The organism is Chryseobacterium sp. MMO-72, from assembly GCF_037146035.1.
GTDB classification, from domain to species: domain Bacteria; phylum Bacteroidota; class Bacteroidia; order Flavobacteriales; family Weeksellaceae; genus Chryseobacterium; species Chryseobacterium indicum.
This window is the reverse complement of sequence record NZ_JBBCWG010000001.1, coordinates 344,922-402,592: the sequence shown is the minus strand read 5'-3', so window position 1 is coordinate 402,592 and position 57,671 is coordinate 344,922. Positions and strand designations below refer to the sequence as shown.

Sequence of the window (57,671 nt, the reverse complement as noted above, 5' to 3'; positions counted from 1 at the left end):
CTTACAAATAATTTTTTCTCTTCCGCCAGTTTTGCCAGTTCTTCTGCTTCAGCAACATTTACGGTAAAAGGTTTTTCAACCACTACATTTTTCCCTGCTTCCAGTGCTTTTTTTGCATACTCAAAATGCGTCTGAACCGGAGTATTGACAACCACGAGTTCGATATCGGCGTTTTCCAGCATTTCTTCTACGGAACGGTAAATTTCTGCTTTAGGATATTTTTCTTTAGATTCTTCTTTACTTCTTTCCACAATTGCGGAAATAAAAAATCCCGGATGTTCTTTCAAAAACGGGGCATGAAAAACTTTTCCGCTCATTCCGAACGCACAAAGTCCGACTTTTACTAACTGCATAGATTTATTTTTTAACAAAGATATTTAATCTAAAGTTCTCATCCCTACTAAAATAAGGGAAAACACAATTTCTAAATTAAAGATTACTGACAAAAATCAGTTTATAATTTTTATTAATTCTAAATAATAATATACATTTGCACTTTATTTAAAACCACTCTAAATAACAATAGACTATCATGAAAAAGCAGCTAGCCACAATAGGATTAGTATTCGCAGCCCTTTCTTTGGACGCGCAGATGAAATATGTTGAAGCTGATACCATTAGAATCCAGACTATTGAAGACGTTAATCTTCATAAAACCGGAAATCCCAACAAGGCAAGACCATTATCTACCAAGTCTAATCTTACGATGATGGAAACACCTCAGCCGATTGCGATTGTTACTCACGAAATTATTGAGCAGCAACAGGCAAAACAACTGAGTGATGTTCTGCAAAACGTAAACGGAATTTATGTAACTTCTTCTAGAGGAAATTCTCAGGACAGTTTCGGAGGACGTGGTTTCATTCTGGGAAATGACAATATTTTCAAGAACGGCTCCAGAATTAACAGCGGAGTTTTTCCTGAAGTAAGCGGATTGGAAAGAGTGGAAGTCCTTAAAGGTGCGAATGCAATGCTGTACGGAAATACGGCTGCAGGTGGTGTGATCAACATGATTACAAAAAAGCCTAAATTCAACTTTGGCGGAAGCGTGGGGATGAATGCGGGAAGCTGGAATTCTTATAAACCGACAGTAGATCTTTATGGTCCGCTTTCAAAAAATATTGCTTTCCGTGTGAACGGAGCGTATGAGTATGCGGAAAGTTTCAGAGACGTGGTGCAGTCTAAAAAGTATTATTTCAATCCTTCATTTTTATTTAATTTAAGCGACAGATCACAGATCATCGTTGAGGCAGATTATCTTAAAAATGATTTTACTCCGGATTTCGGAATCGGGTCTATCACGCAGCGTGACGGATATACTTACCAGATGAATAATCTTCTTCCGAGAAATGCTTTTTTAGGAGCTGACTGGCAATATCAGAATGTGGAGCAGGTTTCAACAAATGTTACCTTCAATCATCAGTTTAATGAAAGATGGTCTTTAAACGCTACGGCATCTTACCAGAATTATACGAAAGATTATTTTTCTACGGAAAGAGTTCAGTGGGGTTACGAAAAATCAACCGACAGACTTTTCTGGAGAAGACCTTTGAACAGGACGTATAACGAACAGAACTATACTTCGGCACAGGTGAATTTAAATGGTGAATTCAATACAGGAAAAATAAACCATAAAGTGTTATTCGGGGCAGATGCAGATTATGGAGTTGCAGATGCGTACACTTACTATAATCCAACCAACAGACTTGCTTACGGAAACAGCTATCTGTATGGAACCAACGGAAACAGCAATGGTATTCTTTATCTGGACAATCCTGATTCCTGGGCAAGCGGAAGTATTCCGGCTGCTGAAAGATTAGAGAAAAACAGAATTAATACAAGAAGAATCGGAGTGTATGCTCAGGATTTCATCAGTTTAACCAAAGAATTTAAAGTTATTGCTGGATTGCGTTGGTCTTATATTGAAAATATGCCAACGATCAACACTAAATTTAAAACGGTTACAAGCGGTTTAGTGAATCTGAATTCTACCACAGGAAAATCGCTGGTTAATAATTCTTCGTCATCCGATCAGGCAATATCTCCGAAATTAGGTTTTGTTTACATGCCGAATGATAATTTTTCAGCATTTGCAACCTATACAAACTCTTTTGTTGCCAATGTGGGAAGATTAAGAGACGGAGAAGCTTTAACGCCAACCAACATCGATCAGTACGAAGTGGGTGCGAAAAAGAATTTCTGGAACAATGCTTTGGCAGTTAATCTAACGGTTTACCAGATTCTGTACAGAAATTATTATCAGAATGCATTAGACGATAAAGGAAATCCTGTAGATCCGGCAGGACTTACCAAAGATTTTGCAGGAAAAATGAGAAGCCGCGGAGTTGAGCTTGATATTACAGGAAATCCAACAGAAAATTTATCCATTATCGGAGGTTTCTCTTATAACAATTCTGTGTATTTAAATACTCCGGAAGCTTTCGGATATGTAGAAAACCAAAGACTGGTAAGAACTCCTGCAACTACTGCGAATGCTTCGGTATTTTATAAATTCACAAAATTGGTTCCCGGCTTGAAAGTGGGAGCCGGAGTATATTACATTGGGGACAGACTTGCCGGATGGAATGATACCAAAACAGGAGCCAACAGTCTGCAGCAGAGAAATGGGGTAAGCAGAATTTTCGAATTAAAAGATTACACAACGGTTTCTCTATCAGTTGGCTACGACTGGAAGAAATTCTCGATTCAGGGGAAAGTCGGAAACCTGTTTGATGTAGAAAATTACACCGTTCACGAAAATTATTCCGTGAATCCGATCACACCGAGAAATTACTATGTTACATTAACGTATAAACTGTAAAAAAGAATCACAATAATTTCTTCATTTAAAGTGGGAATTGCAATTTTGCAGTTTCCACTTTTGAGATTAAAAAACAAAAACAATATATATGGATAAGATTAAAGACACAAGAAGTTTTATGAGAATCACGCACCGTTATCTGGGCTATTTCCTTGCCGGAATAATGGCTGTTTACGCTGTAAGTGGTGTTTTGCTAATTTACAGAGACACCGATTTTCTGAAAAAAGAAAAAAAGTACGATAAAGTCGTAGAAAAAAATCTTGATGAAAAAGCACTGGGAAAAGAATTAAGAATTAAAGGTCTTGAGGTTGAAAAAACAGAAGGTACTGTTCTTACCTTTAAACAGGGAACTTACGATTCCGCAACGGGACAGGCAAAGTACACTAAAAAGGAACTGCCATTTGTACTGGATAAAATGACAAAACTTCACAAATCTCAATCTAAAGACACTCTTTCCCCGTTAAATACTTTCTTCGGAATTTCCCTGTTCTTTTTTGTAATTTCGAGTTTCTGGATGTTCAATCCTAAAAGCAAAGCATTCAAAAGAGGTATGGTTTTCACGGTGGCAGGACTTGTGGTTTCAATTATTCTGCTTTTATTGTAAATTTTATTAGGATAAAAACTCCTGATGATCGGCATTTCATAAGACCATACCATTGATTAATATGATAATGATTTCACTACGTATTGAGTAGAATGGCACATTTATTGATTTTCTGAAATCACAAATGATACAACATTAAAATATTAAATAATAAATTATGAAAAAGCTAATTTTTACAGGAATAATGGCAGTAACGGGTTTGGCTGCAACAATGAATGCGCAGATCCAGAAGGGAAACTGGTTAGTGGGTAGTAGTTTAATATCAAGTAATTTCGGTTTAAACACCGGTGGTGGTTATAATATTGCTATTCAGCCTAAAGGAGCATACTTTATTGAAGACAACGTTGCTGTCGGGGGTTATGTAGATTTAGGATTCAACAAAGTAACTAATGGTTCTCCTACAGAATTTACGTACGGAGTTGGTGCTTTAGGACGTTATTATCTTTCTCCGGGAGAAAAAGGAGTAGATAACTTACTAAACCACGGACGTTGGTTCTTAGAAGGTAACGCAGGAATCGGAGGAAGATCTGTTGAAAATGCAGATTCTACTACAGGTTTCGATTTCGGAGTAGGTCCTGGTTATTCTTACTTCATTACCCCGAACATCGGTCTTGAAGGTCTGGTAAAATACAGAGGAAGAGCAGGATTTGGCAGTGAAGGTTTAAACTCAAACCTTACTTTCAATCTAGGTTTCAGTATTTACCTTCCTACATCCAAAGCAAAACAAATCGCAAATGATGTAAAGTAAGATTACGATCCAATCACTTCACATTCACTATACACTACAATTGAAATCGCCTCGAGTTTTCGAGGCGATTTTCGTACAAATTAAAACTAAACTATAAAAAATCAAATAAATCATGTATTCGGTTGTGGTGTATATCTTAAATAGGGTTTTATCACTTTCACCCCTTTCGGAAAAATCTTTCTGGCATCTTCCGTGGAAATCGCAGGCGGAACAATGACATCATCTCCGTCTTTCCAGTTAACAGGAGTAGCAATTTTATGGGAATCTACAAGCTGAAGAGAATCCAGAACTCTAAGAATTTCATCAAAATTTCTTCCGGTAGAAGCCGGATAAGTTATAATAAGCCTTACTTTCTTTTCCGGATCGATAATCAGTAAAGAACGAACGGTTGCCGTTGCAGAAGCGTTCGGATGAATAAAATCGTACAGTTCAGAAATTTTTCTGTCCTTGTCTGCGATAATCGGAAACTGAACTTCCGTATTCTGTGTTTCATTAATATCTTTAATCCAGTTCTGATGATCTTCTACTCCATCCACACTCAGCGCAATTACTTGGGTTCCGCGCTTATCAAATTCCTCCTTCAATTTCGAAGTATACCCAAGTTCTGTAGTACAGACCGGAGTATAATCTGCGGGATGCGAAAACAGAATTCCCCAGGAATCTCCTAAATACTGATAGAAATTAATATCTCCGGCTGAAGTTTCTGCCTGAAAATCGGGTGCGGTATCTCCTAGTTTAATTGACATAATATTTTGTTCTTATTAGTCTACAAATTTAGTAGAGTTTTTGGAACTGGCAAAATTTTTGTTTAAAAATTATATCTTTAACTAAAATTTTTTTATTCATGGAGAAAAGTGGTCTAGGCTATATTGATGTTGTATATAATGTAATACAGAACTGGTATCTGAAATTTGCAGAACTTACCCCAAAACTTATTGTGGGAATTCTTGTATTTTCTTTCTTTTTATTCACCAGTAAATATCTCAGTCAGGGCGCCGTAAAACTTTTCCACAAATTTTTTCCGAAAAGCAAAAAAGAAAGTTCACTGGTCACGTTAATCAGCGTATTCAGATTCCTGATTATGGTGATGGGAACTTTCATTGCACTGGAAATTATGGGTTTCAGCGGTTTTCTCTGGAAATTCATCGGAAGTTTAGGAGTTGCGGGGGTTATTGCAGGGGTTGCATTAAAAGATCTGGTGTCCAGCATATTTTCAGGAATGCTGATCGGAATAGATAAAGCCTTTAAAGTAGGAGATTATATTACGATAGGAACCCACTCCGGAACGGTACAGGAAATTGGTTTTTTAACGACTAAAATTATTACAGACGACGGAAAGAAAGCTTACATCCCAAATCAGGTGGTTTTTAATGCCCCATTTTACAACATTACCGCATCACCTCAGCGAAGAATTATTTTAAATTTCGAAATTCCTGCCGATGAAGATATTTCAAAAGCACAGAAAGGAATGCTCGACATTATTAAAAATCTCGAAAATGTGGATAAACTGGATACTGCAGAAGTTATTTTTACAGATCTGAAACAGGGTGTTTTCAATATTCAGGCTAAATTCTGGATGAAGGTGGGCGCGAATATGGTTCAGCTCAAAAGCGAAGCTTATTTAAAGATCAAACAGCGTCTTGATGAGGACGGAATTCAGCTCGTTACTCCTACAAGTATCAGTATTACGAATGGAGATCATTTAATCAACGAAAATCAGGACTAAATAAAAAAAGCAACCGAATAGTGGTTGCTTTTCTGTTTTTATGAATCAGTAATTTATTTTTTAATGATTAATTTTTCTGTTATTTTCCCCCCATTTTCAAAAACCAGAGAGATCACATAATTTCCGTTCATCAGATCATTAACTTTTACCTGAGTTTCACCCTTGAAATTTCCGACTTTAATTAATCTGCCTGAAGCATCGTAAAGCGTATAATCTGCTTTTTGTGATGAATTTTTAAGTCTGATATTGACAACATCATGAGAAGGATTCGGATAAATCGAGAAGTTTCTCACGTTAGTTTCAGCCGTTGTAAGAACAGTCTGAGTAATAGAGAAACTTGATGTATTGAGTGCATAATAAATATTTCCCACCGCTTTTACCATAATTCTCGCAGACGAAACATTTTCATTTGGCATCGTAACATTAGCGGAACCATTATTCGGAACACTTGCTGCCAAAACAGTCGGGAACGTTAAGCCACCGTCTTTAGAAAGTAAAATAGATACGTTCTGTGTACTAATTGCTCCTGTACTTGTTCCTGCTACATTCCATGTTACCGGAACGGAAGTATTTCCATTATAATTTATTCCTGTCGTAGCCTGAGAAGTTACTTTAAACGGCCCGTCATTCGTTACGGTAACCACCATAACATCTCTTGCTGCCTGATTTCCTGTTGCTTTATTATCGTTTACCAAAAGAGAAAAATTAAGAGTTCTTGCAACACCTGGAGTAACTTCCCATTTCGGGATAAGATTATTCGCTACAACCGAACTCAGCACAGGAAAATATCTTGACGGAGAAACAGTAGGAGTTAAAGAACGATAGACCGGTCCGGCTGTTCCTGTGGAAACCGGAGGCTGCGTATTGCTTGTATTGTCATACTGTTCCCAAAGGTAGGTTAAAGGATCTCCATCCGGATCTGTTCCTGTTCCCGTTAAAACAAAAGCAGTTCCCTGCGGAATGGTATAATCTGCTCCGGCATCAGCGGTAGGAACTCCATTGCTATTAGAATTTTTTACGGCGCAGTCTGAAGCTCTCTGCAAAACAGCGTACATTTCCAAAACGCTTGCCGCATGAAAGTAAGCATCACTGTTATTCTGAACATTATTGGTTGCTCCGCAGATCCCTGCATAAGCCATAATCGTAGATCCGCTTCCCGGTTCGAAAGCAGTCGCGTTATTGAAGTTACCGGCACATGAAGAAGTTGCCGCTCTGAATGTGTGGTTTGCTCCAAACTGATGTCCCATTTCGTGCGCAACATAATCGATATCGAAAGGATCTCCAATCGGAGCTCCGGAACCTGTAACGCCTCTAGCTTTACTGCCTGAAACACATACCACTCCCAATCCTGCCAAACCGCCGCTGTTTGTTCCGAAAACATGCCCAATATCGTAGTTCGCAGTTCCGATGACCGCCGTTGTATTGGTCTGGTTTTCGTTTATCATACTGCTTGGGTTTCCATTAGTAAAAGGATCTGTTGTCGCATTGGTATAAATCAACAGATTATTGTTCGCGATCATCATCATGGTTGTAGAGATCGTTTTTTCATAAATTCCGTTTACTCTGGTCATTGTTGTTGCCATTGCTGCCATTGCCAGAGCAACTGTTCCGCCATGAAACGTGGTATATTCTCCTGTCGCAGAGAGAGCGAGTCTGTATTTTCTGAACTGCCCGTCCGAAACCAGAGGAGCTTTATTGGCTGTTCCGTTATTTTTTAAGTTATCCAGTTCGTTTTTGACATGACATTCAAAAAGCCGGTCGTTTTTCGGAAGATCTTTTCTCTTGTATAAGATAAATGCAGAATTGTCTTTTGTGTAACTGTCGAGATAACTGATTTCCCAGTTATCAAAATACATCACACTGATTCCTGTAGAGGGGGTAACACTGAAACGGATTGTATTTTCGGGATGCTCTTTTTGCCAGCCTGTGTAAGAACGTATTTCAGGGAATTTCGCCTGTAGTTCCGGCTCCATTACAGAAGCTTCCTGAACGATGTAATCTCTTATTTTCCCTTCAGAATCCGGAAATTTAATCACAAGGCTTTCATCTCCCGAAAAACGTTGGGGTGCTTTTTTAAGATCGGATTTAATTTTTCCCAGATCAACTTGATATAAAGAAAAATTATTGGGAGTCGTCCATCTCGGGTTCAGATTTTCCCGTTCTATTTTTGTTTCTTGTAGTTTCGACCAGTAGTTCTGCTGACCAAAAACCTGTGCCGCAATCAAAAGGCACGAGACGATAAAGGTTCTAGTTTTCATGACAGTAATTTTATATATTAGTATTGAATGGTGACTTTTTTAATAAGCAAATTTTCTTTTAGCTTTAATAAGATATCAGGCGGAATTCTGCTTTGTTCATCAAAATCCGGATTGCTGAATTCTTTCGCTTTTATGCAGAGGATATTTTTATCAAAAGTAATGGCTTCAATTAAAATATCATTGGAGCTTTTTAACTGAGGTTTTACAATAATATACGTTTCATCTTCGGTGATGGAAGGAACAGGTGAAAATCTGTTTCCTGTATTTTTCTGATGAATAATTTTAAAAATTTCATCCATCTTTTTCTGAGAATTAATCACAAAAAAATCTTTCTGAATTAAAGAAAAAGGATAATGGTTTTTATCTTCGAACTGAATTTCTTTTCCGTGAGACAGGAAATAATGGCTGACAATTTGAGATTGACAAGTAAGAAATAAAAAGAGAAAAAAGGATAAACGCAGTCTCATTTTTAAGCCTTTCCTGTAAAGATAACAATTTTAAAATGAATAACTTATTTAATTACTTCACTTTCTTTATTTTGAGTTATCTATTTTTTTGAAGATGTGTCTTTCATTATTAAACTATCCTTTTTCGAAATTTTCGCACAGGAATCGCTTTCGTTTATTTTAGCCTCGCCTATGACATAATTTTTATTTTCAGGGATAGAATCTTCTTCCATCCTCAGAAGACCTGTCGTTGCGTAAGATTCTTCCTTCTGTTTTGAGCAGCCCATTAAAAATAAAATAACGGAAAGAAGAGTTAATACGACTCTGCTATTTTGAAAATGAGCAGGAATATGTTTAAAGAATTGAACTCTTATCTTTTCAGATGGATTAGCAGTATTCAACTGATGATCATAAAATCTTCCGCAGATTTCTTCATCTTTCTTTTCATCAATGATTTCTAGAATTTCGTTGGGCTGTTTCTGTGTAAAATCAATCACACATTTATTACAGACGGAACAGAATCGTCCTTTTTCCTGCAGAGACATCATTTCCCAGTTTTCTGAACACGGTTTCGGAATTTGTATATTTTTCATGGCATATTAAGTTTTTCAGCGACAAATTACAAAAGATTTTTAATTTGATGAAAAAAGAAAAAACCGTTCCAAAAAAATGAAACGGTTTTAATGTATTTTAAAAATTTCAGTCTTATGCTAAAACTTCTTTTACTTTGTTTGCAGCTTCTTCCAAAGTAATTGCAGAGTGAACCGGAAGACCAGACTCATCAATTAATTTTTTAGCTTCAACCGCGTTAGTTCCCTGTAATCTTACGATCAATGGAACCGGAAGGCTGCCCATTGCTTTGTAAGCGTCTACAACTCCCTGAGCAACTCTGTCGCATCTTACGATACCTCCGAAGATATTGATTAAGATTGCTTTTACGTTAGGATCTCTTAAGATGATTCCGAAAGCAGTCTGTACCCTCTGTGCATCTGCAGTACCACCTACGTCAAGGAAGTTTGCAGGGTTACCACCTGATAATTTGATGATATCCATTGTTGCCATTGCAAGACCTGCTCCGTTTACCATACAAGCAACGTTACCGTCTAATTTTACGAAATTAAGACCCGCTTCACCAGCTTCTACATCCATTGGATCTTCTTCTCTTGTATCTCTAAGCTCAGCTAAATCTTTGTGACGGAACAATGAGTTATCATCCAAAGTTACTTTAGCATCTACTGCGATAATTTTGTTATCAGAAGTTTTCAACACAGGGTTGATTTCGAAAAGAGAAGCATCAATTCCCGTATACGCATTGTATAGAGAACCGATGAATTTTACGAATTCTTTGAAAGCATTCCCTTCAAGACCTAAGTTGAAAGCAATTTTTCTAGCCTGGAATCCCTGAAGTCCTAAAGCAGGATCAATGATTTCTTTGTGAATCAAATGAGGCGTTACTTCAGCAACGTGCTCAATATCCATACCCCCTTCAGTAGAATATACGATTGTATTTTTACCTTCAGCTCTGTCTAAAAGAATAGAAACATAAAATTCTTTAGTTTCCGTTTCTCCCGGATAATATACATCCTCTGCAACCAAAACAGAATTTACTTTTTTACCTTCAGCAGAAGTTTGTGGAGTTACCAACTGCATTCCGATGATGTTCTGAGCGTTTTCTTTAAGTTTATCCATGTTTGGAGAGAACTTTACACCACCCCCTTTACCACGGCCACCTGCGTGGATCTGAGCTTTTACAACCCATCCCTGTGCGCCTGTTTCAGCAGTTAGTTTTTCAGCAGCAGCTACAGCTTCATCTACGTTGTTTGCAACGAAACCACGTTGGATAGCTACTCCATACTTTGATAAAATCTCTTTTGATTGATACTCGTGAAGATTCATATTATTTTTATTATTTTATTTTAATAGTTAAAGGTTGACAAATTTAATAAAAAGACACGGAAGTTCAAGTTTATTGACTTAAAATTTAAACCACAACGGACTTGATTTTTAACATATCTATTAAATCTGCCTATTATTCACCATTTTTCTCACTTTGAATATGTGAAGATAATTGTCCAGGTAAGGAAAATAGTCTTTAAGCCCGCAAAAAATAAGAATTCTAAACGATTCTTTTATGCTGATTATCTATTCAAAAGAAACTCCAAAGGCTTCGAAAGTCTTTTTGCCCATGCTTCCTCGCTGTGATTTTCGCCGGGAAAGTATAAGGTTTTCCAGTTCTTTTCAGAGTAACCGTGTTTTCTGATAATTGCATCTGCTTTTTTCTGAATTTCAGGATACAGCGCATCCAGAGTCTGATCCCCGCAGTCGAAATAGATTTTGTGAGTTTTAGAATCTGGTAAATTTTTATCTAAATAGCGTAAAGCAGACGCCGGAAAAGGATTGTTTTCATTGGTAAAAGTTCCTGTCCAGTGGGTTGAAAGACAAGCTGCTCCGCCAAAAATCTGAGGATATTCGCAGATGGCATACATGGAGATCAGTCCGCCCATGCTGCTTCCGGCAATAAATGTATGAGATATGTCCTTAAAAGTTGAATATTTTTTATCAATCAGAGGTTTCAGCTCCTTCACTAAAAACTTTAAATAATTGTCTGAATTGGGAGAAAACTTTTCATTCGCTCTTCCTGCTTTTTTCAATTGATGATTAACGGTATCTTTTTCCACTGCGGATAAACTTTCAAAAGGTTTCTGCGGAAAATAATCGAAATGTCTCATTTTGGAATCATTCCACACTCCTACAACAATGGTATTCTGTATTTTTTTGGATTTAATAAGTTCCGCAACAGTTTCATCCACGTTCCAGGATTGTCTGTTCCACGTGAGATCAGAATCGTAAAGCATTTGTCCGTCCTGCATATACAGAACTCCATATTTCTTAGATGCTGAATAATTTTCAGGAAGCCATACATCGATGTTTCTCGGTGTTACAAACTGAGATTTAAAATCCGATATTCTTTCAATCTTTCCGCTGCTCACTTTCGGAATCTGCGCCTGAACTACGGAAAATAGAGCAACCATAACAATTAGCAAAAGTCTGTACATCGTTTATAATTTATCACAAAGATAATTTTTAATGAGAGATCATTGAATTTTTCTATGGAGAATCCATTTCATAGAAATTATAATATGATAGTATTACTATTATAAATAATATTAAAACATTTTTCGGTATATATTTTGCTATCAAAAAATATAGTTATTTAATACATCATGGAATTTCAGGTAAAATTTAAAGTCAACGAACACCTTTATCTTAAAGATCCCGAAAACAGCGAGATCGGACGTGCCATTGTCAAAAATTCAATTGAACTGATCTACGAGACCGGTTTTGAAAGTTTTACTTTTAAAAAATTAGCCCAAAAGATCAACTCTACAGAGGCAACGGTTTACCGGTATTTTTCTTCAAAGCATAAACTTCTTACCTATATTCTCAATTGGTATTGGTCTTACATCGAATTCATTTCCAAACTGAGGCTTCAGGAAATCAAAGAACCTCAGCAAAAAATGGAAAAAATCCTCGAAATCATCACACATAATGATGAAACCGATGATAAAATAGAAGATTACGATCTTCCAAAACTTCACAATATTGTTATTGCAGAAAGCAGCAAAGCTTATTTGGTAAAAGAAGTGGACGAAATCAATAAAGAAATGGTTTTCAGTCCTTTAAAAAGTCTTTGCGCATTTATCGGAGACATCATTGCAGAAGCAAAACCGGATTTCCCTTATCCGAAATCATTTGCAAGCACTTTACTGGAAACCGCTCACGATCAGCAGTTTTTCAGCGAACATCTTCCGAAACTTACCGACAATCATACGGATAAGATAGATCACAAAAAGTATGTTTTAGATTATCTGCGTTTTATCACTTTCAACCTTATAAAATAATAAGACTCAAATGGAAACTTCTCCTAAACAGCACGGTTACAATCTTTTCAAATACGTCACGAAGGAAAAGAAAGATGTCACCAACATTTATTTTTACGCCATCCTGAATGGTCTTGTCCAGTTGAGCGTTCCGTTGGGAATACAATCAATCGTCAGTTTTGTGATGGGAGCTACAATGGCAACTTCTATTTATATTCTGATCGCTTTTGTGGTTCTGGGAACCTGGCTTGTAGGCTATTTCAGGCTGAAAGTAATGCAGATCATTGAAAAAATTCAGCAGAAAATTTTTGTTGAATTTTCCCTTGCTTTTGCCGAAAAACTTCCGAAAGTGAATCTTTCAGCCACGCGAAAATATTATCTTCCTGAGCTGGTTAATCGTTTTTTCGATACCCAGAATCTCCAGAAAGGAATTTCTAAAATTTTACTTGAAATTCCGACCGCGCTCATCCAGATTCTATTCGGAATCCTTCTTCTTTCCTTTTACCATCCGTGGTTTTTGGTGTTCGGAGCTTTGGTAGTGATTTGTGTGGTTATTATTTTCAGATTTACCATGGAAAGCGGAATTAAATCCAGCATTGAAGAAAGCGATAAAAAGTATGAAGTGGCTTCCTGGATTGAAGATATTGCTGCGTCTATCAAAACATTTAAACTGAATTCCAAAACAGAAGCACATCTTTCAGGAACCGATGAAAGAGTGGTAAAATATCTCGATGACCGAACTTCGCACTTTCGCGTTCTGGTTTTCCAGTACAAAACCATTATCGCTTTTAAAGTTATCATTACTTTGGTTATGCTTGTGATCGGGACTTACCTTTTGGTGAATCAGCAACTTAACATCGGAGCGTTTATCGCAACGGAAATCGTTGTTCTGAGCATTATGGCGGCTGTGGAAAAGCTTATCATAAGTCTTGAAAGTTATTATGACGTGATTGCAGCTTTGGCAAAACTGAATAAAGTAACGACACTTCAGGAAGAGAAATTCGGGGAAATTACTTTCGATCAAAACAATGACGGCTTTGAAGTTGAATTTAAAGACGTAAATTTTGCTTTTAATGATCATCACAGGATTCTGGAAAACATCAATTTTAAGATTTCGGAAAATAGTTTAACTGTTATTTCAGGGCAGCTCGGCGCAGGAAAATCTTTACTGCTGAATATGATGACCGGATTTTATGATCCGACTTCCGGAAGTATTTTATTTGATAAAATCCCTTTGAAAAATATTGATAAAGTATCACTAAGAAGCCAGATCGGGATGTATCTGGAAGACATGACGATCATTAAAGGAACGGTTTACGAAAACATCACTCTCGGACAAAATGAAACCTCCGCAGAACAGATTCTGGAAATTGCAGAAGAAATTGGCATCGAAGATTTCTCCAGCCAGTTCAGCAACGGATTTTTCACCAACGTCAGCGAAACCGATACGGAAATTTCATTCAGCTCTAAAAAGAAAATTCTTCTCCTGAGAGCTTTGGCAGGTGAAAGAAGATTATTGATCCTTGAAGATCCTTTAGACGGAATGAATGATATATTTAAAACTAAAATGACGGAATATCTTTTAAAACTAAAAGAAAAAACCTCCATTATCATTGTTTCAGAAGATAAAAATCTTATTCTGGAAGCCGATCAGCATCTTCAGGTAGAAAACGGAAATGTGAAAAAATTATTTAACAAAAACTAAAAGAGATGGAACTGAAGTCAGTCAATAAAATATACCACATCCACAGAAAATCAAGGGTTAAAAGATGGTTTCTTTTCATCCTAATTGGCGGAATTATCACTCTGTTTTTACCTTGGACACAGAATATCAAGGTAATGGGAAATGTGAGTACGCTTTATCAGGAACAGCGTCCGCAACAACTAAACTCGCCGATTCCTGGAAAAATCATCAAATGGTACGTGAAAAACGGGGATTATGTAAAAAAAGGCGACACTTTGCTTCAGCTTTCCGAAGTAAAAGAAGATTACCTTGATCCGCTTTTGGTGAAAAGAACCGAAATGCAGGTAGAAGCAAAAAAAGGAGTAAGAGACTATTACGAAGCCAAAGTTGGAACCACCAATAGTCAGTTGCAGGCTTTAAATTCTGCAAGAGATTTAAAATTGAGTCAGCTTAAAGTGAAAATCAGTCAGCTCAATAATAAATTAGCAGGAGAAGAAGCCGAATTGGAAGCAGTGAAAAACGAGCTGAGAATGACTTCCGACCAGTACGAAAGACAGAAGAAAATGTATGATGAAGGTTTGGTTTCGCTCACGCAATTCCAGCAGAGAAGTGTTTCTTATCAGAATGCTTTAGCCAAAAAAATGGCAACCGAAAATAAACTGGCACAAACCCGACAGGAAATCGTGAATGTAAGCATCGAACAGAATGCTACGATTCAGGATTACAACGAGAAACTGAGCAAAACGGAAGGAGAACGTTTCCAAAGTATGGGACAGATTGAAGGAAGCGACGGTGATATTGCCAAACTCGAAAATCAGGTTGCCAATTACAAAGCAAGACAGGGATTGTATTTCGTGATCGCTTCTCAGGACGGACAGGTTGTGCAGATCAATAAAGCGGGAATCGGAGAAATTCTGAAAGACGGTGAAAGCATCGGAATCATTGTTCCGGAAAAAGTAGATTACGCCGTAGAAATTTACATTAAACCTGTCGATTTGCCTCTGGTAAAAGAAGGACAGCGTGTAATGTGTATTTTTGATGGTTTTCCGGCGATTGTCTTTTCCGGTTGGCCGAATTCCAGCTATGGAACCTTTGCAGGAAAAGTAATTGCGGTAGAAAATAACATCAGCGCAAACGGAATGTTCAAAGCTTTGGTGATTCAGGATAAAAATGAAAAACAATGGCCTCCGAAAATTAAAATGGGAACCGGAGTTCAGGGAATTGCGATTCTTAATGACGTTCCGGTCTGGTACGAATTATGGCGAAACATCAACGGATTCCCGCCGGATTATTATGAAGTAAAAACCGAAAAATCTGCAAAAGATGAAAAGGCTAAAAAATAATCTGACTTATCGTTACAGGCAATATTCAGAAATCAATAAATGGAGTTTATACAAGTTATTATTTTTTTTCAATAGCGTCGGGCTTTAGCCCGATATCAACAGGGACGTTTTACACAGGCTTTAGCCGAAATTTAAAACAGGCTTTGGCTAAAGCCAACTAAATCGTTCTATTTGTGAATGGGCTAAAGCCCAATCCTATTGATCATTTCAAATTTTACTAATTTGTATAAACTGTAACAGTAGAGGAAGTTTAGTTCATAGATTCTTCGACAAGCTCAGGATGACATTTCTGATACTAACTGATTTATTTAAATACTGTCAGGCTGAGCTTAGTTTATCCTGAGCCTGACGAAGGAAAGCCTTTTTTATTAAAAATAAAATTTAAAAACAACGCAAAACTCATAATAAAACTTTGTTTATGAATTACTTACAATTTATTTTTGAGTATTTTTTCCACAATACTGGTGCAGCCCGACCTGAGTGGAGCTCTTTTGTGAGGAGGAACGACGAGCAAAAAGCGGGAACGGAGGGCGGAATAGCTGCCCAAATAAATAGAAATATGAATGTTGCTTATGCTAAAAAAATAGTTACCACACTTCTCATTCTGTTGTGTGTTCAGTTTTCGTTTGCGCAGGATTCTCTGAAAATTTCGCATCAGGAATTTCTGAATATTGTAAAAAATTATCATCCGTTAGCTTTTAAATATCAGCTTCAGAATAAAATTGCCAATGCTGAAATTAACAAGGCGAGAGGAAATTTTGATCCGGTACTCGCAGGAAAACTGGGGGAGAAAAATATTGACGGAACAAAATATTACGAACAGAGAAATGTAGAACTTGGCATTCCAACCTGGTACGGAATCGACATTACCGGAAGTTACAATTATCTGGATGGCGAAAAACTGAACAGCAGCGAAACGAAAGGAGGTTTATACCAATTCGGAGTTACGATTCCTTTGGCAAAAAACCTTCTGTATGATAAAAGAAGAGCCATGCTGGATCAGGCAAAATTCGGCTTGAAAATGACAGAAGCAGAACAGACCGTTCTCACCAATGAACTTCTTTTGGATGCTGAAAATACGTATTGGGAATGGGTGAAAAATTATGAGATCTACAAATTGCAGAAATCTACGGTAGAAATTAACCGAAAAAGGCTCGAACTTACCAAAAAGACGTACGAGTTTGGAGAAAGACCGGCAATAGATACGGTGGAAGCTTCATCGCAATTGCAGAGTTTTGAACTTCAGGAAAGAGACGCTTATTTAAGTTTTGTGAAAAGTACGCAGGAACTTCAGATGTATCTCTGGAAAGAAAATCAGGAGTTTTATGAAATTTCAAAGCTTATTTTTCCGTCTTCGAATCTTGACGAGCATTCCGGATATTCCGATTATGAATTTCTGGTACAGAATTTAGAATCGAAACAGCTACAGAATCACGCTTCACTGGAATATTATTTTCAGAAGCAGAATATCCTCGAAAGTGAAAAAAGACTGAAATGGCAAAGCTTCCTTCCGAAACTGGATTTCACATATAATTTTTTTAATAAAGAAAATTACCGTGCCGATTTTCTTCCTTTGTTTGATAATAATTTCCAATACGGACTGAAACTGGAGATTCCCATATTTCAGAGACAAGCAAGAGCAGATTATGAAATTGCCAAGCTGAAAATTTCTCAAAACCAGCAGGATTCTCAGCTTAAAACCCGCGAACTGAGCACGAAAATTGAAACCTATAAAAATGAAGTGAATAATTATTTCACCCAGATTGATATTTCCACAAAAAATCTGAATAATTACCAAAGACTTCTGAATGCGGAAGAAACGAGGTTCAGCAATGGGGAAAGTTCTTTGTTCCTGATCAATTCCAGAGAAAATAAATTATTGGATGCGAGAGAAAAAAACATTGAACTGAAAGCTAAATTCCTGAAAAGCTACAACAAGCTGAAATGGCTGAATGAGAACTTTTTGAAGTAATAAAAAAGGAATTCTGCGGTCAGAATTCCTTTTTTAATTTATTTTAAGATAAAATGATTTCTATGTTTTTGATTGATTGTGTTTATTAATTTGCCGCAAATGAATACAAAAAAGTTTCATTTTTTGGAAATTATTTTAAGAAAAACAAAGGCACTTCGTTTAGTAATGAAATACAAAGTTTGTATTTCTTTGATAAGTTTTACGCCTTCTTTTAACTTAAATATCTGAAAAATGAAGAATTAGACCCCTTGTCTAACCTTGCGATTCATTAAATTTTATCTCAAACTGAAGTTTCTTTATTTTTAAGCTTTCATCTTCACGAAGTAAAAGATCAGCAAAGCCCAGCTCAGAATCATCAGTAATCCTCCAAGCGGAGTAATTGGTCCGAGAAATTTCAGATTCATCCCGAAATAATCCTGCATACTCAATCCGTAAATACTGAATGAGAAAAGCATCGTTCCGAAAATCATAAACCACGAAATCCAGTTTTCTGTTTTGGTTTCAAATTTTAAAATATAGCCTGCAATTAAAAGAAAAAAAGCAGCATACATTTGGTATCTCACTCCCGTTTCAAAACTTTCCAGTCTTTCTACAGACAATATTTTCTTTAAAGCGTGTGCTCCGAAAGCTCCCAGAATAACGGAAAGCATCCCGTAAACAGCACCGAAAATTAATGTTATTGTTTTCATTTATAATTTAAAATCTTGAATATTAATGATACGAGTCCGATTCCGATAAAAATCCATGCGAATTTTTTATTCTGAGCGAACCCCGGATTTTTGGTCAGTTTCAGAAAAATTCCGAAAGCCAGCATAAAAGCAGCTACAATAATTCCAAACATTACTGTTCTCTCATTCTGTTAAACTCATTGATCACTTCATGATGACTCACGGTTTTGTCCTTGAAATATGTCACAAAGTGCTGCTTTTCTTCTTCTGTCGCGCCTAACTGGTTTAAAATATTCAGCAGATGCATTTTCATATGCCCTTTTTGAATTCCAGTCGTCACCAAAGATCGTAACGCTCCAAAATTCTGAGCTAATCCGGAAACCGCCAAAATACTCATCAGTTCCTGAGCAGAAGGTTTTCCAAGAAGCGCTAAAGAGAATTTTACCAAAGGATGAAGATTCGTTAAACCACCAACAACACCAACAGAAATCGGAAGATCAATCCAGAATCTGAAAATTCCGTTGTCTGTTGTACAGTGCGTAAGAGAAGAATATCTCCCATTTCTCGCTGCGTAGGCGTGAGCACAGGCTTCCGTTGCACGAAAATCGTTTCCTGTTGCAATAACAACCGCATCTACTCCATTCATAATTCCTTTATTGTGAGTGGTCGCACGGAAAGGCTCAATTTCAGCAATCGTTACCGCCTGTTTGAATTTCCATGCAAATTCTTCATTGGAAATTCCGCTGTCGTCTTTCAGATCTTCGATTTTGCAGGAAACCTCAGCTCTTACGATACAATCCGGAGTAAAATTGGACAGAATATTCATTACGATCTGCAGAGAATTCTTTTCTTCCTGAGAAAAATCCTCGCTTGCAGCCACTTCCTGCTTCAATGTTTTTCCGAACTGTTCCAGACAGGAATTGATAAAGTTGGCTCCCATCGAATCTACGGTGTCGAAACTTGCTTTCAACTGATAATAATTCGCCATTTCAGACGTTTTATCAACCAATTTGATGTCTAAAATTCCGCCACCGCGTTTTCTCATATTCGCCGTAATGTCTTCCGTCGATTCCAGTAATTTTTTCTTCAGTTTAAAATTAAAAAAATGAAGCAGCTTATGAGATTCAACATTAAAAATAAAGTGGGTATGTCCCAGTTTTTCGTTGTTAATGATCGTTGTTTTAAAACCGCCTTTATCGATCCAAAATTTCGCAGCTTTTGAAGCTGCTGCAACTACAGAACTTTCTTCCACTGCCATCGGAAGCGCAAACAGTTTTCCGTCGATTAGGAAATTCGGAGCAATTCCGTAAGGCATATAGAAATTGGAAATGGTATTTTCAGAAAATTCGTCGTGAAGTTTCTGCAAATCAGCATTTTCGTTCCAGTATTGGTTTAATATATTTTGGTATTCTTCGTTTCCTTCAAGATACTCATTTACGAGCCAGTCGATTTTCCCCTGTTTTGTTAATTTGGAAAAACCTTCAACGGGTTTATGATTCATAACATAAATTTAATGAGCGTAAATATACTAAATTTGTCACTTTAAACGGTTGATAACTTCTATCAAAAAAGATTGACTTTTATCAATTTTGGAATTAAATTTGAACAGAAAAATTAATCTTTTAAACTTAATAGAGTTAATTTTTACACAAAAGTCATATTAGAATTAAATGAACTAAAAAAAAGAACACAGCAGTTTTAAAAATCAAAGATTTTTAATTAAATCTGAATGTTTTCTTGAAATCTAATGTGATAATAGAAATCAGCAAAAAAAGAATGTGAAATGAATTTTGACCGCCTGAAAGAAAAACTTGAGATCCTTGCCGATGCAGCGAAATATGATGTTTCCTGCTCATCAAGCGGTGGTTCGAGAAAGAATAAAAAAGGTGCTTTGGGAGACAGCTCCGCAAGCGGAATCTGCCATACTTATACGGAAGATGGACGATGTGTTTCTCTTCTCAAAATTCTATTGACCAATCATTGCATTTACGATTGCGCTTATTGTGTTTCCAGAAGTTCAAATGATATTAAAAGAGCTGCTTTTACTGTGGAGGAAGTGGTAGATTTAACGATCAATTTTTACCGCAGAAATTATATTGAAGGCTTATTTTTAAGTTCAGGAATTTTTAAAAATGCAGATACGACTATGGAACGTCTGGTTCGTGTGGCAAAAAAACTGCGTCTTGAAGAAAACTTTAATGGTTACATTCATTTAAAATCGATTCCCGGAGCAAGTGATGAACTGATGCAGGAAGCTGCTTTGTACGCCGACCGTTTATCCGTCAATCTTGAAATCCCAACCGAAAGCGGACTGAAATTGCTGGCTCCTGAAAAAAACAGACAGGATATGCTTAATCCGATGAAGTATATCCAGAACGGGATTGCACAATATAAAGATGAGAAAAAACTGTTCAGGAAAACGCCAAAATTTGCTCCTGCAGGACAATCTACGCAAATGATTGTAGGTGCTACGAATGAAAATGATTTACAGATCATTAAAGTTGCCGATCATTTTTATAAAAATTTCAGTCTGAAAAGAGTGTATTATTCCGGATATGTTCCGGTTTTGGAAGATAAAAGACTGCCCGCTCTTACCACTGAAGTTCCGATGCTTCGTGAAAACCGTTTGTATCAGTCGGATTGGCTGATGCGTTTTTACGGTTTTAAAGCTGAAGAAATACTGGATCCGAATATGCCATTTTTAGATCTTGAAGTCGATCCTAAACTAAGTTGGGCTTTGCGGCATTTAGATCAGTTTCCTGTTAATCTTCAAACTGCGGATTATCAGATGATTTTGAGAATTCCGGGAATTGGAGTAAAAACAGCACAGAAAATTGTAAGCGCAAGACGTTTTCAGGTTCTGAATATGGATCATCTGAAAAAGTTGGGAGCTGCAGTGAACCGCGCTAAATATTTCATTGATTTTAACGCAGGAAATGCCTTTTTAAAATATCTGACGAATCAAAATCTGAAAAAACTGCTGATTGGCGGAAGTTCTTCGAAATTTCATAATCAGTTTTCGCAGCAATTGACGTTGTTTTAAATTCAATCCTTTGATCTTATCTTAAAACAGAGAAAATAATTTCCAATATCCATATTTGCTAAATTTGGATATAATTTATAACTTCGAAGAAAGAATTTATTATGAATGTCAGTTTCACAAAAAAGCAGGAAGAATATATTTCAAAGCAAATAGAATCCGGTGACTTTCAGAATGCCAGTGAAGTTGTGCGTGATGCATTGCGGCTTCATGAAGTTTATCGGCACCGTGTGATTCAGGATTTAAAAGCTGAAATAGAAAAAGGCTGGAATGATGTTGAAAGCTCTCGTTCTGTAAAGGATATTATTCAGGCTAAAAAGAACAGAATCAGCAATGTCTAAGAAAACCTATATCTTATCGGAAATTGCTGATAAAGATCTGGAGGATATTTTTGATTATACTTTGAATGAATTTGGATTTAATCAAGCAGAAACATATCTTTTGGAAATTGAAGAAATTTTTCAAAATTTATTTTTAAATCCACATTTAGGCAAAAAGCGAGATGAAATAAAAAAAGGTTTATATAGCTTTCCGAAAGACAATCACGTTATTTTTTACAGGATTTTAGATCATCATATCAGAATTGTGAGAGTTTTGCACGGAAGCAGAGATATTCCGAAATTTTTCCTGTAGCAAAATATTATAAATACTGAAATAACAGCAACATAATAACACAAGATCACAAACTCTAAAACACTAAAACACTCCCTTCCAACTCAGATGACTACCCTACTCTACGACGGCAGTTTCGACGGGCTTTTAACGGCTGTATTCGAAGTTTTTGAATATAAATATAAGGACGTGGAAATTGTAAGTAAAGAAAGATTTCATCAGGAAAATATCTTTGCGGAAATTCATGAAGTCATTACTCAAAATGATAAATCTGAAAGGGTTTTAAACAAATTAGAACAGAATATCGGAAAAGCCGGAATTCACGAGCTGTTAAAAGTTTTCTTATCTGAAGATCCGGAACTGGAACAGCTTATTTTGTCTGCTGTAAAGCAATCTGTAAAACATCCCGATGAAAATATTCTGAAAAACTATGCCGATAATGACATTCTGAAGATCTCAAAAATCTGTAAATCCGTCAGTCGGGAAAGACACAGAATGACGGCCTTTGTCCGTTTTGAAAAAATGCAGGACGGTGTTTTCTTCGCCAAAATAGATCCTGATTTCAATGTACTCCCTTTAATCCGGAAACATTTCAAAGACCGTTATCAGGATCAGAAATGGATGATTTATGATTTGAGAAGAAATTACGGAATTCTATACGATCTTGAAACCTGCGACTTTTTTTATCCCGATGAAAAAATAGATCTGAACCGTTATCAGCAGAAGTTTCACGATGAAGAAAAAAATTACCAGACGCTTTGGCAAAGATATTTCACGAAGACTAATATCGTGGAGAGAAAAAATATGAAGCTTCATATTCAGCACGTTCCGAGAAGATACTGGAAATATCTTACCGAAAAGCATTAAATTAATTTTCATCTCGATAATTTTCATTCAAAAACATTAATATTTTTTTGTAAACCGATAAATTTTATTCAGGTTTAATCATTTATATGCAAAACTCTTCTTAAGTTACTGCGATTATCTGAACTTGTTTTTGTAAATTTGTGTTCGAAATTTTTTACTAGATGAAAGAGAGTGCTGTAAAAAAAATTGCAGTTCTTACTTCAGGAGGAGATTCTCCGGGTATGAATGCAGCATTAAGGGCGGTAGTAAGAACCGCAAATTATTATAAAATAGAATGTTACGGAGTAAGAGAAGGTTATAATGGCTTGATCAACGATGATTTCCTTAAAATGGGACCTCGTTCCGTAAAAAATATAATCAACCAGGGCGGAACTATTCTGAAATCTGCCAGATCCCAGGAATTTAGAACCAAAGAAGGCCGTCAGAAAGCCTATGACAATTGTGTAAAATATGGCATTGACGGTTTGGTCTGTATTGGGGGAGACGGAACTTTCACAGGAGCAAAAATCTTCAACGAGGAGTTCGGCATCCGTGTAATTGGTGTTCCGGGAACGATTGATAATGATATTTTCGGAACGGACAACACCATTGGTTATGATACTGCTTTAAATACAGCAATGGAAGCGATTGATAAAATCCGTGATACGGCAACTTCCCACAACAGAGTTTTCTTTGTGGAAGTAATGGGTCGTGATGCAGGTTTTATCGCTTTGAACAGCGGACTGGCAACCGGTGCTCTGGATATTTTGATTCCTGAGAAAAAAGACAGCATCGATGAACTTTTTGCTAATTTCAGAAGTGCAGAAAAGACAGGAAAAGCTTCAAGCATAGTTGTCGTTGCAGAGGGTGAGAAATTAGCCAACGTGTATGAACTTGCAGAAAAAACAAAGAAAGAATTCCCGGACTACGATATTCGTGTTGCAATTTTGGGTCACATGCAAAGAGGAGGTTCTCCGAGTTGTGCAGACAGAGTTTTAGCAAGCAGACTGGGGTTTGGAGCCGTAACAGGATTAATGGAAGGACAAACCAACGTAATGGCAGGAATGCGTTCCAATGATTTGGTATACACTCCGATTGAAGAAGCCATTAAAAAACACAACGAAATCAATAAAGATCTTTTACTGATTTCAGAAATTTTAGCAATCTAATATTTTAATATAATTTAAAACAAACTATTATGTCAACAATTAAAGTAGGTATCAACGGGTTTGGTAGAATTGGACGTCTTGTTTTCAGAGCAATGACTGAAAGAGATAACATCGAAGTAGTAGGAATCAATGACCTTATCGATGCTACATACATGGCTTATATGCTTAAATACGATTCTGTACACGGAATTTTTCCGGGTGAGGTTTCTGTAGAAGGTAATGACCTTGTGGTAAACGGAAAAAGAATCAGAGTAACTGCTGAGAAAGATCCAAGCAATTTGAAATGGAACGAAGTAGGTGCAGATTACGTTGTAGAATCTACAGGTTTATTTTTAGATAAAGACAGTGCTGCAAAACATATTGCTGCAGGTGCAAAAAAAGTAATTCTTTCTGCTCCTTCTAAAGATGATACGCCAATGTTTGTAATGGGTGTAAACCACACAGAACTTACAGACGATATCAAAATCTTATCAAACGCTTCTTGTACAACCAACTGTCTGGCTCCATTAGCAAAAGTGATCCACGATAACTTCGGAATCGTAGAAGGTTTAATGACTACGGTACACGCTACAACGGCTACTCAGAAAACGGTTGACGGTCCTTCAATGAAAGACTGGAGAGGTGGTAGAGCTGCTTTAAACAACATCATCCCTTCTTCTACAGGTGCTGCAAAAGCAGTAGGAAAAGTAATCCCTTCATTGAACGGAAAATTAACAGGGATGTCTTTCAGAGTACCCACTGTTGACGTTTCTGTAGTTGACCTTACCGTAAGATTAGAAAAAGCGACTTCTTACGATGAAATCTGTGCAGCTATTAAAGCGGCTTCTGAAGGTGAATTGAAAGGTATTCTTGGATACACTGAAGATGCTGTAGTTTCTCAGGACTTCGTAGGAGATAAGAGAACTTCAATCTTCGATAAAGATGCAGGAATTATGCTTTCTCCAAACTTCGTAAAACTTGTTTCTTGGTATGACAACGAAATGGGATATTCTAACAAGTTAGTAGATATGCTGATCCACGCTGCTTCTTTATCTAACTAATAAAGCATCAGCTTAAAATATGAAAACCTTCCTGATGGGAAGGTTTTTTTGTTTAATTTAACCGCTTAAAATTAATAAACATGCTTGATGAACTTATTGAAAGATATTCTAAATATTCCGATTCTGAGCTTATGAATGTCTATCTGAATTCAAACGGATATACCGAAGACGCGAAAAAAGCGCTTGAAACAGTGGTAGAAGAAAGAGGCGGATTCAGTGCTCTGAAGGAAAGATATTATAAACTGGTTGAAAAAGAAGAGGAAAAGAGAAGAGTTCATCATGAGGCAAATCAGCTCTATAAAAAAGGAAATACCAAAAACGACATTAATTCAACCCTATATTCTGAAATACTGTCCACAGAAGAAATTCATGAGATTACAGAAATTGTGAGCAGCAGAATAGAAGCTGAGAAAAAAGACGTAGAAATAAAAACAAGTACATACATCGGAAGTATTCTCGGAGGAATTCTTGGCGGAACTATTGGGGGAATTTTATGGGGCTTACAAATGATATATTCAGGACATATATTTTATCTTTTTGCGGTCGGCTTGGTAATAATATCGTATGGATTTATTAAATTTTTTACCAAGCAAAGTAAAAATAATATTGTTGTTCTTATTCTTACCGTAGCTTCAGTATTTTATGCTCTCATTTTAGGATTTTATATTTATGAATTATTCGGTTATCGTGGACCGGACAGATAACTTTTGTTAAGTAATAATGTACACAGGCGAGCAAAATAATGAATCCCCTGCAAAATTGCAGAGGATTCCAGTTTATCATTTTCAAACAGCTAACAGAAAATTCTAAACTATTTCTGACATATTAATGATATTATGTAAATTTTGTTTTTTTAAAGAAAATATGAAAACATTATCCGAAAAAACGGAAAAAAATTTAGAATGAGTTTTCATGATTATTGGTGTATACAAATTTTCAAATTTTATTGATATAAAAAAATCCCCCTTTTGTGGTATTTTAAAGAAACTTTAACTATTTTAGTTACAAATCTTTTATATGGATAATTCGGAAAAAAAACACCCCTTGGTTGAAGTCTGGAATTCCTATTCAGGCGTAGGAAGACAGGAGAAACATATTTCCAATATCCCTCCGATTGAGCGTATCATTGGTGAAATGTTTGCGATAGGAGAATTTTATTATTACGTATTAAATCTTACCAACAGTGTAATTTCTAACCATCATCCTGATATTTTAAAAATTCATGGGTTACAAGAATATCCGCAGAATCTAAAAGATGTGATTGACCTGGTTCATCCCGATGATATTGAGTTTATTACCAAAGCCGAACAGAAAGTGGTGGAAATTTTAATGAAAATTGGTAAAGAACATCAGCTTTTTCTTAAACCCAGTTACTGTTTCCGAATGAAAACCGCTTCGGGAAATTACGAGCTTTTTCATCATCAGGCGGTTCTTACGTGGGAAGATGAGGATAAAAACCTGGTACAGTCTATTAATATTCATACCAATATCCATCATATTACAAAGCAGAATCCGTATACGGTTCTCATGACAGGAATCGGCCATCGGAAAGATTTTATTCAGATTAAAATTGAAAATTCTTCTTTAAAAAAAGATCTGGAAATCAATTTAACCAAAAGAGAAACTGAAATTCTTTCGCTTATTGCCAAAGGATATTCCGGACCGGAAATTTCAAAAATGCTGATTTTATCAGAACATACAGTTCGTACTCACAGAAAGAATATCTTAGCCAAAACAAACTCCAGAAACAGCAAAGAACTGTTGAAAAAGGCGTTTGAATGGGGATTGATATAAAATGTCAAATGTGAATAGTGAATAGTTAATTGTGAATAATCAGTTTATTAACAAGAGTTTTCCTGATAAATCTCACTCTGCAATTGCGGCGCAAAACTTGTAACTTTAGCCTTCAATGGAGAAAACAATTTTACAGCCACGCTTTAAAGATTCGCAGCATTTTAAGGATTTCTGGACAAAAGGCAACGGAAAGCAGCTTCTTGATTTTTCAGGAGCAGAAGTCGGTTTTAAAGATTTTGAAAAGTTTGCATCTTATTTTTATGATGTGGATGAAGTCGGCGATCGGGTTGTAAAAGATGTTTATCTGACTCAAAAATTTCATGAAGCTTCGAGAGAAATTGAAGGTTACATCCGAAATGGAGTTTCTGAGAATGATGATGTTCCGGAAAGTGTGAAACAGCTTTTCCTGCAAACTCAGAAAATTCCTGACTGGCTGGATTATGATCTGATTAAAAGCGGTGCAGAACTCTGCATGAGAAGCAATGTGGATTCTCTGATCTCTCTTCGTGATTACTGCCTGATCGGAGGTTATGATTATGCTTACCTCAACAAACCCCTTATTGCAACGGAAGCCTTAAAAAAAGGCGCTGTAAAAAGACTTTCTGAAACGCTTGATTTTTGGGTAAATGTTACCCGATATGATGCTTTGGAAGTTCATAAAAAAGGATATGAATTTGCCATAAAAACCCGCCTGATCCATTCTTACGCAAGAGTTTCCATTAAGAAATATTATAAAGAATGGGACACGAAAAACTGGGGAGAACCCATTAATTCATGGGATATGATGGCAACGTATATTGGTTTCAGTCTCGTCTTTATGCACAGTCTGCACAAACTGGGAAACACGTTTTCTGAAGAGGAAGAAAAAGGGCTTTTCCACCTTTGGAAATATGTAGGTTATCTTCTGGGAATTCCGGAAGATCTTTTACCGAATGATAAAGTACAGGCAACGCAGTATTTCTATTTGTGGACTTCGGTTCAGCCTTCTGCAGATGCAGATTCTGTTTTGCTGGCTCATTCTCTTCTGAATGAATCGCTGGAAAACCCGATCCTGAAATACAACTTTCAGAGAAAGAATCTTCGCTATCTCCACATCTGCTGTACATGGTTTTTACTGGATGATGAAGTGTGCAAAAGACTGAAAATTCCGGAAGTTTCCAACAGAAAGGCTTTTCCTGTAACGAAAAGAATGATTACCAAAATTGCTGACCGACTCGTGAGCCGTGAAGCCAGAATAAAAAAAGGGAATAAAGATCAGATGAAAGTCTTGAGTGATTATCTCAGCATCACCCAAAATTCTAATTTTCATTAAAATCTACTGCAAAGACTGCAATTTATTTGATGACTTCTACCCTAGCCGTGATTGCAGCGAAAATCCTTTTTTGAAAAAAAAGATTGCAGCGGAAAGTGCGAAAAAGCTCCTAATAAAAGGTAAAACAAAAGTTTTAAAGATTCTATTTTTCTTTTTGATGTGCATCTGAATTTTATGTTTTTTTAACTATAAAAACAACTTTTAGTGGTAGGAAAGATTAGTTTTTGAGCGTAAATTTTTGTATTTTTGATAAATTATTTAAACATCAGATGAGTAACATAGACGATAAGAAAAAAGCACTGGCTTTAGTGCTGGACAAACTAGATAAAACATACGGAAAGGGAACGGTAATGACCTTGGGAGAAAATTCCGTAGACAGTACAATTGAGGTAATTCCTTCAGGATCTTTGGGATTGGACATCGCTCTTGGAGTGGGTGGTTATCCGAGAGGAAGAATCATTGAGATCTATGGTCCGGAATCTTCCGGTAAAACAACGTTAACGCTTCACGCCATTGCAGAAGCTCAGAAAGCAGGAGGTATTGCAGCGTTTATTGACGCAGAGCACGCTTTCGACAGAACTTATGCCGCAAAATTGGGAATCGATCTTGAAAACCTTATTATTTCTCAGCCGGACAACGGAGAACAGGCACTGGAAATTGCTGATAACCTGATTCGTTCGGGAGCGATTGATATCGTGGTAATTGACTCGGTTGCTGCGCTTACGCCAAAAGCAGAGATCGAAGGGGAAATGGGAGATTCTAAAATGGGTCTTCATGCGAGATTAATGTCTCAGGCTTTAAGAAAATTAACGGCAACCATTTCAAGAACAAAATGTACGGTTATTTTCATCAACCAGTTGAGAGAGAAGATCGGAGTTATGTTCGGAAATCCTGAAACGACAACGGGTGGTAACGCTTTGAAATTCTATGCTTCGGTAAGAGTTGACATCAGAAAGGCAAGTGCGCCTATCAAACAGGGTGATGAAGCGATCGGAAGCCGTGTGAAAGTGAAAATTGTTAAGAACAAAGTTGCCCCGCCTTTCAAACAGGCAGAATTCGACATCATGTATGGTGAAGGCGTTTCTAAAACAGGAGAAATTCTGGATCAGGCTGTAGAACAGGGAATCGTAAAGAAAAGCGGTTCATGGTTCAGCTACGAAGAAACAAAGCTTGGACAAGGTCGTGATGCAGTAAAGGATGTTTTAAAAGACAATCCCGAACTTGCAGAAGAACTGGAAAACAAAATTAAAGAGGAACTTAAGAATAAATAAGTTTTTTGATAACGCGATAAAATGAATCGGCGGAGCTTTCAGCTCCGCCGATTTGTTGTTTATACATTAAGGCTTTTCATCGGTTAATTCAAATCCCCAGTCTTTTCCCTTTTGGGTTGCAGGAATCCCTTTCGTCATCCAGACCGGCGCTTTTGCATCTTTAAGATAATAATCGAAAAACTGCTGTTCACGGATCTGAATATCTTTTCGGTTCTGGCGTTTTATTAGATTATGGTCGTCACCATTATAATTTAACAGCCAAGCCGGTTTTCCTAAACGGCGCAATGCGGTAAACATCTCAATTCCCTGATACCACGGAACAGCTCCGTCTTTGTCGTTACTCATAATCACCACCGGAGTTTTCACTTGATCAATGGTAAAAAGCGGTGAATTTTTAATATACAGTTCAGGAGCTTCCCAAAGATTTTTCCCTAATCTGCTTTGCGATTTTTCGTACTGAAACTGTCGGTTCATTCCTGAAGACCATCTTATTCCGCCATATGCAGAAGTCATGTTTACGACAGGAGCACCACTCCATGCTGCGGCGTACATATTTGTGTGGGCAATGAGATACGCAACCTGATAACCACCCCAGCTTTGTCCCTGAATTCCTATTTTTGAGCCATTCACCCATGAATTTTCTTTTAGTTTTTCAACACCCGAATTGATATATTCCATTGCCGATTCTCCCGGAAAGCCATCTACATACGAAATATCGGGTGTAAAAACAAGATATCCGTTGCTTACAAAATAAGAGATATTTAATCTTGAAGGAGTCGGAGACGGTGCTACGTAACGGTTCAGATTATCCGATAGTTTTTCGTAGAAATAAACAATCATCGGATATTTTTTGTTCGGATCGAAATTTTCAGGTTTGTAGAGAACGCCTGTCGACGAATTTCCTTTCGGAGTTTTCCAGTTAACCAATTCACTTGTTCCCCAATTGTAAAGACTTTGCTGAGGATTAGTGCTGCTTAGTTTTTCCTGATTTTTAAAATCGGAAGTCGTAAAAATATTTGGAGAATCGGTGTAGGATTCTTTTACTAAAATATAATCTTCTGCATTCTTCGCTTTCTGAAGACTTCGATATCCCCAAACATTTTCCATCTGAATTTTCACAGGATCAGAACCGGACTGAATGGTCGTTTTAAAAATCCCGTTGGCTTTGTAAACATTATCAAACGCTGATAAATAAATAGAATTCTTCCGGTTTACACTTTTAATGTCTTTGTCTAAATCATATGTATCAAAAGTAATTTTGTTTTTGCGCCCGAATCCGTTGGTGATATTTCTAGGCTTTTTAGAGCCGTCCGGAAAAAACTCCCAAAGATCGTATCGGTCTTTGATGATGACGGATTCATCATTATCCGTCCATGATGCGATTCCATATGCGCTAGGAAAATCCGGCATGTCGAATTCTTCATCTACAAAAGAAACGGACAAATCTTTATTGAGCGGTACTGTCTGTTTTGTTTTTACATTATAACTCAGCCATTGTCCTTTTTCTCTGTCGAAAATCACAACAAATTTTCCCAACGGAGAAACGGCAACTGAGCCATTCAGGTTTTTAATGATTTCTGTTCTTTCGCCTGTTTTATTGTCGATAATAAAATAAGTCTTCTTTTCAGAACCTTCCCATTGTGAAGAAATGCGGTTATTCATACTGGTAATTCCCAATACAAATTCTGCATTTCCTTCATTTACCAATCGCAAAGTATCGAGATCTTCGCCATCGATATTGGTGAAAAGTTCCGGTTTGTCGGTCTGCATTACTGCAGCGTAAGATTTTTTAAGATCATTTCTCAATTCTTTTAACTGAACCGTTTGCAGATAATCATCCTTATAATTCCAGATATCGAGCACAGCATGATCGTTTGCAATCAATGTCGTGTCTTTTGCAACAGGTTTCGGAGCCACCCCGAAATACAACTGTTTTCCGTTTTTACTGAATATAGGCAAACGGTTTTCTGAAACTACCCAGTTTTTCTTCATTTGAGAATGATCGTTGGTTACCGTTTTATTTTTATTTACTTTAAAATTAAAATAATACAATTGGTAAAGTTTTACGAGATCATTCTGTGCAGAAGAGGTTCCAACAAAAGCTAACTGATTTCCTTCTTCATCAAATGCAAGCTGTGAGAAATCTCCCTCCATTTCTGAGATTCTATTGACATTTCCGGTTTTAAGATCAACAACCTGAACTGTCTGAAGCGTATATTTTTTCGGTTTGGATTTATCTGTTTCTTTTTTAGCCAAAGATTTATCTTCTATTGAATCTTTTTTCTCTTCCTTCCCTTTTTTAGGTTTTTCTTCCGGTTTTTTTGTAACGAAAACAAGCTGTTTTCCATTTTTGCTGAACTGATAGCGAACCACATTATCATAGGTTGTACTTTTTCCGTCCAAAAGATTTCTAATCACCAACTGTAATGGTTTTGCCTTTGTATCATCATCTTTGTTTTCGTCGTCATCATCTTTGTCTGAAGCACTGTCGGAAGATTTGTCTTTCATATTTTCCAGCAGATAAGCCACGAAAGAGCCTCCCTTTTCCGGAATTTTGAATCCTTTTACATTAGGAATTTTCTCTGTCGTTCCTTTAGAGAAATCAAAAACAGCGAGGGTGTCTTTGGTCAGTTTATTCTGTTTTAATTTTTTATCTTTTACGGCTTTTATATCCTTGTAAAAAGGACGGATCTGGAAAACTGCAAATCTGGAATCGCTGGTAAATTCCATTTTTGTGGCTCTCGGAAATTTCTTTGTGCTTTTATTTTTTACAGAATGTAAGTAAAGATCGGGATTTCCTTCCTGCACATCTACTGAATATCCTACCCATTTTCCGTCATTGGATATTTTTCTGGCTCCGATATTCTGCCAATTATCGTAAACCGAATGATCCAACGGTTTTTTCTGCCCATAGACATACGAAGCCATGAGAAGCAGAAGCAAAACTGCACTTTTCAAATTCATTATTAAATATTTTAAGAACTAAAAATAAGGCTTTTTGCGAATAAATCTGCATTATAGAGGTATTTTCAGGATAAACTATTTAACCACAAAATGGCAAAAGATTCTATCTGTTCTGCTTAAAAGTCTAAATATTCCAATAAATGATTTACAATTGTCTTTATGATTTTTGTAGTTGAATTTAAATTCACTTAAAAGAAATTCTGAAAAAATGTCAAAATGTCACTTTCTTGGAAACGGTATTTTTTTTGAGAAAGTATAGAAAATTAAAAAACCAAAATTATTATGACTAAAGGAAATATTAATGTATCTGTGGAAAATATTTTCCCGCTTATTAAAAAATTTCTTTACAGTGACCACGAAATATTCTTAAGAGAGTTAATTTCCAACGCAACGGATGCTACGTTAAAACTAAAACATTTAACAGGCATCGGTGAAGCAAAAGTGGAATACGGAAATCCGAAGATTGAAGTAAAAGTAGATAAAGAAAACAAAAAACTTCACATCATCGATCAAGGAATCGGGATGACGGGTGAAGAAGTTGAAAAATACATCAATCAGGTTGCTTTTTCAGGTGCTGAAGAATTTCTGGAAAAATACAAAGACACGGCAAAAGATTCAGGAATTATCGGACATTTCGGACTTGGATTTTACTCTGCCTTCATGGTTGCAGAAAAAGTAGAAATCCTTACCAAATCTTACAAAGATGAACCTGCAGTTCGTTGGATCTGTGACGGAAGCCCTGAATTTACTTTAGAGGAAACTACGGATAAAACAGACAGAGGAACTGAAATTATTCTTCACATTGCAGAAGATTCTACAGAGTTTCTGGAAGAAGGAAAAATCCGTGGACTGCTGTTGAAGTATAACAAATTTATGCCTGTTCCTATTAAATTCGGGACAAAAACCCATACGCTTCCTTTACCGGAAGATGCTCCTGAAGATGCGGTTGCAGAAACGGAAGAAGTTGACAATATTATCAACAACCCGACTCCGGCATGGACTATCGCGCCGAGCGAACTGACGAATGAAGATTATATGAAGTTCTACCACGAATTGTATCCCATGCAGTTTGAGGAACCTTTGTTTAATATTCACCTGAATGTAGATTATCCGTTCAATTTAACGGGGATTTTATTCTTCCCGAAACTGAACAATAATTTAAATATCGAAAAAGATAAGATTCAGTTGTATCAGAATCAGGTTTTTGTAACGGATGAAGTGAAAGGAATTGTACCGGATTTCTTAATGCTTCTGCGCGGTGTGATCGATTCTCCGGATATTCCATTGAACGTTTCCCGTTCTTATCTTCAGGCAGACGGAGCCGTGAAGAAAATTTCCTCATACATCACGAAAAAAGTTGCCGACAAAATGGCATCTTTAATTAACGAAAACCGTGAAGATTACGAGAAAAAATGGAACGACATTAAAGTAGTGATCGAATACGGAATTGTTACCGAAGAAAAGTTTGCAGAAAAAGCTGATAAATTCACTCTTTATCCAACCACTGACGGAAAATATTTCCTTTGGAATGAACTGGAAGAAAAGATTAAGCCTACTCAGACCGATAAAGATGGAAAACTGGTCGTTCTTTATGCGTCCAACGCAGATGAACAGCACTCTTACATCCAGTCTGCAAAAGATAAAGGATACGAAGTTCTTCTTCTGGATTCTCCGATTATTCCTCACGTGATTCAAAAACTAGAAACATCCAAAGATAAAATTTCTTTTGCAAGAGTAGATGCAGATCACATCAACAATCTGATTAAAAAAGATGAGCCTGTAATTTCAAAATTAACAGAGACTGAAAAGGAATCTTTAAAGAAAAACGTTGAAGAATCAATCAATGATACCAAATTTACCGTTCAGCTTGAAGATTTAGACAGCAATGATGCACCTTTCACGATTACCCAGCCTGAATTTATGAGAAGAATGAAAGATATGCAGGCAACCGGAGGCGGCGGAATGTTCGGAATGGGAGGATTTCCGGAAATGTATAATCTGGTGGTAAATTCCAACAGCGAACTTGCGGGTCAGATTTTAAAAACGGAAAGTACAGAAGCGAAATCAGATTTGATTAAATATGCTTTGGATCTCGCCAAACTTTCGCAGAATTTATTGAAAGGAAAAGAACTTACAGACTTCATCCAGAGAAGTTATAAGCAACTGGAAAAGTAAATTGACTATTTTTATATGGAATCCGGCGGAGCAAAGCTCCGCCGGATTTTTTGTTTGGGTTTCGGCGGCGAAGCCGCCGAAACCCAAACCTCTTTATTTATTCAGCATCTTATCAATAGCCGAAACAATTTTTCCAGCCTGTGTATTCATTGCTTCCAGATGTTTTCCTGAATATTCCAAAAACTCTTTCGGCAAAGAAGCCTTGGCATAATTCTCAGATCCTTCTTCGTAAGGAACATCCTTATCGTCTTTACTGTGGATAAAAAGTTTGGGAAGACCTTCCGTATCCTGTAAATCCTCTTTAGCAGAATAAGGAGAAATAACGTATCGGGAAATGACATCCTTGAGTTCAGGTTTGTAATACATCGCAATATCCGTGAAAGAAGAAAGGCTTCCGTCCATTACCAGTCCTGCAATTTTGGTTTTATTATTTTTTGCTAAATGAGCCGCAATCTGCGATCCCATAGAAGCTCCGTACAGAATAATTTTGGTATCGGCAATTTCAGGTCTTTGCATCATTTTATCAAAGAAAATCTGTCCGTCTGATGCGATGTTAAGGTGAGTTGGTTTTCCTGTTGACTTTCCATAACCTCGAAAATCGACCATTACTACCTGAAAATTATTTTCAACCAAAGGTTTCGTCATGAAGAGATAAGAAGTTACATTTCCTCCTGCTCCGTGAAAAAACAGAACTGTTCCTTTGGCTTTTACCGATTTTGGCATTAAAATAATTCCTGTAATCGTATCTTTTTCCACCGGAATGGAAAAATCTTCGTAAACCAGATTTTCTACAGGACGAAGTGTCTTGCCCGGCTTGTAGAAATTATCATCCATCTGTGCTTTAAAAAAGCAAACTGTCATTAAAAAAAGTGCGGAGAATAGAAGTTTTGTTTTCATAGCGTATTATTTATGAAGCAAAACTAGCCTTTACAAAAGTCTTTCGCCAAAAAAAACAGACTCAGCCGTAATTTTTGTATTCTGAATGGTAAATATTCTCTTTTTACAGCTCTTCCAGCGGATTCCAGAACAGGTTTTTGAAATTTTTAATCCTGAAATTTTCCACAGTAATTCCTTCCGCTTCCAGCCTTTCCTGAAATTCCGGAACCGATAAAGTTCCTGAACTTGAAATCACACGATGGGCTGGAACATCTTTCGGGCAACCTCCCATTGCTTTTCCAACGTGGCGGGAATGATTGGGATAACCCACTGCTTTGGCAATTGCTCCGTAACTCGTTACTCTGCCTTTCGGAACTAACTTAGTGATTTCCCAAACCTGCTTTTTAAATATTTCGTCCATTTTTGTTTTGCATTATTTTTGAATTGACCATTGAAATTCAATCTGTAAAATATAAAGTTATGAAAAAATCGTTTTTCCGCTTTTTGAATAAAATAAATAAGGCAATTTTACCCAAATTAAGTGATAAAGATCCAAGCAAACTGACAAAAATTCAGAAAGGAATTCTCGCCTACCGCTATTTTGTCCTGATAAATTCGATGGATTAAATGGAAATTGTTTTATTTAATCTTAGCAATTAATTTTCTGCATTTTTCGTACAGAGGTTTCTCGATGAGCAGATAAATAATGATTGAACAAATCCACAACAGGACAAAATTTTTGTCGGGAAGATAAACGTAGGATTTGAGTTTCATATTGAAATAACTCAAATGGATCAGGTAAAACACAAATGAGGCATTTCCCAGAAGAATCAATAGTTTTGAAGAAAGAACTTTTGAAACCCATGTTTTTTCAGACATCAGTCCCCAAAAGAAAGTGATAATCGCGACCGGAAGCAAAAATTCGTGAATCAGTCTTCCTTCCCATCGTTCTACTCCATGCACAAAGTTATTCCGTGCAAAAAATGCAATGGCAATGGTCAAGAGAATAATTGAAATACCGCCCAACAAAGTAGACCGTTTTAATTTTTTTAAAAACTGAATACCTTTCTCTTTCTTCATTACATAAGCAAGCAACATTCCGAAGAAAAATTCAAAGCTTCTCCCGAAAAACGTGCTTCCTGTCATGAATTTCAGAGGATATAAAAAGCCTTCCGGATTTCCGTTATATTCATACAATCCATAACCGATTCCCCAACCTAAAAGAAAAAATCCGGCTAAAAAAATAATACAGTAGCTCCAGTTTTTTTTAAGCAAAAGAAATAAAAACGGAGCGAGAAGATAAAAGAAAAATTCTACCGTAAGCGACCAAGCCTGAACGATTCCTGAGACAGAATATTTTTCAAATAAAGAGTAAAAAAGCGAGTACTGTAAAAAATAGGTATCTACATCTTTGGAATATTTTACATCCAGAAAAAAAGCGCTCAGTAAAATCCAGTACAATGGAAAAATTCTTGCGATCCGCAGTAAAATGTATTTTAAATAAGACTTTTTGGATTCCAGAGGTTTTTCTTCGTATCGATAAGCGAGTAAAAATCCGCTCAGGACAAAGAAAACGGTTACTCCGATATGCCATTCGCTGATGAAACGCATGATTTCAAACGGAAGATCATTACGCCAGTATTTACGGTTATGATATACAAATACCATAATCGCCGCAACAGCACGCATTCCTGTAAGAGCATCGAATTTATTTTTCTGAAAAGCTTCCAAGTTTTATAACAGTAAAAGTTATTTAGTTTTTAAACCACAAAAGAAACAAAAGAATTTTGAATGTAAAGAGTATTTCAAAAGGTTACAAAACATGAAAAAATTAACAAAGTCACATTTTGCAAACTTTTGAATTTCTATCTTTTTCAATGAGTTCTTTTGAGTCTTTTGCGGTTAAATTAAAAGTATGATACAAAAAAAGGCTTAATAAATAAGCCTTTTAAATATAATTAATTGAAATTTACACAATTAGTTTTCAAGGATATAAGAAAACATCAATGGTGCACAAATGGTAGCATCACTTTCAACGATAAATTTCGGTGTTGTGATATCCAGTTTACCCCAGGTAATTTTCTCGTTCGGAACTGCTCCGGAATAAGAACCGTAAGAAGTCGTTGAATCTGAAATCTGACAGAAATAAGACCAGAACGGAATATCATGCATTTCCATATCCTGATACAGCATTGGAACCACACAGATCGGGAAATCTCCGGCAATACCTCCACCAATCTGGAAGAAACCAACTCCTTTTCCTGCTGAATTTTTAGTGTACCAGTCTGCTAAATAAGCCATATACTCGATCCCTGATTTCATCGTAGAGAATTTAAGTTCTCCTTTGATGCAGTAAGATGCGAAAATATTACCCATTGTAGAATCTTCCCATCCCGGAACGACAATTGGTAAATTTTTCTCCGCAGCAGCGATCATCCATGAGTTTTCTCTCGGGATTTCATAATACTGTTCCAAAACTCCGGAAAGGATCATTTTGTACATGTATTCGTGCGGGAAATATCTTTCACCTTTATCATCTGCATCTTTCCAGATTTCATAGATATGTTTCTGCAATCTTCTGAAAGCTTCTTCTTCTGGAATACAGGTATCTGTAACTCTGTTCAGACCTCTTTCCAGAAGATCCCATTCTTCCTGTGGCGTAAGATCTCTGTAGTGAGGAACTCTTTCATAGTGAGAATGTGCTACAAGATTCATTAAATCTTCTTCAAGGTTTGCCCCTGTACAAGAAATGAAATCTACTTTGTCCTGACGGATCATCTCTGCAAGAATTTTTCCCAACTCCGCAGTAGACATTGCTCCGGCAAGAGTAATCATCATTTTTCCGCCATCCTTAAGATGTGCAACATATCCCTTAGAAGCATCCACCAATGCAGCTGCGTTGAAGTGCAGGTAGTACTTTTCTATGAACTCAGTTATCGGTTTGCTCATTTTTTATAATTTTTGCAAAGATAAAACTTAAAAACGGAATGTAGCGGCTGCACTTAAAGAAAGTCTCGTTAAACCTTCTTTTTGGTCTTCTCCGAATTCTACCGACTGCCCGTTAAAGCTCATTTTGCTAAGGGTTCCTCCGGAAAGTCCGATTTTCGGACCGATTAAAAAGTTCTTACTTACTTCGTACTGATAGGCAAAATCCAGTTCCGCTCCGAATGTTGTTCCTTTTCCTTTTACCGTTCCTGTTTTTGTGGTGTAAGTCATTGCTCCTAAAGCGACATCCATAAACAGTTTGTGCTTTGTTTCGTGAGCATCATTGGTTAACGTAAGTTCCGGACCGTAAAAATTAATCTGGTCTTTTGTACTTACATTTGCCGAAACAATATTTCCCGTATTGTCCGTCACACTTAATCTTCCGCTTGTAGAAGCACTATAGTTGGAATATTTGAAACCGATAAGAAGTCCTCTTTTCACTTCGTAACGCAATGCAACGTCGAAATTAAGACCACTTTTTATTCCTTTAATGTATTCTTTCTGATCTCTCGGAATGTTGTCCGGAGTTTTTGCCAGTCTCCACGCATAACCTACCGATGGAGAAATAGAAACTTTTTGCGCAAAAGAAAATACTGAGATTGAGAATAAACCCAATGCGAATAGTTTTTTGATCATTAGTTTAAAAAATTTGCCGCAAAAATAAAACGAATATGTGAATTGATGTCAAAGAAAATAAAGTTTAACATTTAAAAAATCAACCGTAATAATGAAATTCGTCTAATATTTAAACTTTCTGTTTTCTTTTTTATCCGATAATTTCTTTTTCGTGTCTAATCTTTTTTGCTTCTGAGCTTTTGAAGGTTTTGTGGCAAGACGCTTTTTAGGTACAACCAAAGCTTTATTCACGATTTCAAGGATCTTATCCGTCGCTTTATTTTTATTGGCAAGCTGCGTTCTGCTTTCTGAAACAGTTAAAAATAAAAATCCTTCTGCATTAATCCTGTTCCTGAGTTTTTCCTGAATTAAGTTTTTCTGAAATTCATTAAAAAATCCGGATTCCTGCACATTCCAAAGAACCGTTACGGAAGTTTCCACCTTATTCACATTCTGTCCTCCTGCTCCGTTGCTGCGGGAAGTCTTATAACTTAGTTCTTTGGTAAAATCTTTCATTTTCTAAATGGTGTTATTTAAAAGTTTTTTCAGTTCAATTCTATTAATTTTCCCATTGGGCGTTCTCGGAATTTTTTCAACAAAAATAATTTCTTTCGGCTTGTGAAAACTTTTTTCAAACTGAATCTCTCTTACTTTTTTGATTAAATCGTCCGATTTTCCGCCTTCAAGTACTGCAATCAATTTCTGTCCCAGACTTGCATCATCAACACCTAAGAAAACCACTTCATTCGGAATTTCTTTTTTTACCAGAGCTTCCAATTGCTCCGGAAATATTTTTGCACCGCCCGAATTGATTACATTGTCAATTCTTCCCAAGAATTTAAACTGCTTCTCGTTTTTTATTTCAACTAAATCATTCGTTTGAAGAATTTCGGGATTTAATTTGGGGGCAAAAATTCTCACGCAGTTTCTTTCGTCCAAAGATATTTCTACATTTTCAAAAACCGTAAAATATTCTTCAGGGTTTGGCAAAATCTGTTTTAATCCAATGTGAGAAAGCGTTTCAGACATTCCGTAAGTTTCGAAAATAAAGGTTTCAGAGTCTGAGTTTTTCAAAGCTTCCTTCATCTTTTTTTTCAGGTCTTCGGAAACTGCGGCTCCGCCAATAATCAGATTTCTAATCAGATACAGTTTATCTAAAGAATTTTCAACCTGAAGCGGCGTCATGGCGCAGAAATCGATTTTCTGATTCAATGTTTCAGCAGGGTTAATCGAAGGATCGACAACAATTAATTTTAATTTTCTCATCATTGAACGAACGACCATCATTTTCCCGGAAATATATTCGACAGGAAGACAGATTAAAGCCGTATTTCCTTTTTTCAATCTCAAAAAATCACAGGTCATCTCTGCGGAATTCATCATTCTGCTTTTTTCAATATCAAAAACTTTGGGAGTTCCCGTAGAACCGGAAGTCTGTACTTTTACGGTACCAGAATCCGAGAACCATTCTTCCAGAAAATTCTTCACCTTGATTTCGAATTCTGTTTCAAAAGATAATTGATTAATATTGAGATTATTGAAGTCGATCTGCATCATTTCCGAGAATAAAATATACAGTAAATTTAAAAAAAAGTTTAACATTTTCTTGTATGTAATAAAAAAAGCTGTAAATTTGCACCACTAAAACAAACAGAGACTCATGGTGTAGCGGTAACACTACTGATTTTGGTTCAGTCATCTGGGGTTCGAATCCCTGTGAGTCTACAAAAACCATCCTTTTTCAAGGGTGGTTTTTTGTTTCTGTTTTTAAGAATTCCGGTCTACTTATTTTAATAAATTTTTATTTTCTTCAAGCTTAATTCGTTTTAAAAAATAAAAGACTGCCTCAAAATAAGCAGCCTTTCCGATTTTATATCTAACAATACTATAAATATTCTTTAGGAACTTCAATTCCGTTTTTCTTCATATACTCTACCAGATCATTATATTTATCTTCATAGCCATTACCGCACTTATCTGAAATACTGCATATATCAGAAGGCTTAATTTCTAAAATATCTGAAATTCTGGTAAGAATATCGAGATTGATCTTTACTTTGGAATTTTCAATATCGGAATATGCTTTCTGAGAAATCCCCATCTCAAAAGCCATATATTCCTGAGTAAAATCCTTACTCCGTCTTATTTTTCTGATATTTTGTCCACATATTTTCATGTCTTCCGGTTTTAGTAGTTTTCGGTATATTTTAGAAGTATATCTATTAGACTTACACAAAGTTAGTAAATACCTTTGTCAAAACATTATTACACTACATGATATTTAATATTACCTTAAAATTTGTTTGTGAAATTAAGCTTTAATAGAAAAATATCAACTTCAGTACAACACAATAGGAATTATGGAGACGCAAAAATTTAATTATGACAATAATATTGTCAGAGCATTCCTCTATGCTACAATCGCATTCGGTTTGGTGGGTTTTTTACTCGGGCTTACTGCTGCGCTGATGCTTTTTTATCCTGAACTTCCGGAATTTTTATTCGGAACCGATGATACAACGATTAAAAGTTTAGCATCCGGTAATATTCAGGGGCTTATTAATACTCAGGGAGCTTTAGGTTTCGGGAGAATCAGAATGCTTCATACGAGTGCTGTGATTTTCGCATTTGTCTGTAATTCCTTTTTCTGCGGTGCGTATTACAGTATGCAGAGACTTCTTAAAACTAGAATGTACAGTGATACATTGTCATGGATTCACTTCTGGACATGGCAGATCATGATTGTTTCTGTGGTAATTACTTTCTTAATGGGAATTAACACCTCAAAAGAATATGCAGAACACGAATGGCCGATTGATATTTTAATTACCATTTCATGGGTGATTTTTGGGATCAATATGTTCGGAACCATTGCCAAAAGAAGAGTGAGACATCTTTATGTAGCCATCTGGTTTTACATGGGAACGTGGCTTGCCGTAGCAATGCTTCATATCTTTAATAATCTTGAAGTTCCGTTATCTTTTACCACATGGAAATCTTATTCTATCTACGCAGGAGCTAAAGATGCGTTGGTTCAGTGGTGGTACGGTCATAACGCGGTAGCGTTCGTACTGACAACTCCAGTTCTAGGTTTAATGTATTATTTCTTACCAAAAGCGGCAGACCGACCTGTATTTTCATACAAATTATCCATCATTCACTTCTGGTCTCTGATCTTCGTTTACCTTTGGGCAGGACCACACCATTTACAATACACTGCGCTTCCGGCTTGGGCACAGGCAGTGGGCACAGGTTTTTCCATCATGCTGATCGCTCCATCCTGGGGAGGTATGCTGAACGGATTACTGACTCTTAGAGGAGCATGGGATAAAGTAAGAGAAAATCCTATCTTAAAATTCTTTGTTGTTGCGGTAACATGCTACGGTATGGCAACCTTTGAAGGCCCGCTTTTAGCAACAAAATCTTTAAATAAAATTGGCCACTATACAGACTGGGTAATCGGTCACGTACACATCGGAGCATTAGGATGGAATGGTTTCATGGCTTTCGGTATCGTTTATTATCTGATTCCTGTAATGTGGAGAACCCAGCTTTGGTCCAGAAAACTAGCCAACTGGCATTTCTGGCTGGGAACTTTAGGAATTATCTTCTACGCGGTTCCGATGTATATTTCAGGATTTACTCAGGGATTAATGTGGAAACAGTTCAATCCGGACGGAACTTTAGTTTGGAAAAACTGGCTGGATACCGTAACTGCAATTATTCCTTACTATAAAATGAGATTCTTAGGAGGTCTGTTCTATATTTCAGGAGCCATTTTAATGGTGGTGAATGTTATTAAAACCATCAAAGCAGGATCTTTCCAGAAAAACGTTCCGGCAGAAGCTCCGGCACTGGCAAATATCGGATCTGCAAGAAAAGAAGGCGAAGGAATTCACTTATGGATCGAAAGAACTCCGAGAGTTATGGCAATATTGGCTTTCATTACAGTAGCCATCGGAGGTTTGGTAGAAATTATTCCGACATTAACCTTAAAACAGAGTGTTCCTACCATTACCGCAGTAAAACCTTACTCACCATTGGAACTGGAAGGAAGAGATTTATACATCCGCGAAGGCTGTAACGCCTGTCACTCTCAGATGATCCGCCCTTTCCGTGATGAAATTGTAAGATTTGAAGGCAAAAACGGACAGTATTCCAAAGCAGGAGAATTTGTTTACGACAGACCATTCCTTTGGGGATCTAAAAGAACAGGACCAGATCTGCAGAGAGAAGGTGGAAGAAACCCGGATTCATGGCATTTTAAACACATGTATAATCCAAGAATTACCTCAGCGGGTTCTATCATGCCGCGTTTCCCTTGGCTGATCAGCAATACACTGGACAGAACAAAGACGGTAGACAAGATGAAATTAATGAAAAATTACTTTGACGTTCCTTATTCAAAGGCAGAAATAGATTCCGCAAACCAATGGGCAGACAATCAGGCTGGTGCTATCGTAAAAAGAATTTATTCTGAAGCGAAAGACGTAAAAGATCAGGTGGAAAAAGACCGTGCGGCAAAAGGTGCTTCATTCGTTCCTCTGGAAAAAAGAGAAATCGTAGCCATGATCGCTTATCTGCAAAGATTGGGAACCGATATTAAAACCACTCAGATTAAAACTGCAAGTGCAGAATAATTTAAATTAAATTGACATGAAAACAAGAACCCCGATTTCAATCTACATTCTCGTAACAGTAGGTTTAACAATTATGGCGTTCGAAATGTTCGCGCACGATTCAGGATATTTTTCTTCACCCTTTTTCTGGGGATTAATGCTTATTGCCATTATTCTTCTTCTCATCATGAATTCCATTGGAGATTTAATTGAAGGTGAAAATTTTAAGAAATTATCTGACGAAGAAAAAGCAGCCTATATTAAAGATAAAAATACGCCTTACTTTCAGAAACTCTGGAATTCGGCATTCAAAAAACAGTCTGCAACAGAGGAAAAAGATATTCTTATCGATCATGGATTCGATGGAATTACCGAACTGGACAATTCTCTTCCAAAATGGTGGATCGGCTTATTTTACTTCGGGTGTATTTTCTGCGCCGTATATCTTACCGCTTTTGCCTTCACAGATTATGCGCATCCGGATGCAGAACTGAATGCAGAAACCAAGACAATGCTGGCTTCCATTGCAGAATTTGAAAAAACAGCTCCGCAGGTAACACTGGAAAATGCAAAATACAGTGCAGACAACATCGCGGAAGGTCAGGAATTATTTAAAACAAACTGCGTAACCTGCCACGGAGAAAACGGAAAAGGCGGAATTGGTCCTAACCTTACAGACACACACTGGATTAATGTAAAACAGAAAAGCCTGTTTAAAAACGTAATCTGGATGCTGGAAAACGGTTCTCCCAACAATCCTACGATGAGACCTTTAATTAAAGAAGGAACCATTACCGGAAGAGACGCAGAAAAAATTGCAGCCTATATTTACCATATCAATCAGGAAACTCCTCCTATTACTCCGGCTCAGGGCGGTGCTGCACCACAGGGTGAGCTGGTGAAATGGGAAAACGGAAACGAATAAAAAATAATTATCTCAACACTTAAACCATGCCAAGCCCCCTATCCATAAACCTAACATAATATTTTGAATATTCATTTTTGCTAAACCTTTTCAACAGAAAAATGATTAAAAAGGGGGCTTTTTAGAAAACCAAACCCGAGCCTTGACTGCCATTTTCAACTATTCACTTGACAATTAACTAAACTAAATTCCATAATTGGCAGTCAAGGCAGGGTTTTTGTATTCACAAAAGTGTACCACAACATAGTAACAGTACGATAAGTATTGTTATATTTGTTTAAACCCGATCACTTTTGAAACTGAAAATCAATAAAAGAAAACTCTTTAAGCGTTTTGCAATTACCATTATATCTATACTGGTATTTTTTTCGTTACTAATACTCAGCCTGAGACTTCCTGTTGTTCAGAATTTTATAAAAGACAAACTGGTGGTTTATCTGGAGAAAAAAATCAAAACAAAAGTTAGTCTCGAAAGAGTCTACGTCGGTTTCCCGAACAGTCTTGTAATGGAAAACCTTTATCTGAAAGGTCAGGATATCGACACTCTTTTGGCGGTAAAAAAACTGGATGTCGGTTTAAATATGCTTAAACTCATCAACTCCACCGCAGATATTACGTCTGTAGATCTGGAAGGAGCAAGAGCCAACGTGGTGAGAAAACCCGACGGAAAATTCAACTTCGATTATATTCTGGATGCTTTTGCAACAAGCGATAAGGAAGAAAGTGCCTCCAAACCGTTCATTATTTCTTTAGATAAAATCAATCTGAAAGACATCGGTGTCACCTTCAACGATCAGCAATCCAGAAATGATATTCAGCTTTATTTTAAATCTTTTGATACGAGCGTAAAAACCTTTGATCTTCAGAAGAATTCTTATGCAGTAAACGACATCAATTTAGACGGCTTAAAACTGAAACTGAAGCAGGATCTTGTAGAAGAAGTTTCCAAAAAAGTAGAGAAAAAAGTCGATTCTCTTAATAACAAAAAGCCCATGCAGATTGGCTTAAGAGGAATTAAACTCACCAATTTCAACATCGATTACGGAGATAACAATACCAAAACTTTCGCTAAAGTTTTATTTAAAGAATTAAGCACGAAAGTGAATAAACTCGATCTGGAAAACAATGCCTACAATGTAGATAATGTGTTTCTTTCCGGAGCCGATATTAACGCCAATTTATATCTTCCTGCGAAAAATGCCAATCCGAAAACGGAGCCGGAAGTTTCAAAACCTTCGGAAAAAGAAAAAGCACTCAGTCTTCTTTTAGGAAAATTTGTTTTAAATGACGTAAAAGTTGCTTACAACAATACCGCGATTGCTCCTACAAAACAGGGAATGGATTTCAATCATCTGAATTTTTCCAAGCTGAATCTTGAAGTCAGAAGCTTTAAAATGCAGGACAACACTTTTGCAGGAAACGTAAATTCGGCAGAAATTCAGGAAGCAAGAGGACTGGATATTCAGAAATTCAATACAGATTTTGTGTATAATGATAAACAGGCTTATTTAAAAGATCTTTATCTGCAGACTCCGAAAACTATTCTTCGCGATGAGGTGGTTTTAAATTACAATTCAATCGAACAATTGAGTTCTAATTTAGGAGCCGTACAGATTTCAGCCAACATCAAAGATTCAAAGATCGGATTTTCGGATATTCTGAATATTGTTCCGACATTAAGAAATACCACACCTTTCAACAAATATCCCAACGCGGTTTTAAATATTAATGCCAATGTAAAAGGAAGCGTCAATGATTTATTGATTAACAATCTGAAAATTTCAGGTATCGATCAGCTAAGAGTTGCCGCATCAGGAAGAGTGAAAAATGCAACAAATCCGGATCAGTTGTATTACGATCTGAAAATAGCAGAATTATCTTCATCTGCAAAAACCATTTACAATTTAGTTCCCAAAAATACAATTCCGAAAAATATTTCGCTTCCTTCCAATTTCAGCATCAAAGGAATCGCAAAAGGAACTACGAAAGTAGTTGCAACAGACCTTAGCCTCTACTCTACGCTTGGAAATGCTTCCGTTAAGGCAAATGTGGATATGCGCAGAAAAAACAGAGAACTGTATGATGTAAAAGCCAATCTTCAGGGACTTCAGTTGGGGAAAATCATTCAGAATAAAGAGATCGGAGCCATTTCTGCACAGATTTACGCGAAAGGAGAAAGTTTCGATTTTAAAAATGCCAATGCCGATCTTAAAGGTCAGGTTGCTTCCGCAGTTTATAAAGGCTATCGTTATCAGAACATGAACCTTACCGGAAAAATCCGCCGCGGTGTGTATAACGTTGTTTTAAATTCAAAAGATCCGAATGCGAACCTGATGTTAACCGCTTCCGGAGTATACAACGAAAAAAATCCGACGGTAAAAGTAAACGGAGAAGTCATCAAACTAGACCTTAACAAACTGGGATTCTATAAAGATCCGATGATTCTTGCCGGAAAAATTGACGGAGATTTTTCTAATCTTGATCCCGACAATCTGAACGGTTATCTGAATTTAAAAGACTTTGCTTTTTCTGATACCAAAGAAGTATACCCGATTCAGGAAATGAATTTAAAAGCGTCTTCAACTGCGGATTCCACTAATATTATTTTCAATTCCCAGATTGCAGATGTAGAATTAAAAGGAAAATATAAGCTGACGCAGATTTTCGGAGCTTTATCGAATACAATTAACCAATATTATCAGTTTCAAAAGTCCGGAAAAGCACAGAAAATTCAGGCAGGACAGTTTTTTACCTTCAATGCAAAAATTAAAAATGATGATCTGATCAGAAAATTTGTTCCGGAATTGAAAAGTTTTGAAACCATTAATTTAAATGGAAATTACGATGCAGATTCTCAGAAAATTGAGATCGACGGACAGATTCCGCAGCTTCTTTACGGGGAAAATTCTATTGAAAATGCCACCATAAAAGTAACGAACGAAAATCAGGCTTTACAATATAATCTTTATGTTGCAGGGTTAAAAAGTTCCAGCTTCGCGCTAAATAAAGTCGGAATTACAGGAGATGTTGCCAATAATATCATCAATTATAACATCACCACGAAAGACCAGAAAGAGGTTACCCAGTTCCTGATTGCCGGAAATGCAAAATCGCTGAACGACATCACGGAAATTTCTTTAAATCCGAATGGTTTAAAATTAAATTATTCTGACTGGACGGTTTCTGAAGGAAATAAAATACAGATCGGCAAAAATGGAATCTTGGCAGATAATTTCAGACTTTCCAATGGCGGAAGCGAAATTGCCTTACAATCCGAAAGCCAGACTCCGAACGCTCCGCTGAATGTTTCTCTGAAGGATTTTAAAATTGAAACCATTACCGAATTAATTAAAAAAGATACGGTTTTGGCAAGAGGAACCATCAACGGAACGGCTCAGCTTAAAAATATCACCAAAAACATGACCTTCACTTCAGATCTCAATGTTTCGGATCTGATTGTCTACGGAAATCCTGTCGGAAATCTTGCCATAAAAGTCAATAATAATGCTCCGAATCTACTGAATGCGGATATTGCACTTTCCGGAAATAACAATGATGTGAAAATTCTGGGAGATTACAATACTTCTTCCAGCACATTTGATATGAATATGGCGATCAATCAGCTTCAGATGAAATCTGTACAGGGATTCTCGATGAATGCAATTACCAATACGGAAGGATATCTTTCCGGAAACCTGAAGATTACAGGAACAGCATCCAAACCGAATATCTTAGGTAAAGTAAAATTCAATGATGTAGGACTGGAAATAGCAAAAACAGGCAGCGATTTCAGAAAACTGAATGACGAAATCAGCTTTACCAACCGCGGAATTGAGTTTGATAATTTTAAAATTAACGATAAAGACGGAAACGCGCTTAGAGTGGACGGACAGGTTCTTACGCAGACATACAGAGATTTTGCGTTTAATCTCGATGTAGATGCACAGAATTTCAAAGTAGTGAATTCTGAAAAATCCAACGATGCCATTATGTATGGTGTTCTCTCTATTGATGCAGGATTACACATCCGCGGAAATTTAGATTTGCCAAAGGTGGACGGAAGACTGGCTGTTGCAGACAACACCGACTTTACTTTTGTGCTTCCGCAGTCTTCTCCTACGCTTCAGGAAAGAGACGGAATTGTAGAATTTATCGATCAGGATCAGGTTGTTTTAAATAAGACTATAAAAGCAGATTCATTAAATTCCCAGAGTAAAATTAAGGGAATGGACGTTAATGTGAATATTGAGATCAGCAAAAAAGCAAAAATGTCTTTACTGATTGATAAAGCCAACGGAGATTTTGTAAAACTTCAAGGGGAGGCAGAATTAACAGGGGGAATCGATCCATCGGGAAAAACCACGCTTGTCGGAGTTTATGAAGTGGAATCCGGAAGTTATGAAATGACGGTAAGCATCCTGAAACGTAAATTTGATATCCAGAAAGGAAGTACGATTACATGGACCGGAGAACCGACAACAGCAAATCTGGATATTACCGCTGTTTATAAAACCGAAGCTGCACCGATTGATCTTGTGGAACAGCAAATCAGCGGAGAACAGGCTTCTACGCTCAATCAGTTTAAGCAGAGAATTCCTTTCAGCACACTACTGAAGATGAAAGGCGAACTGCTGAAGCCGGTAATCACTTTTGATATAACCACCGATAAGAAAAATAATGCGGTTTCTTCTACGGTTACAGATATTGTAGATCAGAAACTTTCTCAGCTGAGAACTCAGGAATCTGAAATGAACAAACAGGTTTTTGCCCTTCTTCTTCTCAACAGATTTGTGGGAGAAAATCCTTTCGAATCCGGAGCTGGACTTTCGGGAGAAATGCTGGCAAGACAGAGTGTAAGTAAAATTCTGTCCCAGCAGTTAAATAATCTTGCGTCGGATCTCATTAAAGGAGTGGATCTGAATTTTGACCTTGAATCTTCTGAAGATTATTCTACAGGATCTAAAAATACGAGAACAGACCTGAATGTAGGGTTAAGTAAAAAATTACTGAACGACCGTCTGAAAGTTTCTGTGGGAAGTAATTTTGCACTGGAAGGGGAAGCCCGGCAAAATGAAAACATGACGAATATTGCAGGAGATGTAACGGTGGATTACAGCCTTTCCAGAGACGGCAGATATATGCTTAGAGCGTACCGTAAGAATGAATATCAGGTTGCGCTTCAGGGGCAGATCGTAGAAACAGGTGTAGGATTTATCATTACACTGGATTATGACAAATTCCGGGAAATCTTCCAGAAATCTAAAAACAGGAAACAGAAGGAATCCAGAAAAAATCAACAAAACCAAGCGGTAGAATTTAAGTAAATGAAAAAAAGTTATCAGACCTATTTTAAATTTTTAATCACCTGCGGAATGGCTTCTGCAACGCTTTCCTGCAGCAATACAAGATTTCTGAAGGAAGGACAGATGCTTTACACGGGTGCGGAAGTGAAGATTGAAAACGACACTTTGCCGAAAAAGGAAAAGAAAGATCTTCAAAGCGCGCTTCAGGATAAGCTGACTCCTAAACCAAACTCTTCATTTTTAGGATTAAGACCTAAACTGTATTTTTATAATATTGCGAAAGAACCGAAAAAAGAAAAAGGCTTCAATTACTGGCTGAAATATAAAGTGGGAGAAAAACCTGTTTTGCTGGGTGATGTAGACCGCGAATTCAATAAAGACATCATTGTTAATTATTCTGAAAACAAAGGATATTTCAATGCAAGAGCTACGTATGACACGGTTTCCAAAAATAAAAAAGCCAAAGTAATTTATACTTTGAAACCGGGAGCAAGATACCTGATCAGCAATGTAAAATTCCAGAAAGATTCTTCACTGGTGAATCAGGAAATCCAGAATCTGAAAGACAACACGCTTTTGAAGCAGGGAAATCCTTTCGATCTGGATGTGATAAAAGCTGAAAGAGAAAGAATAGATAACCGTCTGAAAGAAAGAGGATTCTATTATTTTCATCCCGATAATCTTATTGTTCAGGCAGACAGTACGGTAAGCAAAAATCACAAGGTGGAACTGAATGTGAAGCTGAAGGATAATACTCCGGATCTATCTACGCAACAATTCAGCATTGATAAAGTAATTGTTTTCCCGAATTATAGTATTCAGGATGTAAAACAAGGGAAATATTCGATCCCGATGAACACAGATTCGCTTCAAAAATATGAACACGGCGACATTTATGTTATCGATCCTCAGAATAAATTTAAACCGAAAATTTTCGACAGAGCATTATATTTTAAAAAAGGAGATCTGTACAACAGAACCAATCATAATCTTACGCTGAACAGACTCATCAGTCTTGGTGTTTTCAAATTTGTGAAAAATGAATTTATTGTTTCAGATTCTTTACAGCATAAATTTGATACATATTATCTTCTGACTCCAAGAGAATTGCAGTCGCTTCGTCTGGAAGCTTTGGGAAGAACCAATTCTGCAAACTACGCCGGAAGTGAAGTGAATCTTAACTGGACTCACCGTAATTTTTTCCGCGGCGCCGAACAGTTTAAAGCTTCTGTTTACGGTGCTTTTGATTTCCAGATCGGAGGTCCTGAAAATGCGAAAAATATTTTCAGAACGGGAGCCAATGCGCAGCTTTCAATTCCGAGGATTGTTGCGCCTTTCAGATTTAATTCTTCGAGCGCATTTGTTCCGAGAACCAATATTTCGGTTGGCTACGAATTCCAGAACAGAACAGAATATTATTCCCTCAATACTTTTACGGGATCTTTCGGGTACAACTGGAAAGAAAATGCAAGAAAAGAGCATGATCTGAAGATTTTTGACATCACTTATGTTTCTCCGGCAAATATTACAGATGCTTATCGAGAGATTTCTCAAAATAACGATGCTTTAGCCAGAGTGGTAAAACCTCAGTTGATATTCGGACCGATTTATTCCTATACGTATACCAACACGATGCTCCAGAAGCCGAATACCTTTTATTATAAAGGAACTTTGGATCTTGCAGGAAATTTAACCGGTTTGATTACAGGAGCGAATGTTGAAAAAGATAAAGAAAGAAAAATTTTCGGCGTTCCGTTCAGTCAGTTTGCGAAAATCGAAAATGATTTCAGGTTCTATCATAAATTCAATGAAAAAACTTCTCTGGCGACAAGAGCTATTGCGGGAGTTGCCTATCCTTACGGAAATTCGGAGTATATTCCTTTTTCCAGACAGTTTTTCTCCGGAGGAAGCAACAGTGTGAGAGCCTTCCGTGCAAGAACTTTAGGACCGGGAAGTTTTGATCCGAGAACCATTAAACCCGGCTATTATTTTGATCAGTCTGGAGATGTAAAACTGGAACTGAATGCGGAATACAGAGCTAATCTTTATAAATTTTTAAATGTTGCCTTGTTTGCCGATGCCGGAAATGTATGGCTGATTAATGATGATCCTCAAAGACCGGGAGCTAAATTTTCTAAAGAATTTTTAAGCGAAATAGCTGTAGGCGCAGGTTTTGGTCTGAGACTTGATTTCTCTATCCTGATCCTGAGACTGGATCTAGCCATGCCATTGCGCGTTCCTTATTATGAAAGGGGTGAAAGATGGACATTTGATAAAATTAATTTCGGAGATTCGAGCTGGAGAAAAGATAATCTTATTCTGAATATCGCCATCGGATATCCTTTCTAAACCAAACCATCAATGATCGAACAATTAAAATTTTTCTGGGAAACATTAAAAGAATCATTCAGACAATGGAATAATTCTTCGGCTTCAAGTGATGCCGCAAGTCTTGCCTATTACGCTATTTTTTCAATTCCCGGGCTTTTAATTATCATCATCTGGATTGCAGGATATTTCTTTGGAGAGGAGGCAATTCGCGGCGAAATCACGAATCAGATCAGCGGAATCATGGGAAAAGATGTTGCGAAAAGCATTCAGGATATGATTGCGGGAGCTTTAATTGACCGAGAAAATATTTTTATGAAAGCTGTGGGAGTCGGTTCGTTGGTTTTCGGTTCCACTACCCTGTTCTTTCAGCTTCAGCATTCGCTTAATAATTTGTGGGATGTTCAGGCAACTCCTAAAAAAGCATTCGTTAAATTTTTACTGGACAGAGCCAACTCTTTAGGAATGATCTTGATTATCGGCTTTTTACTGATGATTACAATGGTGCTTTCTTCCATGATCAGTATTCTGAATAACTGGATTACGAATTATTTTGGTCTGGAAACTTATCTTATTGTTCAGTTGGTGAATTTCGGAATCGGTTTTGCCATTGTCATGTTCCTTTTTGCTTTGATGTTTAAAATTCTTCCTGATGTAAGAATGCGCTGGAAACCGGTGTGGAACGGAGCTTTTCTAACGGCAATATTATTTACTCTGGGTAAATTTTTACTCAGTCTTTATTTTGGAACTACGAAACCTACTTCCGCTTTCGGAGCTGCAGGAACCGTGATTCTGATCATGATGTGGATTAATTATTCCTGTATGCTGATTTTCTTTGGTGCGGAATACACGAAAGTTTACGCCTATAAAAAAGGATATACGATTTTACCATCGAAACACGCAAAATGGAGTGATGCCAAATTGTATGAAGACAGTCTAAAAGAGAAAATGAATTCTGAAAAAGCTTAAAATGATAAAATAAAAAACCTCCAGAGCGTTCTGAAGGTTTTATTTTTACATTCTGTTTACGGTTTTTATTCCGAGTAAGCCTAATGATTTTTTTATGGTTTTTGCCGTAAGATCTGATAAATTCAATCGGAACTGTTTCAGATTTTCGTCTTCCTGACTGATAATCGGGTTGCTCTGATAGAATGAATTGTAAGATTTAACCAAATCATACACATAATTGGCAATGAATGCCGGACTTAATAATTCGGCAGCTTTCTCTACCGTGCCTTTGTAGTTTGCCAAAAGCATAATAAGTTCTTTTTCATATTCATTCAAAGCCAGATCTGAAGTCATTTTAAATTCAAAATTAGCTTTAGATAATACCGATTGAATACGTGCATAAGTATATAAAACGAAAGGTCCTGTATTTCCTGCAAATTCTACACTTTCATCCGGATTGAACAGCATTTTTTTCTTAGGATCAACTTTCAGCATGAAATATTTTAATGCAGCCTGCCCAATAATTTCGTAAGAAGCTTCTTTTTCTTCGTCGGTAAGACCTTCCAGTTTTCCTAGTTCAGTAGTAATTGCTTTAGCTTCCTTATACATTTCCTGCATTAAATCATCTGCATCTACTACGGTTCCTTCACGGGATTTCATTTTTCCGTTCGGAAGTTCTACCATTCCGTAAGACAAATGATACAACTGATCTGCCCAAGAATATCCTAATTTTCCTAAAATTTTAAACAAAACCTGGAAATGGTAATCCTGCTCGTTTCCAACGGTATAAATCAGTTTCTGAATATCGTTTTGCTTGAAACGCTCTACCGCAGTTCCCAAATCCTGCGTCATGTACACGGAAGTTCCGTCTGAACGAAGCAGTAATTTCTGATCCAGACCTTCATCGGTAAGATCACACCACACCGAGCCATCTTCTTTCTGATACAGCACCCCTTTCTCCAGACCTTCCTGAATCAAATCTTTTCCTAAAATATAGGTATTGCTTTCATACTGAACCTGATCGAAATCCACTCCCAATCTGTTGTATGTTTCGTTGAATCCTTTGTAAACCCAAGAATTCATCTCGTTCCAGAGGTTTCTTACTTTTTCGTCTCCGTTTTCCCAATCCAGAAGCATTTGTTGCGCTTCTTTCATGATTTCGGTTACCGGTTTACAGATCTCTTTCAGGTTGGACTTTTCAGCTTCAAGTTTACCTTCAACTTCCAATACTTCTTTAAAAATACTCTGAAAAACTTTGGTCTGAGATTTAATGGTTTCCAGTTCTTTTTCGTCTGAAATATTTTCTTCCTTATTCTTTTTGGAAATGATTTCCTCAACTTTTTTAGGAACAGCAGAAATCAAAGAATCATTATTTAAAGCTTCTTTGAACTGTTCTTCGAACTTTTCATGCAATGCAGAAAGTTCAGAGAGATCAACTGTCTGAAGCAATTCTTTTCTCTTAGCTTGAAGAGTATCTATTTTCTCATTTAATGTTTTAACTTCCTCTTTTTTAGGAGTGTCAAACTGATCAAATTTATTTATTCTGAAATCATTGAAGATAGTATTGGTCTGATTTTTCAATTCCTTATCAAACTCCACATAATATTTTCCTACGAAATGATCTCCTTTTGTACTGGTAGATTCCGGAGTTTCGTTCTTCCCGAATTTCTCCCAAGCCAACATGGATTTACAGATATGAATTCCTCTGTCGTTAATGATCTGCGTTTTAATGACATCATATCCCGCTTCTTTTAAGATCTGAGCAACGGAAAAACCTAATAAATTATTTCTTACGTGTCCTAAGTGAAGGGGCTTATTGGTATTGGGAGAAGAATATTCTACCATTACCGTAGCATTTTTACTTTCTACAGTATCGAAATCATTATAAGCAGATGTAAAATTGTCTACAAAAAACTGATTTCTGATTTTAATATTCAGGAAACCTTTTACCACGTTAAAACTTTCCAGTAAATCAGTCTGTTCTGTTAAAGCTTCTCCTAATTCTACCCCGATAAGTTCCGGCTTTTTCTTAAGCTGCTTAACCAAAGGAAACGTTACAATCGTGAAATCTCCTTCAAATTCTGTTTTATTTTCCTGAACTTCCAGCGTAATATCTTTCAGTTGAAAAACATTTAAAATAACTTCCGAAAGTTTTTCTTCTATTATATTTTTAATATTCATTGTCTGTTATTTAAAAAACGAATGAGTCTTTTTCTGCTCTGCAAATATACGGAAATAAAAAAACCGCCCGAAGGCGGTTTGATATGTAATTACAATAATAATTCTAAAATTAATTTCTTGCCCAGAAAGGTGTAAATTGATTTTTAACAAATACATCATCAGCAGACATATTTGGAACATTATTAGTATTAGACTGATATTCAGAGTTAGGATATAACAATCTATTTGGTCTTGTCGGCTTAAGTGCAATTGTCGGAAGAGGCGTTTCCGGATAAGATGTTCTATTATAATCAAAATAAGACTGTTCAGGATTAATTCCTGTCAATGCAATCCATTTTTGAGTCATAATAGCTTCTAGCTTATTTGCATCTGTACCAATCCATCCAAGTTTTGGAACGGCATTAATACTTGTAATATAAGATGCAGCACCTGTAGCTCCCAAATATGAGTAAGATGCAGTAATACCACTTTCAAAATGAGCTTGTGCTCCTGAGAAAATAGTTGGATATCTTAATGCTGCTTCAGCTAGTAAAAATTCCGCTTCAGATTTTGACATTAGGACACCTGCCTTCGCAGATCCCTTTTGTATTGTCTCAGCTTTGATACCAGCAGCATCAGTAGCTGTAATAGACTGTGAACCAATAATTAACCCTAATCCCAATCTAGAAACACTTCTTCCTGTTGGAGCACCAGCCTGACCAGGAGTAGCTCCTTGCCTTACACCTTCAACATTAGCCGTAGTTAAACTTGCATTATCTGTTGTGTTAACTAAAGTAAAAATTCTACCTCTTCTGCCATCAACAATCCCATTAAACTTTTGGTAAACGCTTCTAGTATCTTGAGTTGTAGCTAATCCATTTCTATGAACAGTATTACCGTTTAGAGCAATTGCGATATGCTCAGATGGAACAACTAAATTATAGTTTTGAGGCTGAGCACCAGAACTTGTATAAATATAGTAATTAAACCATGGATTTTGTTGTGCATCAGAGCCTTGAGAATATCCAGGATTAACAGTTACATTACTAGCAATGAATGTTGCACTTGACAAAGTAGCGAGTTTCTGATTTCTATAAGTTGCAAGATCTCCTGTTACATTAGACATTCTTACAAGATATCTAAGTTTCAAAGTATTTGCAAAAGATTTCCAATTACTCATTACTCCCTTGAAGACAACATCAGCATTACCGGGATTAGTCCCCTTATTAGAATCAATCAGTTGAATGGCATTTTCAATATCGGCTATGGATGCTTTATATATGTCTTCCCCTTTATCATATTTAGGAGTTAAATTCAATTCACGCTTAAAGGCTTCAGAGTAAGGCATATCACCCCACATATCTGTCAATATCTGAACATAATAAGCCTTCATAATTTTAGACATAGCTTTATACTGGGTATATTCACCCGTAGGATCACTGTAATCTATTACAAATTGAAAATTAGCTACATTTCTAAATAATTGATCCCAAATATCCGCGTAAAAAGCACTCGTTACATTTGGAGAATATTCATCGACATAAGGAGTACCAAAAGAATAAGAGTTTCCAGCAACACTATTCATCATGATTCCAGAGAAAAGATTTAATCTTCTAGCCTGCACATAGTGACTGTTTGTAACTGCTCCAGGAAAAACAAAATTAGGTGTTAGATTATTTACAGCAATTCTGTCAGGACTCTCGTTTATATCAAGATAATCGTTACATGAGGTTGTACTTATTAACAAACTCGATAATGCAATTATATATAATTTATTTTTCATTTTTTTTATCTAAAAAGTTACATTTATTTTAAATCCAAAAGTTCTTAAAGTTGGATACTGTGTAGTTAAAGCAATACCTGATGCATTATCATTACTGCTTGCTGTTTCAGGATCTGCAAAATTTCTATTCTCTTTTGAGTATATGATAATTGGATTTCTTGCATATAAACTAAGAGTAAGGCTATTAACAAACGTTGAATTTAATACAGATTTAGGAATATCATAAGACAATGCAATTTCTCTTACTTTGAATGCAGTGGCATCAACAACAAGATTTTCTCCAACGTTTCTATAAATAGATCCGGTCCAATAAGTTACAGCACCACTATAGTCGTCACCATAAGCAGCTGTAGTATTTGGTACGTAAGCACCTCCAACATACTGAACAGAGTTAGGAACAACATATCCTTGTGTTCTGTCCTGAGTAGCAGTTTCTTCCAAAGCTCCTGTAAATGCTAGCAACCTTTTTGAGAAAGAAACAAACTTACCCCCTTTTCTATAGTCAGCTACGGCTGAAAGAGTGAATGCCTTATATCTGAATGACGTATTGAAAGTCATAGTATAGTCAGGATTCAAACTACCTAAAACCTTTGTAGCAGAATTCACCAATGGTACACCATTAGCATTTACAATGATATTTCCATTAGGATCTCTTTGATATGTAGTACCAACGATTGAGTAGAAATTTTCACCGACAACTGCTGCCAAACCAACAGAAGGTGTAGTATAAGTTAAGATAGGAACTCTTTCGGCAC

Annotated in this window: 45 protein-coding genes and 1 tRNA gene (2 of these 46 cut by a window edge); 25 read left to right on the top strand and 21 right to left on the bottom strand. The window is 36.7% G+C overall.

Annotation, left to right across the window (positions count from 1 at the left end; all coding sequences use genetic code 11):
• On the bottom strand, positions 1-353 hold the 5' portion of the coding sequence (locus tag WFH39_RS01840) for a Gfo/Idh/MocA family oxidoreductase (protein ID WP_336688576.1). 703 nt of this gene lie to the left of the window's left edge; only the first 353 of its 1,056 coding nucleotides appear in the window; its start codon is at positions 351-353; its stop codon lies beyond the left edge, outside the window.
• A 179-nt stretch (positions 354-532) separates the two neighbouring features.
• Between WFH39_RS01840 and WFH39_RS01835 the strand changes: the two genes are divergently transcribed.
• From WFH39_RS01835 to WFH39_RS01825, 3 genes are all read left to right on the top strand, one after another.
• Positions 533-2,821, top strand: coding sequence for a TonB-dependent siderophore receptor (locus WFH39_RS01835; protein ID WP_336688575.1), 2,289 nt, complete (start codon positions 533-535; stop codon positions 2,819-2,821).
• Between the two features lie 88 nt (positions 2,822-2,909).
• Complete coding sequence (locus WFH39_RS01830; RefSeq protein WP_336688574.1) at positions 2,910-3,425, top strand: hypothetical protein; 516 nt, start codon at positions 2,910-2,912, stop codon at positions 3,423-3,425.
• Between the two features lie 157 nt (positions 3,426-3,582).
• Positions 3,583-4,173, top strand: coding sequence for a hypothetical protein (locus WFH39_RS01825; RefSeq protein ID WP_214590847.1), 591 nt, complete (start codon positions 3,583-3,585; stop codon positions 4,171-4,173).
• Between the two features lie 110 nt (positions 4,174-4,283).
• Here WFH39_RS01825 and WFH39_RS01820 read toward each other — a convergent pair whose 3' ends face one another.
• Positions 4,284-4,919, bottom strand: coding sequence for a peroxiredoxin (locus WFH39_RS01820; RefSeq protein WP_336688573.1), 636 nt, complete (start codon positions 4,917-4,919; stop codon positions 4,284-4,286).
• 98 nt (positions 4,920-5,017) lie between these two features.
• On the opposite strand from WFH39_RS01820, the gene WFH39_RS01815 reads away from it, so the two are divergent.
• Positions 5,018-5,899 carry a mechanosensitive ion channel family protein gene (locus WFH39_RS01815; RefSeq protein ID WP_235129652.1) on the top strand — a complete coding sequence of 294 codons (882 nt, stop codon included), beginning with the start codon at positions 5,018-5,020 and terminating at the stop codon, positions 5,897-5,899.
• A gap of 53 nt (positions 5,900-5,952) precedes the next feature.
• Here the strand turns inward: WFH39_RS01815 and WFH39_RS01810 are convergent, their stop codons facing one another.
• From WFH39_RS01810 to WFH39_RS01790, 5 genes are all read right to left on the bottom strand, one after another.
• A complete protein-coding gene (locus WFH39_RS01810; RefSeq protein WP_336688572.1) occupies positions 5,953-8,157 on the bottom strand; it encodes a reprolysin-like metallopeptidase in 2,205 nt (734 codons plus the stop codon).
• A gap of 17 nt (positions 8,158-8,174) precedes the next feature.
• On the bottom strand, positions 8,175-8,624 hold the full coding sequence (locus WFH39_RS01805) for a hypothetical protein (protein WP_336688571.1): 450 nt from the start codon (positions 8,622-8,624) through the stop codon (positions 8,175-8,177).
• An 80-nt stretch (positions 8,625-8,704) separates the two neighbouring features.
• Positions 8,705-9,196, bottom strand: coding sequence for a hypothetical protein (locus tag WFH39_RS01800; RefSeq protein WP_336688570.1), 492 nt, complete (start codon positions 9,194-9,196; stop codon positions 8,705-8,707).
• A gap of 112 nt (positions 9,197-9,308) precedes the next feature.
• A complete protein-coding gene (gene sucC, locus WFH39_RS01795; RefSeq protein ID WP_076390839.1) occupies positions 9,309-10,499 on the bottom strand; it encodes an ADP-forming succinate--CoA ligase subunit beta in 1,191 nt (396 codons plus the stop codon).
• 242 nt (positions 10,500-10,741) lie between these two features.
• A complete protein-coding gene (locus tag WFH39_RS01790) occupies positions 10,742-11,659 on the bottom strand; it encodes an alpha/beta hydrolase (RefSeq protein WP_336688569.1) in 918 nt (305 codons plus the stop codon).
• A gap of 168 nt (positions 11,660-11,827) precedes the next feature.
• On the opposite strand from WFH39_RS01790, the gene WFH39_RS01785 reads away from it, so the two are divergent.
• From WFH39_RS01785 to WFH39_RS01770, 4 genes are all read left to right on the top strand, one after another.
• Positions 11,828-12,505, top strand: a complete 678-nt coding sequence (locus tag WFH39_RS01785) for a TetR/AcrR family transcriptional regulator (protein ID WP_336688568.1) — start codon at positions 11,828-11,830, stop codon at positions 12,503-12,505.
• A gap of 10 nt (positions 12,506-12,515) precedes the next feature.
• The gene (locus WFH39_RS01780; RefSeq protein WP_336688567.1) at positions 12,516-14,189 is read left to right on the top strand and encodes a peptidase domain-containing ABC transporter; all 1,674 of its coding nucleotides are present in this window, start codon (positions 12,516-12,518) and stop codon (positions 14,187-14,189) included.
• 5 nt (positions 14,190-14,194) lie between these two features.
• Positions 14,195-15,511, top strand: a complete 1,317-nt coding sequence (locus WFH39_RS01775) for an HlyD family secretion protein (protein ID WP_336688566.1) — start codon at positions 14,195-14,197, stop codon at positions 15,509-15,511.
• Between the two features lie 418 nt (positions 15,512-15,929).
• Positions 15,930-17,483 (top strand): TolC family protein, encoded by a 1,554-nt coding sequence (locus WFH39_RS01770; RefSeq protein WP_336688565.1) that lies wholly within the window; start codon positions 15,930-15,932, stop codon positions 17,481-17,483.
• A 302-nt stretch (positions 17,484-17,785) separates the two neighbouring features.
• On the opposite strand, the gene WFH39_RS01765 is transcribed toward WFH39_RS01770, so the two are convergent.
• On the bottom strand, positions 17,786-18,172 hold the full coding sequence (locus WFH39_RS01765) for a DUF423 domain-containing protein (protein WP_336688564.1): 387 nt from the start codon (positions 18,170-18,172) through the stop codon (positions 17,786-17,788).
• A gap of 151 nt (positions 18,173-18,323) precedes the next feature.
• Positions 18,324-19,652 (bottom strand): hydroxymethylglutaryl-CoA reductase, degradative, encoded by a 1,329-nt coding sequence (locus WFH39_RS01760; RefSeq protein WP_336688563.1) that lies wholly within the window; start codon positions 19,650-19,652, stop codon positions 18,324-18,326.
• A 282-nt stretch (positions 19,653-19,934) separates the two neighbouring features.
• On the opposite strand from WFH39_RS01760, the gene WFH39_RS01755 reads away from it, so the two are divergent.
• From WFH39_RS01755 to recA, 10 genes are all read left to right on the top strand, one after another.
• Positions 19,935-21,194: a putative DNA modification/repair radical SAM protein gene (locus WFH39_RS01755; protein WP_108408965.1), complete on the top strand. Its 1,260-nt coding sequence runs from the start codon at positions 19,935-19,937 to the stop codon at positions 21,192-21,194.
• Between the two features lie 101 nt (positions 21,195-21,295).
• Positions 21,296-21,532, top strand: coding sequence for a type II toxin-antitoxin system ParD family antitoxin (locus tag WFH39_RS01750; RefSeq protein ID WP_116097145.1), 237 nt, complete (start codon positions 21,296-21,298; stop codon positions 21,530-21,532).
• Positions 21,525-21,824 (top strand): type II toxin-antitoxin system RelE/ParE family toxin, encoded by a 300-nt coding sequence (locus tag WFH39_RS01745; protein WP_108408967.1) that lies wholly within the window; start codon positions 21,525-21,527, stop codon positions 21,822-21,824. The genes WFH39_RS01750 and WFH39_RS01745 overlap by 8 nt, the downstream gene beginning before the upstream one ends.
• Positions 21,825-21,911: 87 nt before the next feature.
• Positions 21,912-22,670 carry a TIGR03915 family putative DNA repair protein gene (locus WFH39_RS01740; protein WP_336688562.1) on the top strand — a complete coding sequence of 253 codons (759 nt, stop codon included), beginning with the start codon at positions 21,912-21,914 and terminating at the stop codon, positions 22,668-22,670.
• Positions 22,671-22,831: 161 nt separating this feature from the next.
• The gene (pfkA, locus tag WFH39_RS01735; RefSeq protein WP_076390826.1) at positions 22,832-23,818 is read left to right on the top strand and encodes a 6-phosphofructokinase; all 987 of its coding nucleotides are present in this window, start codon (positions 22,832-22,834) and stop codon (positions 23,816-23,818) included.
• A gap of 29 nt (positions 23,819-23,847) precedes the next feature.
• The gene (gene gap, locus WFH39_RS01730; protein ID WP_108411166.1) at positions 23,848-24,858 is read left to right on the top strand and encodes a type I glyceraldehyde-3-phosphate dehydrogenase; all 1,011 of its coding nucleotides are present in this window, start codon (positions 23,848-23,850) and stop codon (positions 24,856-24,858) included.
• 80 nt (positions 24,859-24,938) lie between these two features.
• A complete protein-coding gene (locus WFH39_RS01725) occupies positions 24,939-25,562 on the top strand; it encodes a hypothetical protein (protein WP_336688561.1) in 624 nt (207 codons plus the stop codon).
• Positions 25,563-25,875: 313 nt separating this feature from the next.
• Positions 25,876-26,652, top strand: a complete 777-nt coding sequence (locus WFH39_RS01720; protein WP_336688560.1) for a response regulator transcription factor — start codon at positions 25,876-25,878, stop codon at positions 26,650-26,652.
• 115 nt (positions 26,653-26,767) lie between these two features.
• The gene (locus WFH39_RS01715; RefSeq protein ID WP_336688559.1) at positions 26,768-27,964 is read left to right on the top strand and encodes an oxygenase MpaB family protein; all 1,197 of its coding nucleotides are present in this window, start codon (positions 26,768-26,770) and stop codon (positions 27,962-27,964) included.
• A 269-nt stretch (positions 27,965-28,233) separates the two neighbouring features.
• On the top strand, positions 28,234-29,235 hold the full coding sequence (gene recA, locus WFH39_RS01710; protein ID WP_087712199.1) for a recombinase RecA: 1,002 nt from the start codon (positions 28,234-28,236) through the stop codon (positions 29,233-29,235).
• 66 nt (positions 29,236-29,301) lie between these two features.
• Here recA and WFH39_RS01705 read toward each other — a convergent pair whose 3' ends face one another.
• Positions 29,302-32,199, bottom strand: coding sequence for a S9 family peptidase (locus WFH39_RS01705; protein WP_336688558.1), 2,898 nt, complete (start codon positions 32,197-32,199; stop codon positions 29,302-29,304).
• A 282-nt stretch (positions 32,200-32,481) separates the two neighbouring features.
• On the opposite strand from WFH39_RS01705, the gene htpG reads away from it, so the two are divergent.
• Positions 32,482-34,374, top strand: coding sequence for a molecular chaperone HtpG (htpG, locus tag WFH39_RS01700; protein ID WP_336688557.1), 1,893 nt, complete (start codon positions 32,482-32,484; stop codon positions 34,372-34,374).
• A 93-nt stretch (positions 34,375-34,467) separates the two neighbouring features.
• Here htpG and WFH39_RS01695 read toward each other — a convergent pair whose 3' ends face one another.
• From WFH39_RS01695 to WFH39_RS01665, 7 genes are all read right to left on the bottom strand, one after another.
• Complete coding sequence (locus tag WFH39_RS01695; protein WP_336688556.1) at positions 34,468-35,271, bottom strand: alpha/beta hydrolase; 804 nt, start codon at positions 35,269-35,271, stop codon at positions 34,468-34,470.
• A 103-nt stretch (positions 35,272-35,374) separates the two neighbouring features.
• On the bottom strand, positions 35,375-35,671 hold the full coding sequence (locus tag WFH39_RS01690) for an MGMT family protein (RefSeq protein WP_087712189.1): 297 nt from the start codon (positions 35,669-35,671) through the stop codon (positions 35,375-35,377).
• Positions 35,672-35,889: 218 nt separating this feature from the next.
• On the bottom strand, positions 35,890-36,981 hold the full coding sequence (locus tag WFH39_RS01685; RefSeq protein ID WP_336688555.1) for an acyltransferase family protein: 1,092 nt from the start codon (positions 36,979-36,981) through the stop codon (positions 35,890-35,892).
• A gap of 246 nt (positions 36,982-37,227) precedes the next feature.
• Positions 37,228-38,199 carry a deoxyhypusine synthase family protein gene (locus WFH39_RS01680; protein ID WP_288460215.1) on the bottom strand — a complete coding sequence of 324 codons (972 nt, stop codon included), beginning with the start codon at positions 38,197-38,199 and terminating at the stop codon, positions 37,228-37,230.
• Positions 38,200-38,226: 27 nt separating this feature from the next.
• Positions 38,227-38,871: a hypothetical protein gene (locus WFH39_RS01675; RefSeq protein ID WP_336688554.1), complete on the bottom strand. Its 645-nt coding sequence runs from the start codon at positions 38,869-38,871 to the stop codon at positions 38,227-38,229.
• 102 nt (positions 38,872-38,973) lie between these two features.
• A complete protein-coding gene (gene arfB / locus WFH39_RS01670; RefSeq protein WP_336688553.1) occupies positions 38,974-39,366 on the bottom strand; it encodes an alternative ribosome rescue aminoacyl-tRNA hydrolase ArfB in 393 nt (130 codons plus the stop codon).
• A gap of 3 nt (positions 39,367-39,369) precedes the next feature.
• Positions 39,370-40,404, bottom strand: coding sequence for an AMP-binding protein (locus WFH39_RS01665; RefSeq protein WP_336688680.1), 1,035 nt, complete (start codon positions 40,402-40,404; stop codon positions 39,370-39,372).
• 100 nt (positions 40,405-40,504) lie between these two features.
• Here WFH39_RS01665 and WFH39_RS01660 point away from each other — a divergent pair.
• Positions 40,505-40,575: transfer RNA gene (locus WFH39_RS01660), tRNA-Gln, on the top strand.
• A gap of 160 nt (positions 40,576-40,735) precedes the next feature.
• Here WFH39_RS01660 and WFH39_RS01655 read toward each other — a convergent pair.
• Positions 40,736-41,026: a helix-turn-helix domain-containing protein gene (locus WFH39_RS01655; RefSeq protein WP_235129627.1), complete on the bottom strand. Its 291-nt coding sequence runs from the start codon at positions 41,024-41,026 to the stop codon at positions 40,736-40,738.
• Positions 41,027-41,210: 184 nt separating this feature from the next.
• On the opposite strand from WFH39_RS01655, the gene ccoN reads away from it, so the two are divergent.
• The 5 genes from ccoN (at position 41,211) to WFH39_RS01630 (ending at position 52,994) form a co-directional block, all read left to right on the top strand.
• Positions 41,211-43,490, top strand: coding sequence for a cytochrome-c oxidase, cbb3-type subunit I (gene ccoN, locus WFH39_RS01650; protein ID WP_235129626.1), 2,280 nt, complete (start codon positions 41,211-41,213; stop codon positions 43,488-43,490).
• Positions 43,491-43,506: 16 nt separating this feature from the next.
• Entirely contained in the window at positions 43,507-44,394 is an 888-nt protein-coding gene (locus tag WFH39_RS01645; RefSeq protein ID WP_336688552.1) for a c-type cytochrome, read from the top strand.
• A 293-nt stretch (positions 44,395-44,687) separates the two neighbouring features.
• The gene (locus WFH39_RS01640) at positions 44,688-49,718 is read left to right on the top strand and encodes a translocation/assembly module TamB domain-containing protein (RefSeq protein WP_336688551.1); all 5,031 of its coding nucleotides are present in this window, start codon (positions 44,688-44,690) and stop codon (positions 49,716-49,718) included.
• The gene (gene tamL, locus WFH39_RS01635) at positions 49,719-52,046 is read left to right on the top strand and encodes a translocation and assembly module lipoprotein TamL (RefSeq protein WP_336688550.1); all 2,328 of its coding nucleotides are present in this window, start codon (positions 49,719-49,721) and stop codon (positions 52,044-52,046) included.
• A gap of 12 nt (positions 52,047-52,058) precedes the next feature.
• A complete protein-coding gene (locus WFH39_RS01630; RefSeq protein WP_336688549.1) occupies positions 52,059-52,994 on the top strand; it encodes a YihY/virulence factor BrkB family protein in 936 nt (311 codons plus the stop codon).
• A gap of 45 nt (positions 52,995-53,039) precedes the next feature.
• Here the strand turns inward: WFH39_RS01630 and argS are convergent, their stop codons facing one another.
• From argS to WFH39_RS01615, 3 genes are all read right to left on the bottom strand, one after another.
• Positions 53,040-55,154, bottom strand: a complete 2,115-nt coding sequence (gene argS / locus WFH39_RS01625) for an arginine--tRNA ligase (RefSeq protein WP_336688548.1) — start codon at positions 55,152-55,154, stop codon at positions 53,040-53,042.
• 109 nt (positions 55,155-55,263) lie between these two features.
• Positions 55,264-56,916, bottom strand: coding sequence for a SusD/RagB family nutrient-binding outer membrane lipoprotein (locus tag WFH39_RS01620; RefSeq protein ID WP_336688547.1), 1,653 nt, complete (start codon positions 56,914-56,916; stop codon positions 55,264-55,266).
• 9 nt (positions 56,917-56,925) lie between these two features.
• Positions 56,926-57,671 carry the final stretch of a SusC/RagA family TonB-linked outer membrane protein gene (locus WFH39_RS01615; RefSeq protein WP_336688546.1) on the bottom strand. The gene runs 2,272 nt beyond the window's last position, so only the last 746 of its 3,018 coding nucleotides appear in the window; its start codon lies off the right edge, out of view; its stop codon occupies positions 56,926-56,928.

Bases quoted from the DNA above. Each gene is read 5' to 3' on its own strand.
- WFH39_RS01655 (WP_235129627.1), bottom strand. From the start codon at position 41,026: ATGAAAATATGTGGACAAAATATCAGAAAAATAAGACGGAGTAAGGAT.
- WFH39_RS01630 (WP_336688549.1), top strand. From the start codon at position 52,059: ATGATCGAACAATTAAAATTTTTCTGGGAAACATTAAAAGAATCATTC.
- WFH39_RS01775 (WP_336688566.1), top strand. From the start codon at position 14,195: ATGGAACTGAAGTCAGTCAATAAAATATACCACATCCACAGAAAATCA.
- WFH39_RS01715 (WP_336688559.1), top strand. From the start codon at position 26,768: ATGGAGAAAACAATTTTACAGCCACGCTTTAAAGATTCGCAGCATTTT.
- argS (WP_336688548.1), bottom strand. From the start codon at position 55,154: ATGAATATTAAAAATATAATAGAAGAAAAACTTTCGGAAGTTATTTTA.
- WFH39_RS01815 (WP_235129652.1), top strand. From the start codon at position 5,018: ATGGAGAAAAGTGGTCTAGGCTATATTGATGTTGTATATAATGTAATA.
- WFH39_RS01780 (WP_336688567.1), top strand. From the start codon at position 12,516: ATGGAAACTTCTCCTAAACAGCACGGTTACAATCTTTTCAAATACGTC.
- WFH39_RS01810 (WP_336688572.1), bottom strand. From the start codon at position 8,157: ATGAAAACTAGAACCTTTATCGTCTCGTGCCTTTTGATTGCGGCACAG.
- tamL (WP_336688550.1), top strand. From the start codon at position 49,719: ATGAAAAAAAGTTATCAGACCTATTTTAAATTTTTAATCACCTGCGGA.
- WFH39_RS01755 (WP_108408965.1), top strand. From the start codon at position 19,935: ATGAATTTTGACCGCCTGAAAGAAAAACTTGAGATCCTTGCCGATGCA.
- WFH39_RS01820 (WP_336688573.1), bottom strand. From the start codon at position 4,919: ATGTCAATTAAACTAGGAGATACCGCACCCGATTTTCAGGCAGAAACT.
- WFH39_RS01800 (WP_336688570.1), bottom strand. From the start codon at position 9,196: ATGAAAAATATACAAATTCCGAAACCGTGTTCAGAAAACTGGGAAATG.
- WFH39_RS01835 (WP_336688575.1), top strand. From the start codon at position 533: ATGAAAAAGCAGCTAGCCACAATAGGATTAGTATTCGCAGCCCTTTCT.
- WFH39_RS01760 (WP_336688563.1), bottom strand. From the start codon at position 19,652: ATGAATCATAAACCCGTTGAAGGTTTTTCCAAATTAACAAAACAGGGG.
- WFH39_RS01750 (WP_116097145.1), top strand. From the start codon at position 21,296: ATGAATGTCAGTTTCACAAAAAAGCAGGAAGAATATATTTCAAAGCAA.
- WFH39_RS01720 (WP_336688560.1), top strand. From the start codon at position 25,876: ATGGATAATTCGGAAAAAAAACACCCCTTGGTTGAAGTCTGGAATTCC.
- WFH39_RS01740 (WP_336688562.1), top strand. From the start codon at position 21,912: ATGACTACCCTACTCTACGACGGCAGTTTCGACGGGCTTTTAACGGCT.
- WFH39_RS01790 (WP_336688569.1), bottom strand. From the start codon at position 11,659: ATGTACAGACTTTTGCTAATTGTTATGGTTGCTCTATTTTCCGTAGTT.
- gap (WP_108411166.1), top strand. From the start codon at position 23,848: ATGTCAACAATTAAAGTAGGTATCAACGGGTTTGGTAGAATTGGACGT.
- sucC (WP_076390839.1), bottom strand. From the start codon at position 10,499: ATGAATCTTCACGAGTATCAATCAAAAGAGATTTTATCAAAGTATGGA.
- WFH39_RS01665 (WP_336688680.1), bottom strand. From the start codon at position 40,404: ATGCAGATCGACTTCAATAATCTCAATATTAATCAATTATCTTTTGAA.
- WFH39_RS01765 (WP_336688564.1), bottom strand. From the start codon at position 18,172: ATGAAAACAATAACATTAATTTTCGGTGCTGTTTACGGGATGCTTTCC.
- WFH39_RS01830 (WP_336688574.1), top strand. From the start codon at position 2,910: ATGGATAAGATTAAAGACACAAGAAGTTTTATGAGAATCACGCACCGT.
- WFH39_RS01695 (WP_336688556.1), bottom strand. From the start codon at position 35,271: ATGAAAACAAAACTTCTATTCTCCGCACTTTTTTTAATGACAGTTTGC.
- WFH39_RS01805 (WP_336688571.1), bottom strand. From the start codon at position 8,624: ATGAGACTGCGTTTATCCTTTTTTCTCTTTTTATTTCTTACTTGTCAA.
- WFH39_RS01785 (WP_336688568.1), top strand. From the start codon at position 11,828: ATGGAATTTCAGGTAAAATTTAAAGTCAACGAACACCTTTATCTTAAA.
- WFH39_RS01620 (WP_336688547.1), bottom strand. From the start codon at position 56,916: ATGAAAAATAAATTATATATAATTGCATTATCGAGTTTGTTAATAAGT.
- ccoN (WP_235129626.1), top strand. From the start codon at position 41,211: ATGGAGACGCAAAAATTTAATTATGACAATAATATTGTCAGAGCATTC.
- WFH39_RS01645 (WP_336688552.1), top strand. From the start codon at position 43,507: ATGAAAACAAGAACCCCGATTTCAATCTACATTCTCGTAACAGTAGGT.
- WFH39_RS01705 (WP_336688558.1), bottom strand. From the start codon at position 32,199: ATGAATTTGAAAAGTGCAGTTTTGCTTCTGCTTCTCATGGCTTCGTAT.
- WFH39_RS01675 (WP_336688554.1), bottom strand. From the start codon at position 38,871: ATGATCAAAAAACTATTCGCATTGGGTTTATTCTCAATCTCAGTATTT.
- pfkA (WP_076390826.1), top strand. From the start codon at position 22,832: ATGAAAGAGAGTGCTGTAAAAAAAATTGCAGTTCTTACTTCAGGAGGA.
- WFH39_RS01770 (WP_336688565.1), top strand. From the start codon at position 15,930: ATGAATTACTTACAATTTATTTTTGAGTATTTTTTCCACAATACTGGT.
- recA (WP_087712199.1), top strand. From the start codon at position 28,234: ATGAGTAACATAGACGATAAGAAAAAAGCACTGGCTTTAGTGCTGGAC.
- htpG (WP_336688557.1), top strand. From the start codon at position 32,482: ATGACTAAAGGAAATATTAATGTATCTGTGGAAAATATTTTCCCGCTT.
- WFH39_RS01745 (WP_108408967.1), top strand. From the start codon at position 21,525: ATGTCTAAGAAAACCTATATCTTATCGGAAATTGCTGATAAAGATCTG.
- WFH39_RS01680 (WP_288460215.1), bottom strand. From the start codon at position 38,199: ATGAGCAAACCGATAACTGAGTTCATAGAAAAGTACTACCTGCACTTC.
- WFH39_RS01725 (WP_336688561.1), top strand. From the start codon at position 24,939: ATGCTTGATGAACTTATTGAAAGATATTCTAAATATTCCGATTCTGAG.
- WFH39_RS01825 (WP_214590847.1), top strand. From the start codon at position 3,583: ATGAAAAAGCTAATTTTTACAGGAATAATGGCAGTAACGGGTTTGGCT.
- WFH39_RS01690 (WP_087712189.1), bottom strand. From the start codon at position 35,671: ATGGACGAAATATTTAAAAAGCAGGTTTGGGAAATCACTAAGTTAGTT.
- arfB (WP_336688553.1), bottom strand. From the start codon at position 39,366: ATGAAAGATTTTACCAAAGAACTAAGTTATAAGACTTCCCGCAGCAAC.